The sequence below is a fragment of the Larkinella terrae genome (assembly GCF_009668025.1).
GTDB lineage: Bacteria > Bacteroidota > Bacteroidia > Cytophagales > Spirosomataceae > Larkinella > Larkinella terrae.
Map to the genome: position 1 here is coordinate 1,018,175 of NZ_WJXZ01000014.1, position 57,671 is coordinate 1,075,845.

Sequence of the window (57,671 nt, forward strand, 5' to 3'; positions counted from 1 at the left end):
CTGCATGGCGGCATTCCAGATTTCCAGCCCGTAGCCTTTTCCCCGGTAGTCCGGCCGGACGATATAAAAACCGACAAACCCGAAATCAGGCGGGTAGCGAACCGCCGAAATGCAGGCAATCGGTTTCCCGTTCAGCCAGCCGCCAAGAAAACCCTCGGAATCAGCCGCGTAAAAACCGGGAGCGTCGTGTAAACCGGGATTCCAGCCTTCGGCAGCCGCCCATTCCACCGCCATTTCCTGCAATTCCGGAAGGCTCATCCGGCGGATTTGTAGTTCACTCATGGTCCGAAACGGTTTTAATAATCGCCTTCCCCCACATCCTTCGTTTTTTTCTTGGCCTGCCGCAAGCGGTAGTTGAACGTCAGGTTGATTTGCCGCAACCGGCCCTGCGAGTTGTTTTCGGTGTAAAAATTACCCCCTTCCGTGATGGACCGGAACCGCCGGGAGTTGAACACGTCGATCACGTTGAGCGTCAGCGTGGCGTTGTTTTTCATAATGTCCTTGCTGACCGCAAAATCCAGCGTGGCGATGGCCTTGCGTCTTCCCTGCGGGGTTTGTTGCGGAGCTTCGTAGTTAGCGCGCAGCTGAATGTCGGTCTTGTCCCAGACTGTCAGGCGGTTCGTGGCCCGTACAAACCAGCTGTAAGTGTCGCTCTGGAAAGTGGCATCGAGGTTGTTGCCGTTCGTGATCGCCCGAAAAAAGTTGAAACTTCCATCCATTTTCCACCATTTCAAGGGCGTATACGAACTCGTGAATTCGGCTCCGTACGAATCTTCGGTGGCCAGGTTTTCGGGGCGCGTATTCGAAAAACCGTTGGCGTCGACCCGGCGAATCCGAATGATTTTTCCGGTCGTGTAACGGTAATACAGCGACGAACCAATCGAACCTTTTGCGAAGTATTTGATGTGACCCACCTCGAACGCATCCGTAAATTCCGGGTTCAAATCGGGGTTCCCACTGAAGAAATTCCGGTTGTCGCTGAAGGTCATGAACGGGCTCAGATCGTTGTACGTCGGTCGGCGCACCCGGCGGCTGTAGCTCAGCTGCAACGCATTCTGGCGGGGCAGATCGTAGGTGACGTGCACGCTCGGAAACAGGTTGGCGTAACTGCGTGGGTTCACATCGTTGGTTTGTTTCAGCGTCGTCGTCACGTCCGTCCATTCTGCCCGTAAACCGGCCTGGTACGACAGTTTGCGGGTTTTGTTGCCAATAATTCCGTACACCGCGTTGATATTTTCTTCGTACAGAAAGTCGTTGGTCAAACCAGGAAGTGGCACCCAGCCGCCGTCGGACGTCTGCTGCCGGACCCAGTAATCGTTGGTCATATCCCGCGAACTGCTCCGCAAACCAGCTTCAAATTTGCCGTCTTTGGCGAACGGCTGAACGTAATCGATCTGCACCAGAAACTGCTTCTCCGTTTCGTCATTGATCGAGCGTTGCAGCGAATTGGGAACGGTGGACGGTCGGCCGTCGGGCAGTACGGTTTTTTGCCCAAAATACTGATCGGATTTTTCCCAGTTGTCGAGGTACCGAAGGTCGACGTTCAGTTCGTGGCCCTGACGTTTGAACGAGCGTTTGTAGCTGATGGCGTATTCGGAATTTGGCTCGGTTTCGGTTTCGTCCTGGGTCCGGTACGTAATGCTGGTCGGGTTGCTGAGGCTCGAAATATAATCGCGGTAGCGGATGTCCGTAAACCGCTTCCCCTTGCTGATTCGCCAGGTATACGAGCCCGTCAGCACGTTTTTGTCGTTGAAAAAATAATCGATTCCGGCCCGGGCGTTGTTGTTCTGGCCTTTCAGTTTGTAGGTTGAATTCTGCTGCGTCAGGAAGGTTGAATCGTTGCGGTACACTTCCTGATACTGGGTACTGCGGCCGGGCGAATTGCGGTACGAAGCCGTGTAGTTGACGAAGAAATTCAGGTTTTTACGCCGGTAATTGACGTTGGCGGCCAGTCCGTAATTGGGCCGGTAGCCCGTAATGATGTCGAAAGAACCGTTGAAGCCTTCTTTGCGCTCTTTCTTGAGAATGATGTTAATGATTCCGCCCATGCCTTCTGCTTCGTAGCGGGCCGACGGATTCGTGATGACTTCGATGCGTTCAATCGCGCTTCCCTGCAACTGCTGCAAACCGCTGCCGCCCTTGATGCTGACCAGCCCCGACGGTTTTCCGTCGATCAGAATCCGGACGCTGCCGCTGCCCCGCAGGCTGACATTTCCCTCGACATCCACGGCTACCGACGGCACGTTACTCAGAATGTCGGCGGCTGTTCCACCCGCGTTGGCGAGGTCTTTGCCGACGTTGAAAATCTTCTTGTCCAGCGAAAACTCCATCGAGCTCTTCTCGCCCTGCACCACCACCTCATCCAATGTACTGGCCGAAGCCGCGAGTTTGAGCGTGCCCAGATCGAGCGGAGAATTTTCTTTGGTCAGCCGGACGGGTGATTTTTTAATGGATTTATACCCAATGAATTCCAGCACGGCGTAATAATTCCCGGCTACGGTTTCGACCGTGAAATCGCCGGTTTCGCTCGTAATGGCTCCGGCCACGAACGAACTGTCGGCCTGTTTGAACAAGCGGACGCTGGCAAAGATCAGGGGCGCGTTGGTTTGGGCGTCCAGGGCTTTTCCCTTCACTTTTAATTTGCCATCTTGCGCGTAGCCCGGCGAGGGAAGGAAAGGAGACAGCAATAAAATAACCAGACAAAAAAGAGCGGTCGGATAGGTAAAAAAACGCATGCCCGTTGGGGTCGTAAAGGTTAAATTCATTCGGAATAGGTATAGTGTTCACTACAGCCGGGAGATGGCTTTTTTCATGGTAACCAATGGGAATTCGTCGGGCGGTTCCTTTGGTTGCTATTATCTAGTAGAGATGCTTTCTTGCAGAACTTAATCTGGAAGTTATCCGGCAAAAATAGGATTTTTTGGATTCAGTTAAAAACGAAAACCGGGTTTGGCGGTCGGATTTTACGGCTTACCAGACTATTTTTGCAGGATATACGAAAGACTTTCGGTGACCGCCCGATTAAAACTGTAGATGCGGTTTTCAGAAAAAAAACGAAAACCGGGCAAGTGATTTCCAATCAGAGCGATTTCAGGCTGGGCCGGTGCTTTTTCAGAAGGGAGTCTTTTTCCATTAGTGCTTGAATCCGAGCGAGTTGATCCGCCGGGAGGGTTGGCGACCGGCTGATGATATCGACGCCTTCGGGAGTAAACAGCGTTTTCGAAAACCAGATGACCGCCCATTGGCCCGACGAATCCAGCAGGGCTACCTTCCAGTGGCTTCGCACCAGACTCAGTAACCCTTGTCCCCGCCAGACAAAAGCCCTTTCGTCCGCCGGGTCCGGGTAATCAAAACCGGTCAGGGTTTTTATTTTGTTGTTTTTCAGGTACTTCACTTCGTCGAGCAACACGGTTTTGCCTTTTTTATCCAGGAGTGTGTAAGTAAATGTCGGGTTGGTTTTGTCGCCTTTCAACCACATGGGAAAGTTGGTGCTGCAAATAAACCAGGTTCCAACCAGCGTTTGAATGAGGGTGTCCATGATGTGAAGGTTATAGTAAATAGTGGTCCTGTTGCGTTTTTATTACCGAATAGAAATGATGAATTGATGAACTCTGTTTTGATGCCGTTAGACATCCAATATTTGTAGCAATTTCGTGTCCTTTTTTCCGCCTGCCGTAGGTAGGCAACCGTTGCCTACCTACGGCAGGCGGTTGAAAATCAAAGAACGTGGTCTACAAACATTCCGTCTCTACGAGACTAACTAAACCCTGTCTGACGTTGATATCGGTTTAGCGTAAAAAAACATTATTCTTTAACCCGAATTTGGCATGATTGTAAGGTACGCGCTTGGATTTTTATTGCTGGGACTGGTTTTGACTTCCTGTTCCCAAAAACGTCATTACGGAAATCCGATTCAGGCTCCGGCGACCATTCTGAAAGACATGGAAAGTTTCTGGAATTACAAAGCCAGAAATGTCCGGCTGTACGAAGATTACCAGGCACTGGACCCGGAATCGAACGTCATTCCAAAAGAAGATTTTCTGAAGAAAATAGCCACCGGAGAATACTTTCCGCTGCGACTGTCCTCGACCGATTCATCCGCCTATTACCGCTTGCAGCCGATCAAAAAAACGTCCAGCCAGGACATCCGAACCACCGTTAAGTATTGGGGGCTCGAAGAGCTGGAGCATTTCCGGAAAGAAGGAACCACCCTGCCCGACTACCAATTCGTGGACATGGACGGCACAGTTTATACGAAGGAAACGACCAAAGGAAAAATCCTGGTGGTCAAGTGCTGGTTTCTGGCGTGCCTGCCCTGCATTCAGGAAATGCCCGCCTTGAACGAATTGAAGCAGCAATACAGCGGGCGCAACGATATGCTGTTCGTCAGTTTATGCATGGACCCGAAAGACAAAGTCGCTGCGTTTTTAAAGAAAAAGAAATTCGATTATGTGACGGTTCCGGATCAGGAATCCTACATGACGGATCAACTGCAGCTCAATTCCTATCCGACTCATTTCGTAATCAATAAGCAGGGCCTGATTACCAAAAAGGTGAACGATTACCACGCTCTGGCGTATGCGTTAAGAAAGGAAACGTCGCGGTGAAAACCGTATACTGAAAACCGTAAACCGCTTTCCTTAAACCCGCATGTCATCCGGCAACCAGTTGACAATGGCCTTTTTAATATCCTTCGGACTCAGGTTTTCGGACAGCGCGCGCTGGGTTAAAGCGGGGAGTTCGGCGTCGGAGGCAAACCGCAGCGCCAAAATTTGACCGAACGAAAGTTGATTTTCAATGGTTTCCAATCGCTGGCCTGTCAACACATAATACCGAAACCGCATCTCCAGCCGAACAATCCGGTCCTGATTGGTCAGGGCATAATGCTGCCGGAGCATGAAAGAAACCCAAATAATCAGGAAAATAGCGAAACTGATAAAAAGCCAGAGTAACGTCTCTTCCTCGGATTTGAGGGTATAATAAATACTCATTCCCAACAGAATCAGGCTGATGGGATAAAATACAAAGTGGTGCGGAGGGTAAAATCGGACGTGGTTTTCGTAATTTTGAGTTTTCATTGAGTTGATGGACGTTGAATTCACGCGTTCACTATAAAAGATTGAAATCGCCGGCATTGTTTTGCGGCAGACAAGGATATGACTTTTGATGATTTAAATCTAACGAAACCGCTGTTAAATGCGCTGACGGATTTGGGCTACACGACGCCGACACCCATTCAGCAGAAGGTTTTTTCGGTGGTGATGTCGGGAAAAGACGTCTGCGGGATTGCGCAGACCGGAACCGGCAAGACGTTTGCCTACCTGTTGCCGTGTCTGCGGCAAATTCAGTTTTCGAAAGACCGGTTGCCGCAGTTGCTCATCATCGTGCCCACGCGCGAACTGGTGGTGCAGGTGGTCGAAGCCGTTCAGCAACTGACAACGTACATGAGCCTTGCCGTGGTGGGCATTTACGGCGGGGTGAATATCAAACCGCAGATTGCGGAAGTGGAGCAGGGAATGGACGTACTGGTATCGACGCCCGGTCGGCTGATCGATCTGTCGATCAAGGGTTTACTGAAAACCAAATCCATCAAACGGCTGGTGATCGACGAAGTGGACGAAATGCTGAATCTCGGTTTTCGGTCGCAACTGGAAACCGTGCTGGATCTGCTGCCCGCCCGGCGGCAAAATCTGCTGTTTTCAGCTACGATGACCGACGAGGTGGAAGGACTGATCGAAGCGCATTTCAATCAGCCGGTGCGGATGGAAGCTGCTCCGGCCGGAACGCCCCTGGACAACATTCGGCAGACGGCCTACGCGGTTCCGAATTTTTATACCAAGATTAATCTGCTCGAGCAATTGCTGCGGCAGGATGCCGACATGACCAAAGTGCTGGTTTTTGTCGCGACTAAAAATCTGGCGAACCAGCTTTACGAACAACTCGAAGCGAAGTTTCCGGGTCAGGTGGGCGTTATTCACTCGAACAAGGAGCAGAACCACCGGTTTAATGCCGTCCGGCAGTTTCAGGACGGAAATTTCCGGATGCTGATTGCGACCGACATTATCGCGCGGGGTCTGGACGTGGCCGAAGTGTCGCACGTCATCAATTTCGACCTGCCGGAAGTGCCCGAAATGTACGTTCACCGGATTGGCAGAACCGGTCGCGCCGACCGGAACGGCATTGCCATCGCCTTCCTGACGGAGCGGGAGAAAGACCGCCAAACCGCCATCGAGCAGGTGATGAATTACGCCATTCCGACGCTGCCGCTGCCCGACGATCTCGAAATTTCGGACGTGTTGACCGAAGACGAAAAACCGTCGGTGAAAATGAAAAATCCGGTCGTCAAAATTCACCTGAGCGATACGTTCGGTGGCGCTTTTCACGAAAAGATCGAGAAGAATAAAAAGGTGAATGTCCGCCGGAATCACGCGGAGGAAATGATGAAAAAATACGGGAAACCAATCCGGAAAACGCGGAAGAATAATTGATTTGGGATTGCCAGTTGATGCAGGACTTTAGGCCGGTGATAGTATCAAATGGTACTATCACCGGCCTATGTATTTGATATTTAATCTTTTACTTTATACCCACACTTGCCAGGTACTCTTCGGCTGTCATGATTGGAAGTTCTGACTGTTTATAGTCTTTGGGGTTTCGGGTCAGAATAATTCTACAATTACCTTTTACTGCACAGAAATATTGCAAAGCATCTTCAAAATCGGTAAAATTTGAATTTAAACCCTTCTCAATCATCAATTCATCGACGCTTATTATTGCGGAGATTATTTTAAATTTTCGAAGTTTCTCTATGGCTTTTGCGTTTCCTTCAAACTTTGAGAGAAAGTAATTAACAGTTGCAAAGGAAAGTGCAGAAACCGCCAGTACGATTTCTCCATTGTCCGCCAGAGTTGCCAGTTTGGCTATCGAGTGGTAATGAGGTATGCGCTCACCTAAAAGATCAAGTACGATATTGGTATCCAAAAAAAGCCGGTCTTTCATCTGTATTTTTCAAGCAGATGTTCACTGTATTCTTTTATATCCAGATTAGAGGGGATTGTTGTGCCTGATGTCATACTTTTAACAAAAGGGGAAATTTTTACCTCCCTTTTGTCGGTATCTGGTTCATTCTTGTTGATTAAGGACTTCAAATAGCCTTCTATTAAACCAGACAAGCTTCTATTTTGCGAAGCAGCGTAACGCTTAGCTTGCTGAATTACTTCTTCATCCAGCTTCAAGGTTAATTTTGTGTTCATTGCTTTACTAGTTGTACGTGCGAATATACTATTTTTGTACGTATAATTTCTAAAGAAGACAGAATCACTTTGAGAGCTAGACTCATTACCCCGCTATTTAGTGATATATTTGCCGCTCGCAAACGGGATTTGTCCCAACAGTAAGAGAATCGTATGTCATTTTCATCGCTTGGACTATCCGCACCGCTTCTCAAAGCCATTGAGGAACAGAGTTATACAAAACCGTATCCCATTCAGGAAGAGGCCATTCCGGCCATTCTGAAAGGGCATGATATGCTGGGAATTGCCAAAACCGGTTCGGGAAAAACCGCCGGTTTTGTGCTGCCGATTCTGGAGCGGTTTCAACGTAAAAAGACCACTAACGACCGCAATGTCAAAGCCCTGATTCTGGTCCCCACGCGAGAACTGGCCGTTCAGGTGAACGAGGTTTTTCAAACGTTTGGCGCACATTTGCCCCGGAGAGTGAAATCGCTGGCGGTTTACGGCGGGGTGTCGATCAATCCGCAAATGATGGCGTTGCAGGGTGCCGAAGTGGTGGTGGCCACGCCCGGCCGCTTGCTGGATCTGGTGTCGTCCAACGCCTTACACCTCTGGGAAGTCGAAGTGCTGGTGCTCGACGAAGCCGACAAAATGCTGGAACTCGGCTTTGCCGAAGAGATGAATCAGATTTTTGAAATGCTGCCCAAAAACCGCCAGAGCATTCTGTTTTCGGCCACTTTGGGCGATGCCATTCAGGGTATTCGGGAAAATCTGCTGCGGAATCCGATCAAAATTGAAATTGCGGAGGAGCCCCAGAATCTGGATCTGATCAAGCAGGTCGCTTACTGGATCGAACCGGAACGCAAAGGTCCGCTGCTGCGGTATCTGATCAGGGAGCGGAAAATGACGCAGGTGCTGGTGTTTGTGTCATCGACCCGAACGGCCGACAATCTTGTGGTGAAGCTGCGGAAAAACGGCATTCCGGCTGAGGCCATTCACGGCGACAAAAGCCAGGGCGCGCGAACCGAAACCCTCCGCAAATTTAAAGCCGGACAGCTGGCGGTCATGGTGGCTACGGATCTGATATCCAGAGGAATCGATATTCAGTTGTTGCCGTTTGTGATCAACTATGAATTGCCCCGATCGCCGAAAGATTACATTCACCGGATTGGCCGAACGGGCCGCGCCGAAGCCGAGGGTGAAGCCATTTCGCTGATCTGCCCCGACGACGAACACCACTTCAAAATCATCCAGAAAAAAATGGGCAAACGGGTGGAAATGATCGAAACCGAAGACCTGAGTTTGAACGGGTATTGATGAGGTAAAAGAAGAGAGACAAGAGAGCAGAGACAAGGGAAAAAAGAAACGAAACGGATCATCGTTCGCTGCCAGTAAATGTCTTTCTTCTCTTGTCTCATGTCTTTCTTCTTTAATCTAGTTTAGAAATTCTGCTCGTCTGCACTCGGTCCGTAGCTTCCCGGAATTGGGATGTTCAACAGGCGAAGGAAAACGCCCAGTTGCGCCCGGTGGTGGACAATCTGGCTGTAAGTCATCCGGATCATCTCACCCTTCGTGGTGTCGCTGTAAATGTCTTCGCCGTTGCGCAGGACCCACCTGCCTTCCAATTGGTCATCCTTTGCTTCTTCCAAATGCGCTTTTCCGTCGGCCAGCGTCCGTTCAAAGTAGTGCACCAATTGGGATGTGCCGTTGATTGAAACCGGTTGATAGGGCGACGTGGCGAAATCCAGTCCGTCGGTGGTTAAAGCCAGTGTCACCCACGAAGGCAATTCGGCAATATGCGTGGATAAGGTGCGGATGTCCATGCTTTTTTCGTGCGGTTTCCAGTCGTATTTGTCGTCGGGAATGCGGCCCAGCATGTTGCGGGTGGTTTTAGCTTCCTGATCCATTTCCTTCAAAAGCATCTCGATCTGTGACATCGTTGTAGGGGTTTGTTTACGCTACAAATTTACCCCGACCGGGTGACAGCCCTATGTCAGTAGGGTTTGGCGGAGCGGGAAAAAATGTGTGACATTGGACACCATACCGGGGGTTGCACCAACGGTTATCCCGAGTCAACCCCGTTGGGGTTGGAGTACTGCCTGTTGCCCCAATACCGAGGGTTGCACCCCCGGTTATCCACGGTTAACGCCTACGGCGTTCTGACAATCTTGTTGCATAAGCTCGCTAACCCCAACGGGGTTGACTCTGGATAACCGGGGGTGAAACCCTCGGTATGGCATGGCCTGGTGACCAGAGAGGTCGGCAGGGCGATCTGATATACATCAACCCCAACGGGGTTGACTCTGGATAACCGGGGGTGAAACCCTCGGTCGGTGCGGATCGGTGCGGATCGGTGTGGAGGATCAGCTCGCTGCGTCAGAGATAATCTGCCATGCACCATCCCCAGCGGGGTTGACTCTCTTTGATGCTATGCGTAGCTTACGGTTTTCAATGCGATACCACACAAGTTAAACCACCACACCATGAGTTACCGGCAAATTCTTTACCAGGTTGTTTTCGCAACAAAATACCGCAGGCCAACGATCAATGAAACCCATTGTACCGACCTGTACAGATATATTTGGGGCGTCGTCAAAAATCGAAACTGCCAGCTGTTTCGGATCAATGGTGTTGAAGACCACATTCACCTTTTAAGCGACCTGCACCCGACGGTGGCGCTGGCCAGCCTGGTCAAAGACATCAAAGTCGGAAGTTCAATCTGGATGAAAGAGAGTGGTTTATTCCCCGATTTTGAAGGCTGGTCGGATGGGTACGGGGCGTTTACCTATTCGATTCGGGAGCGCGAAAAAGTTCTGAATTACATTAAAAAGCAGAAGGAACACCAACGGAAAATCACCTTTGCCGACGAGTACACGGCCTTGCTGGAGGAACACAGGATTATCTACGATGAAAAATACCTGTGGCACTGAATCAATACCTATTTTAGTAGTATGAAACTGACCTGGACTTTTTACTCCAAAACCAATCAGCCCATTACGCTGACCGTGATCTACGTCCTGGAACTGGATAGGCACAACCTGGAATACGGTGGTTTTCTCGATAGCGAATCCAACCGCGCTTACGTCGATTGGAAGACCTTCAAACGCTTCGATGATGCCTCAGTCAAGGTGCGGAAAGACGCCTTCGCTCAACTGGTACGCATTACCCGAAAAGAAGAAGTACGAATTGGAAATGCTCTGATCACATTCGATCCTGAAATGCCAAAACCGTCCGCGTAAGAAAACGCAACAAGCCCGGAAGAAGCAATAAAAAGTAAAAACCGCCTGACGTTGGACGTAAAGCGGTTTTTTCTTTTTGTTGGTAACCAACCGGTTGTTATACTTTTGGCTCCCAGCCCTTTTCGTAATCGCGGCTCCAGAGCTTCTGGGCTTCCTTGTCGCCGATGATGTGCCCGTTTTTAGGATCGATTTTCAGATCGCGGCCCACGCGCCAGGCAATGTTGCCCAGTTGCATCGCCACTACACTTTTGTAACCGAGTTCGACATCGCAGTTCGGTCGGCGGTTGTTTCGGATCGCATCCAGGAAGTCCGCGACGTGCAGATTATCCATCCCCAAACTGGGACTGGCGGTGTTCCGGCCCTGCACATCCCCTTCTCCATCGCCGACGGATTTGATTTCCTTGACCAGCTTGCCGTCCAGATCGTACACCTTGTAGCTGTCACCGCCGGTATCCAGACTACCGTTTTCACCGTAAAAAATAATGCCCCGATCCAGCCCTTCAATTTTGCGGCCGTTCGAACTCCGCGACTCCCACATCAGCGACACGCGGCCGGGATAATCCATTGTAATAACCTGAGTATCGGGCGTTTCCCAATCGTCTTTGAATTCGTACCGACCGCCCACGGAAGTCACGCGCGTTGGGAAATCGACCCCTAAGCCCCAGCGGGCCACATCCACTTCGTGCGTTCCGTTGTTCAGCGCTTCACCGGTTCCCCAGTGCCAGAACCAGTGCCAGTCGTAGTGAATCAATCCTTCCTTGTATGGCATCCGCGGAGCCGGGCCCTGCCACAACTCATAATCGAGCCAGGTCGGCACCGTCCCTGGCTTCAAAACTGTTGACTTTCGTTTGTTGGTGTACCAGGCTTTGGCGAGATATACGCGTCCGATAATTCCCTTGTGCAACTGCTGAATGCCCTCCGTCAAAACCGGGGCCGACCGGCGTTGCGCGCCCATCTGAACCACCTTGTTGTATTTCCGGGCGGCCGCAATCGCCAGTTCACCTTCGTGGGGATTATGACTGAGCGGTTTTTCAACGTAAACGTGTTTTCCGGCCTGACAACCCATGATTGTCAGCGGAGCGTGCCAGTGGTCGGGCGTCGCGGTGTAAATTGCGTCGATCGACTTGTCCTCCAGCACCTTCCGGCAGTCTTTCTCCGATTTGGGACTGGCGGTCGATTTTACTTTTTTGATCGTGTCGATGGCCTTTGGAATGGCCCGTACGTCTACGTCGCAAACCGTGCCAACTTCAGTGTTTTTTTGTCCGGCAAAGGTACCGCCCATGCTGTTTCCCCGGCTGTTGACGCCGATGGAGGCCACCCGAATCAGTTCGTTTGCGCCAATGATGCGGTTATAACTTTTGGGGCTGAATCCAAAGGCCGTTCCGCCGACTGCCAGTGTGGCTGATCCGGCGGCTATCTTTTTAATAAAATCGCGTCTTTTTTCCATAAAAAGGGCTTATCATTCGATGAATTTAATCGGTAGTCAGTAACAAATCGGCGTTTGAAGCAAAAGACAGACACACAGTCCGTATACTCGCAGGACTATTCGTACTGTCCCGAACCGGCACCCGAATTGGGTGCGATAAAACCGCTCGGCAGCCGGTACTGCTGGTAGCACATTCTTATCTGACTCCGGATTTTATCCGTAAAGCAGAGTCTGCGGTCCAGTCAGTATATTTCTTCGTTTCGCTGAACTTTTTAAAGGGCAGCCTCTCTTATTAAGTTGAAGTAACCGGCAAAGTTGAAGCATTCAGTGGTGCCGTTTTCCGCCCGCCAAATGCCCCGTTTACTCCAGCATTTTCCGTTTTTTAACCAACCATTTTTCTGTATGGCAACTATTGCATTGTATGGATTCGGTCGCATCGGTCGGCAGTTTCTGCGCGTTGGTCTGAGCAACAATTTATTTGTTCCGGTTTCCATTTCTGACATCCGCGACGAGCCAACGTTGGCGGCTTTGTTTGCCGTTGATACCAATTACGGCCGCTGGCCCGAACCGGTTTCCGGCAGCGAAGGTCAACTGACGATTGGTGAGCGAACGATTCCGTATATAAATTCGGCGAAAGAAGTGCCGGACTGGAAAGCGCTCGGCGTCGATCTGGTGGTCGATTGTACGGGCCGGGCCACCAACCGCGCCGGTGCGCAGGTTCACCTCGACCGGGGCGCCAAATATGTGCTCATCAGCGCCCCCAGCAAATCCCTGGCCGACTGCGACGCCGTACTGTTGAAAGGCATCAACCTCGACACGTTCGATCCTGAAAACCACCACATTATCAGCATGGGAAGCTGTACGACCAACGCCCTGGCTGCGGTTGTGAAGGTGATTCGGGAGAATTTCGGTATTCAATACGGTCTGTTCTCGACCGTTCACTCCTATACCAATACGCAGTCGCTGACGGATCAGCCGATGAAAGACCGGCGCGATTCGTGGGCTGCGGCCGAGAACATCATTCCGTCGTCGTCGGGAGCCGCCCGAGCCCTGCAATTCATCTGGAAAGACCTCAAAATTACCGGGAAAGCGTACCGCGTTCCGACCCGCACGGGCAGTATTGCGGAGCTGAACCTGATTACCGAAAAAGATTGCACCGTGCAGGAAGTGAACGATGCGTTCCGCAAAGCCGCTTCCGAAGGGCCTCTGAAAGGCGTCATGGATGTGCTGGAGCAGGAGTGGGCGTCGTCGCGCATTGTGGCCGATCCGCATTCGTCAATCATCGATCTGCCGTTGACAGCGAAAGAAGGAAATCTGCTGTCGGTGGCCGCCTGGTACGATAACGAGTGGGGTTTTTCAAACCGGCTGGCCGAAGTCGCGGCTTACCTGGCCGAACGGATTTAATCCGGGTCTATTCTCAAGTCGTTCTGAATCAATCTACTGTAACCTTAAAAACCGCATCCGATGAAAACAAGCATTGGTATTTCAACCGAAAACCGGGAAGTTGTTGCGCACCAACTGGCGAAGCTACTGGCCGATGAATTCGTGCTTTACACGAAAACCCTCAACGCCCACTGGAACCTGGAAGGCATGGACTTCCACTCGGTTCACCTGTATTTTGAAGAACTTTACACCCAATCGGCGGAAATTGTCGACGAGGTTGCGGAACGCATCCGCCAATTGGGACATTACGCCCCCGGAACGCTGAAGAGCTTTCTGCAACTGACGCATTTGACCGAACAGGACGGCGGAGGAAACGATAGCCGCAGCCTGATTAAAAAACTGCTGGCCGACCACGAAAGCATCATCGAATTCATCCGGGGCAACATCGACGAATTTGCCGACGCGCACAAAGATGCCGGAACGAGCGACTACATCACCGGTTTGATGGAAAAACACGAAAAAATTGCCTGGATGCTCCGGGCGCATATCAAATAAAAAGGAATGATAAATAGTAAATGATGAATGTTGAATATAGAAGTACTTCCCAATCGGGCACTTTTATATTTAACATTCATCATTTTACATTTGTCATTTAGTTTTTTTTGAAAGTCAAAACCGCTTCCTTAATTCGTACCGCCGGATTCCTGCAGGATTTCCACCCAGCCTTTGTAAATCTCCGCCGGGGCATTGCAATTCAGGCGCTTGAATTTCACCCGAATCTGATAGTAGTATAAACCGCCGGGCAATTCCTGGCCTCGGTTATTTTTTCCATCCCAGGTCAGTGCCACATCGACTCCGCTGCTCTGGTAAACTTGTTGGCCCCAACGGTTGACGATGGTTATCTCCGCCGATTCCACAAACCGGGGACAACTCATCGGCTCGAAAATGTCGTTTTTGCCGTCACCATTGGGCGTAAAAACATTTGGCATTTGCAAAAACGGGCAGTTGTCCTTGCAAACCCGATTGGACGATTTGCTCTCCTGGCCGCTGCGACTGACCGACCGAACCTCGTAACAACCCGCCAGCGACGTCAGATTTTCGTGCCGATACGCCATCGCATTGACCGACGCCAGCAAAACCAGCTCCTGACCTTCGCAGGGCGCATAATAAATGTTGTATTTGACAATGTTGCGGTCGCAATCGCCGGTCGTCGGGTTTTGCCACGTCAGGTTATTGGAAAACGTAGTCTGGTTACAAAACGATTCGGGTGTCAGACTCGCGCAATCCAGGGCATCTATCGTCAGCTGGGGCGGGCAGGGTTTGGTCGTATCGATCGGCGTGGCGCAAACGCCCTGCGAGAAATTGTTCAGCAATAGTGTCGTCAGCGGAGCCGAATACCGCCCAACGGTTTCGACCCGGTAACAATAATTGCTATCGACCGACATCGTCACCGGTTGAACGCCGTCGGCGGCATACGTATCGGCCCCCTGATCGGTATATACATAGGTGTTAGCCGTGGTAACCGGAACAACGGCCACCAAGTTGAACGGCCCGTTGGGACCGGTTTTGCTGCGATAAATCCGGTGTTGCTGGTTATCATTGCTCCAGGGAACGCTGGCTTCCCAACTGAGCTGAACCCGTTTGAAACCGCCGGTGGCCGTCAGGCGAACGGAGCTGGCATTTTCCGTTACATCCAGCCGCTGGAGCTGCCCCGAAGCCGGATCGGTGTAATAAAATTCGACGTGATACCGGTAGGCATTGGCCACAGTATTCAATCCGCGATCCGTATAAACCGTGTCGGCCACCGCAGGCTGCAAGCTGGTGTTGATGGTCGCAATCTGCGTAAAACTGGTGCCCGTCAGCCCGGTTGCCCGGTACAGGCGGTATTGGAACGGACCGGTTCCGTCCTGCGGATTAACGCCGGGCGGGCGCGTCCAGCGAACCGTGATAACCCCTCTTGTATCGTACGTACTGTCAACGGTAACGTGCGTAATCAACGGAACCTGCTGGGGTAAATTCACGCAAACCTGTTCAGAAACAACGCTTTGGCCGTAATTGGGCCGGGGCAGCATAACCACGATCCGGTAGCTGTATTGAACACCCCGTTTCAGTCCCTGATTGGCGTTGTTATCCGTAAACGTCGTTTCGTTGATGAGTTTTTCGCCAATTTTCACGTAACCGGTCGATGGTTCCAAACCGGGGTTGGTACACGGATCGAGGTTCACATCATCGCAGCCTTCCTTGCGGTAAATCACCATTTTGGTGTCGGCTGGCAAGGCGGAAACTCCGCAGGCATAGGCATCCCAATTGAGAACGATCGCTCGTCCGGCCGGATCGGCGGTTGGGCGGGCGGTGAGGTTTTGCGGTTTCGGCGCATAAATCCGGATACGGAACGATTCAAGCGTTGCCAATTGCGTTTGCCCGACGCCACGTGGCTGATCGACGACCCGGAAAATGACATCGTACGGTTCGGCCCGAACGTGGGCGCAGTTGGTCTGCCAGCGAAAGTTTGATGTGGCGGGACTGTTCTGAAAACCGGTCGGCGTCAGGGTTGCGGCCGGTGGGGCTACCAGTTGAATCGTTGAATTATCCGGCCCTTTGTTGAACGGTCCGCCAAAACCGGTCACTTCAATGCGGTTTCCGTCGGGATCGGTGGCCGTAATCGTTTGCTGAATCAATGTGCCCGCTTCCACGCAAAGGTCTTCTGGTACCTTCAGTTCGGGGCGCTTGTTGATGGATGGCGTCACGATGATCTGAACGTCCCGGACAATTTCCCCGATTTTGACGCCGTCGCGCCATTCTTCCACGATAAACGCAATGTTGTACTGACCAACTTCGGCAGGCGCGTCCCAGCAGACATCGCCGGTTATGGCATTGACGGTCAGCGTCGCCGGACCGGTATTGGCTTCGTTGACGCGGTTAAGGCCAATCGTCGTCGGGTCGGCATATCCGGCCACGAACCCCAGCTCGCAGGACGATTCGTCGTTTTCATTTAATTTTCCGGAAGGTGTATAAAGCCGGTAGGCAAGGCTATCGCCGTCGGCATCGAAAGCCGCCGGATTGTGGCACCATTTCTGGCCGACGCGGGCCGAATCCAAAGGCGGATTCAGCAAAACCGGTGTGCTGTTGAGTCCCAAACCGGCATTTACGACGATGGTGGTTCGTAATTTAAAGTTGGTTTGGATGGAATTTGGGATGTTGCGGGTCCCTTCATTCCGGTTCGTAATCGTGCAGCTAATGTCGTAATTTCCGGGGCCGGGATAGGTATAGGTTGTCCGATAAATGTTGATGGACGTGTTGGAGTTAATGTTTCGGGATTCGGCCGCGACCCGGGGCACCCGGCGCATCTGGTTTCCGACCCCAAAGCAGAAATTGACGTCATTTTGCGCGCGCGCGGCCACCAGTCCCCCGGTTGGTCCCGGTCGGATGTCAAAATAAACCGTCAGCGTAATTTCGTAGGTGAGCGCCGTCGATGAAATCCGGCGGGTGGTAATTTCGCCCGCCCGAACGTGGGTAGCCAGCGCATCCGAAACCGCAATAAAATTCAGGACTGCCCAGAAAAACAGAAGTAAAGACGTTTTCATAGAGATGAGACAGTGATATGCCATATAAACGGCTCATCATCATCTTTTTGCATACGAATTCAGCGGTTTATCCAAAAAATAAAACCGCCTTTTAGTTTTTGGATAAACCACGCTAAAACCGCTATGAAGTATTAAGGCAACCAACCTGTTTGATCGCGGTTAATTGTATTTGAAAAGATTTTAATTCTGTCTGATAAATGGCCTACCAACTGCGCCCTTTAATGACTTCGGCAGTGTGGTTGTCCAGCCAGTTCCAGTCCAGTTCGACACCCAGGCCCGGCCCGGTGGGGCAATGCTGGTAGCCATCCGGCCCGACTTCCAGCGGGTCGTTTTTGAGGCCAAACCGGAACATCGGGTGGTGGCTTTCCACAAACCGGGACAGCCGCGTGGCACAACCGACGTGCAGATTGGCGATGTCGAGCAGGGGGGCGGCTGCGGTGTGGATTTCCAGCTCAAAACCCATCATTTCGCACATGCCGAAGGCTTTCATAATGCCGGTAATGCCGCTTTTGTGGTGCACATCACCCCGGATAATGTCGATGGCGCCTTCGGCCATGTAGTGCGGCAATTCGAACAAACCCACGGTTTCGGCGGCCAAAACCGGGGTCCGGATGGCTTCCGCCAGTTTCTTCAATTGTAGAATATGGGCATCCGGGAACGGTTCTTCAAACCACTCGTACCGCAGCTCATCGAGTTCGTAGCCAATTTTCAGGGCATCTTCAAACGACAAAACCGCCGATGAATCCACCATCAACGGAAAGTCAGAACCAACGATATCGCGGGCCACGCGCAGCCGCGGAATGTCGAGCGCCGAACCGCCGGACAGTTGCAATTTGATCCCCCGAAAACCGTGTTCCTTTTTGAGCCGAACCTGCTCGGCTACTTCGTCCACCGTCGTAATCGTCTGGGGTGGACAGGTCGAATAAACCGGTACTTTGTCGCGGTATTGCCCCAGAAGTTTCGCAACCGGCAAACCGGCAACTTTTCCTTTGATGTCCCACAGCGCCACGTCCAGATTGCCCCAGATGGCTTCGCGGAAATTGTACAGATGCCGCTGTTTTTGCCGGAACGATTGCCAGATCGCTTCGTGATTCAGCGGGTCTTTCCCGACCAGATCGTGGTAATAAATGTCGTGAACAGCGTAGGCCGACGCCCGGCCCTGCCCAAGCGGGCAATAGTCCATCGTGTAGCCTTCCAGCCCCGGCTGGTCGGTGTGAAGAATTGTCAGCGGAAAGTCAAAATAGGGCGGATACCCGGGCGGAATCTTCCCCGCGCCGTACCAACGTTCCGATGACTGGCGAATCAGCCGGGTAGTAATCTCCGTGATAATCATAGTTTTAGCTGGGCTTTGGTGGGGCATTTGCCTAAATCCGCTTCCGGCACGCGCAGGTACAGCACCCGTTCCCAGCGGTGGGGAACAAACAGGTGCAACTGGCCGTTGTCGACGAACAGGTCGATGTAGGAACACTGGTAATTGCGGAACGGAGCCGCAAAACCTTCGCCCAGCGCATTGACGAACAGCAGCCGAGGTTCGCTCCAGGTTGCGCCTTCGTCGGTGGAAGTCGAAAACCAGACTTCCGAACGGTCCTGCATCTGCTTTTTGTCGTTGCCGTTCAGTTCGGGATTATTCGGGTTGCTGTGGCGGTTGTGGTGAAGCGCAATGAGTGTTTTGTTGTCCGATAAATGAAACAGCATCGGTGGCGCGTCGGGGTGAACCAACGGGGTCGGTTGGGGATAGGGCCAGGTCTGGCCGTCGTCGGTGCTGCGGCTGCTCCACAGGTGTCCTTCGGCGGTGCGCATCATAAAGAGAACGTTGTTGCCGCCGAGCGCAATCGGTCGGCCTTCGTCCATGCGGTTAAATCCTTTCGCGTGCCAGCCGCCGTGTCGTTTGCCCGGCAGCAGGGTCCAGGTCTGGCCCTTGTCGTCCGATCGCAGCAAATACAGCCGGGTCATGAGCGGTTTATACGACCAGTCACCTTCGTGCGTGCCCAGCAGCCAGGTGCCGTTAGCGGTTTCGGTCATCCGCATCACCGACATGCCGAGGTAGCCCGGATCATTTTTGGGACGAATCAGCCGGACTTCCGACCAGCTAATACCGTCGTTGTCGGAATACCGGTAGCCGATCGGCGCGTTTTCCTGCAGCCCATCCTCTCGGCTGTAGGTTCCCCACACGGGCTGCGTTCCGAAGGCGTAAATCCGGTTGGAACCCCTGGGAATGAAGGGGATAAAGCCGTGCTGATTGTAGTCGATATCAAAAGCAACGGTTGGCCCCTGCCAGGTTTTGCCCTTGTCTTTGGAACGATACGCCAGCATATCGTTCGTTTTGGTCTTTGCGTGACCGTAATGTCCGCCGTCGGGAAACATGAGCAGGTAATCGCCATTCGGGGTGACCGTCGCCCGCGTTTCGTACAAACCGCCCTGCCGGTTTCGGGCGCGGTGAATGATCTGTCCCTGCAGTGAGGGAAGGGTGGTGGCAATGCCCAGATCGGCCCGCACGGTGAGCGGTTTGGGCAACTGCGTGATCGCATAGTCGCGTCCGGCCAGATTGATTGATCTTGCCAGCGTGTCGGGCGACTGGGCGGCTGCGGGCAGAACGGCAGTTGCCAGCATCAGCAAACCTCCGATCAGGTTGGGTCTAGAGTACACGGTTTTCAAGGGATTGTTCGGTTAAATAAAGATTCAGGTTTCGGCAGACCAACTGGCAAAACCGGTCGGTATGGCCCGTAGACAAACCGGCGGAGTGTCCGGTAATTAGTACATTGTCGCCGAGCTTCCACAGCGGACTGTCTTCGGGCAGGGGTTCAACCGTCGTTACATCCAGACCGGCACCGGCGAGTTTATTGTCCCGCAGTAATTCAAAAAGCGCGGGTTCATCGATGGTCGTGCCGCGCGAAAGGTTGTAGAGATAAGCCGTCGGTTTGGCGCAGGTCAACACGTCCCGGCTGAACAGATTGATGTTTTCGACGCTGCCGGGCATCGTTAGAAAGATATGATCGGCCTGCTGAACAGCGGTTTTTAAATCCGCCAGCAACACCATTTCATGGACCGACTCGGATGGCTCACGCGGCCGTCGGACAATCGCTACGGTTTTCATTTCCAGTCCTTTGCACCGTTTCGCCAGTTCGGTTCCAATGTCGCCCAGGCCAACGATGAGTGCCGTTGATCCGGCAATCTCGGACGGATAGGGCAGGTGCCGCCGGAATTTTCGCTCGTCCTTGTCACGCACATGCGCAGGAATGCGCCGAACCAGCGCCATCATCATCCCGATCGCGTGCTCAGCGACGCCCACCGAATATTTACCCCGGCCGTTGCACAGCGCAATGCCGTGTTCTTCCAGGCCTTTGTTCTGGTAATCATCCCAACCCGACGAGCCGATTTGCAGAAATTTCACCGGCGTATCGATAAGCCAGTCGGCTTTGGGCCAGCCAACTGCCACTTCCGCATTTCGTAAAGCTGCGCGGTATTTCGTCTCGGGGGCATTTTGCGGTAAAACAACTAGTTCGGCGCGGTTGCCCACGGTTTGCTGAATGCGCTCAAGGTGGCTGGTGGTGAAGTCATCGACGGCGATGAGAATACGTTTAGGCGACATACGGAGGGCGGTTTTCATTCGTAGGAAAAAACTCCGGAATCAGGCGCTGGGCGGCTTCCCGAACGCGACCGGCTTCGCTTTCCGGAATAAACCGGTACGGCCAGCGCAGTCGACTCCCGACATTCGCCCAACCGCCGACCACCGCCAACATTTTATCACATGCCTGATTGGGAAACCGCTGGTCGTTGATGTACGGCGCGATGAATTCACTCATAAACTGCTGAATACGAGCCTCCCACGCCAGAGCGGCTGGCAGATCGGTTTGCATCCGATTGTACCAGTCCTGAGCGACTTTGGGATGCAGACAGGCTACGTTGGAGTAGGCTCCGTGCGCGCCTTCGCGGATGCCCGTCGCCAGAAAATGCCCCGGCACAAAAACGGAGAGATCGCTCATATGCTGCCGCATCTGCGTGTACCAATCGGCCGATCCGCCGGGCACTTTGACGCCAACCAATTGCGGAACGGCGATTTTCAGTCGCCCAAATTCTTCCGGCGACAAACGGATTTTGGCGTGGGGCGGGTTGTAAAGAACGAGTCGTACGGTTTCCGAAACGGCCGCCATTTTACGAAGAAAGGCGATTTGCTCCGCTTCGACGGTCGGAAACCAGTCGGGCAGAATCACCTGAACGGCGCCCGGTTCCCAGGGTAAACTGCGTTTCAGCCGCTCAAGCGACAAAATCGGACTCATGTGACTGACGCCAATCTGGAACGGCATTCCGGCCGCGTGACACTTTCGCGCCAGCAGTTCGTGAATCCGATCGAACTCGGTTTCGGTCTGGTTATAAAACTCACCCGCCGTGCCATTGGAATAAATACCGTCCACGCCAAAACCGATCAGCGCGTCGATTTCGTCCGCCAGTCGGGCAAAGTCAATGCGGTCGTCGTCGTTGATAGGCAGCATCAGTGTCGCCCAATTGCCCCGGATGTCGGCGGCTTCGAGCGGTTTTCCGGTTTTTCGTGGTGGGGCGGTTTGTTCCGGTATCATGCGTTTGGATCCGTTTTGGCGCGTTGTTCGGCGGCTAATTGCGCCTGATAAGCCCGTTTGCGAGTCACGTCTTCTTTGGCCCGATCGGCGTAATAAATAAAACCCAGTGCTTTCCGGGTCCGGTTTTCGCTCGAATTGCCGTCGGCGCGGTGAATGGTCAGTGAATGGTGCACCAGCAGGTCGCCGGCCTGGGTCGGGAAATACACTTCGTTTTCCAGATCTTCGGGCGTACCAAAGTCGGTCATGCCCTGCGAAAAGCCCAATACGCCAGTCCTGCCATGTGGACGCAACCCCCGAAGGTGCGAACCGCGCACGTAACGCACGCAGCCGTTTTCCTCATCCACCGGTTCCAGTGCCATCCACATTGTCATGGCCTCGTTGGGTTCCAGCATGAAATAAAAACCGTCCTGGTGCGCGGGCGTCGGTTTGCCAATTCGGGGCGGTTTGTTGAAATACTGCATGTTTTGACCGGTTACAGTATCGTCCAGTAAAACCGTTGCAAGTTGTTCAAACCGGCTCCCGAACATCATTCGGTGGAAAAAAAGGTCGTAACTGAACAGCGTCTGCAACTGCTTGAGCGTCGACGAATCGGCGCGGTCTTCGTAAAAAGCGTGTTCGGGCGGCATGGTTGGGACCACTTCCCGGATCAGTTTTTCCAGCTGCGCGTTGACTTCGTTCACCTCCCCGGGCGAGAGAAAACCGGGTAAAAACACGAAGCCGTCCCGTTGAAATGCCTGACGGAGTTTTTCGGAATCCATACGGTTTTTTTTTAGTCAGTGTTCCTATCCAACGAACTGAATAGCAGCCCAAACACCACGCAGCCGACGATGCCGATGCCGGGGTACAGAAAGAAATGTACCCAGCTATTCGCCTGAACGAAGTAGAGCAAAACCGCACTGAGCAGAAAACCAATGAGGAGCCCCCCGCTGGTAATTTTTCGGAAGAAAATGCCCGCGATGAACATCCCCGCCAGACAACCACCGAACATGCCGGTCAATTTCAGGTACTGATCCCAGATCGAATTATTTTGCAGATACACCAGCCAGACCGCAATGACGACGCCCGCCAGACCTAGCCCCAGCGTCGAAAACCGGGCAAACCGGAAGCGTTGCGGATCGGTGGCCCGGGGCCTGGCGAATTGGTAAAAATCCGTCGTCAGCACCGTTGCGATGGAATTCATGCCCGACGAGATCGTGGACATCGTAGCGGCAAACAGGCCCGCGATGACCAGTCCGCGCAACCCCACCGGAAGCTGGGTTGAAATGTAATACGGAAAAATGTCGTCGGTGCGGCCGGTAACGTTGAGCTGGCCGGGATTGTGGCTGAAAAAGACCCACAACGCGGTTCCGGCCATAAAAAAAATCAGCGTTGCGGGAATGGCCAGCAGCGCATTGGTCCAGATCGATTGGCGGGCTTCGGCCTCGGTCGCCGTGGTCAGGTAGCGTTGCACCACCACCTGATCGGAGGAATAGGTGGTGAGCTGCGAGAGAAAGTTTCCGACCAGCACCACCCACAAAACCGGTTCGGTGATGGCAAAACCAGGATTGACCAGGTTGAATTTTCCGGCCTCGTTGGCCTCCGCGATCATCGGACCAAAACCGCCGACCGAACGGGCCATGAAATAGAGGCTGAAAAACGCCCCGCCCAGCAACACGACGACCTGCATCACCTCCGTCCAGACGACGGCTTCGATACCGCCCGAAATGGTGTAAGCGGTTGTGATTAAACTGATTAAGCCAATGCAAAGCAGCAGGTTGATGCCCGTAACCGTGCTGAGGACCAGCGCGGGAAGATAAATGACGATGCCCAGCCGCCCGATCTGAAACAGCACAAATGTCAGGCTACCCAACAGTTTAACGCGTATGTCAAACCGCCTTTCCAGAAACTCGTAGACGCTCGTGATGTTGCTTTTTCGGTAGTACGGCAGGAAAAAATACACCACCACCGGCGCTACCAAAACGATGCAGACGTTCGCCAGAATGTAGGTCCAGTCGGTTGCGTAGGATTTGGCGGGAATAGCGATGAAGGTCAGGGCACTCAGTTTGGAACCGAAAATACTGAGTCCGGCGGCCCACCACGGAATGTTCCGGCCGCCCAGAAAAAAGTCGTCAGTGGACGCCTTCATTTTGCTGGCTACGTAGGTGCTGATGCCCACCACAAACAAAAAATAAAGCCCGACAACGCCCCAGTCGAGTCCGCCAAAAGTGCCGCTGCGCTGCGTGGTTTCTGCGGTTAAAATCCGGTTGGTCCGAACGCCGGGCCGCACTTCGCCACCGGGCAAAACCAGTTGGCCGTTCCAGACGACCAGCGGGGTGGTGACGGGTGCCCAGGTGCTGGCGGAGGGGTTGGCAACGGCATCCGGTTTTTTATCCACCGAAACCTGCCCTGCATTGGCCCAGGTGTTGGTCAGGGTGTGATAGGCCAGAATTTCGTTCCGAAAACCGGGGTGGTTTTCTTTCAGAATCAGGTTATCGGCGGCTTTACTGCCATCGTCACCGCCCATCACGAGCAGGTGCGCTTGCCCGGCGGCAAAAGCGGGCGACGGAGCCGCCACCGCCGGATAGGGCAGATCGGCAAGCTTCGACCAGGTGTTTTTGATAGGATTATAGCTGTAAGCATCGGCCAGATACGTCCGCCGAATACCGCCCGTTTTCGGATCATGGGCGACTTCCGTACCGCTGAACAGAAAGAATTTTCCGTCCTGCGCCCCCGCCACGGCCAGCATTCGGCCGGGCCCGGGCCAGCTTTCCAGCCGCTGCCATTGGGCATTCGGTTTGGATAAATCCAGCCGGAAAAAGAGCTTTTCGGCGGTGGTATCCGTTGGTGTTTCGATGCCGCCCGCTACGTACGCAAAACCATTCAGAACGGCGCCGGATGCGTTCGCCAGGGGCGTTGGGAGGGAAGATAGCAGCTTTTTGGTGACGGTTCCGTTTGCGTAATTCAGCAAAAAAACGTCGTCATAATGACGCTCGCCGTCCGCTCCGCCAATGAACAGAATGCCTTCCGGGGTAGTCAGCGAAACGCCGTAGCCCATTGGACGCGGTAGTTTGCCCACTTTTTTCCATTGCCCATCCGGTTTGTCGAGCGCGTAAATGTCGTCGTACCACGTCTTTTTGGTCGTCCCCCACGGCCCCACATTGTCGGGGAAATTCGCGCCACCGGCCACCAGCAGTGCGCCGTTGCTGACGCCCGCGTAGGAACCGGCAAAACCGATCGGGTCGGGCAGCGCGGGGAGCTGACTCCAGTTTAGCGAATTGGGCTGAGCGAGGCTCATTGTGGTCAGGAAAAGGAAGGTTAGGAATAGCCAGGGTGTTCGCATGAAAAAACCGGTTAGGAATTGGCCCCCAACACGGCCGTTGGCCGCTGGCTGGCAAGTTGCTGGAGAAAACCGATCTGCTCCAGTTCCGTTTTGAGTTGCGTATATTGACTGTTGGTGAGCTGCGTCAGGGGCAACCGGCAGGGGCCGAGGTCAAAGCCGAGCATGTGCATGATGGCCCGCTGCGCCGGAATGGGCGGATATTTGACGAAAACCCGAACCATATTGACCAGATTGAGCATCAATTGCTGCGCCCGTTCCTGCTGGCCCGAGCGGTAGGCCGCAATGACGTCGAGGTAGAGCGGAGCCGCAAAATTGTAGGTGCTGCCGATGGCCGCTTTCGCCCCGACACTCAGGGCGGGGAGCAGCATTTCGTCAAAACCGTACAGCACGTCAAACCGTCCCTGCGCGTAGTTCAGACACGCCTGGTATTCCCAGATGGTCGTGGCGGTATATTTGATGCCCTGCAAATTCGGAATAACCGCTTCACCCAGCCGCAAAAACTCCGTCATGTCCATGCCGACACCGGTGAGGGTGGGAATGTGGTAATAATAGAACGGAAAATCCGGTGCGGCCGACGCAATTTCGCTCATGCAATCGACCAGATTCTGCACCGACGACGGTTTGAAATAAAAAGCCGCCACCGACGAAGCCGCGTCCGCCCCAATGTCGCGGGCGTGGCGCATCAGTTCCTGGGATTCGCGGATACTGGAATGGCCAACGTGTACCCATATACGCAGTCGCCCCGCCGATGCCCGAACGAAGGCTTCGGCCACGGCTTTGCGCTCTTCCGACGTCATGTTGGGGCCTTCGCCGTTGCTGCCGCAGACAAACGCGCCGGTGACGCCGTCCGCAATCATTTTGTCAACCAGGGCTGGAATCAATGGCAGGTTCAGCGACCCGTCCGGGTGAAAAGGGGTAAACGGAGCCGTTAAAAGGCCCTCAGTTTTTTTTAAATTCATGGTCGATTATGGAAATATTATTATTCTACTAAAGCATTTTGTCAAACTCTTCGAGCTTAAAGCGCACGGAGACAACGGAATGCTTTTTCTTACCTGGTTCATATTTAATGTAGGTGGTAGCCACCAGCGTGCCATCCGGGAGTAATTCCAAACCCGGATATCCGCAATCCGGGCCCGCAAAATTATGTAACAACTTGATGCGGTATTGACCGGACAACCCATTTATGATATCCGAATAAGTGCCTACCCAAGCCACGAAATGGCCTTTTGTTGGACTGTTGGGAGCCATATCCCGGAATACCGAAACAAGTCGTCCATCCGGCAAATAGCGCACCATATGCCGATCACCAGTCAGGCCCCAGGGTGTTTCCACCGGCTTCGACCACGTTTTACCTTCATCATTCGAAACCATCATCAGGGACCGGCCTTTCCGCTGGTTTTCACGCATGATACACAGGAGTTCTTTGCCGTTTGGGGAGCGAAATACGGCGGGTTCACACGGCGAACGACCTTCCATTTCTCCCACCAGAACGGATTCTTCCCAGGTTACTCCGCCATCCTTTGAAATCGACTGCCAGATTTTTAAAGGGGAGCGGTCCTTGTCATCCGGGCCCCGGTGGTATAAGCCCAGGTAGTCGCCATTTTGCAACCTGACAATGCTTGAAAAAGCCATTACGCACGGTTTGCCCAGGCTTTTGAACGGTGTCCAGGTTTTCCCACCATCCTCACTCCAGGTTTGTGACATGCCCGGACGGGCGGCAAACACCATCAGGCGCGACTTTCCGTTCTTGTCTTCCAGGTTATAAATACTGGGGCAGTTAAAAACCGTACTCCAGTCGGCAGGCGTCGAAATCGCTTCCCACTTCAACCCGCCGTCCGTACTTTTTGCCAACGGGCCGCATTTTCCTCCATGATCAAATGACCACACACAAAACAGGGTTTTTCCATCCGGCATCAAAACCGTGGTTGGATGGCCCTGATAGGTTTCTTCCGTCCCTCTGGCAATCACGATATGCCGGTTTTTCTCGCTCGACACATCAAGAATCGGCAAATTCGGCTGATACGTTTGTGCATTGGTCGCTACGGAGAGACAGGCAGTGAGCGCAGCCAGTACCACTCTTTTTTTCAACATGGTTGGGTCAACTTGCATAATCTAAATCAGGGGATTTTCTTCGCTTCGGCCTGACCGTCCGTCAGCCAGGCGGTATTGAATTTTTTGAGCACGACGTGGTATTTCCAGGTTCCGCCCGCGTTCTGGCTGGTTTCGTACAGGCAATAGATGGTTCCGTCGGGACCAACGGCCAGGTCCGAATACCCCGCCGATTCCGGTTCCAGCACTTTTTTGACCGACCAGGTCTGGCCTTCGTCAAAACTGACTTTCGCCGTCAGGTTCTGCCGTTTGCGGAAATTATTGGCCGCTTTCAGCATCGTTGGGTCGGCCTGACTGTCGGGGTTGACAAACAGCAGGGCGGTTTTGTGGGCGCGGTCGCCCGGAATCCGGATCAGGCTCGCCATGCAAACCGGGTCGAACAGTTCATCGTCGAAAACCGGTTTGGTCCAGTTGGAAATGCCATCGGGGCTGTAGGCAACCAGCCGCTGGTGCGGGGCGGATTCGCTGCGGATGTTGAGCATCACGCGTCCATCCGTCAGTTCCACGGCCACATTTTCGCTCGGATTCACCACTTCGGACGAGTTATTCACCACAATAGCGCCCCGTTTCCAGCTTTTACCCAGGTCGTCGCTGTAAACCGTGGCCACGCATGACGGCCGATGATCCCCGCCGGGAATGCCCGGATTCGGTTCGCAGAGCCAGATCGGAATGACGATCCGGCCTTTGTTTTTGCCTTTTTCGAGCTGGATCGCGTGGCCGGGGCCGGGCGCCAGCACTTTCCAGTTGTATTCGGGCCGGAATTGCTCGAAGGCGTAGGTGATATCCGTCGGGGCCGTCCAGGTTTTGCCTTCGTCGGTGGATTTGATGTAATAGGCGTTGGCGTAATTCCGCTGATATAGCAGGTGAATGGTTTTGCCGTCGCGGTCGACAATCGGCGTGATGTTGCTGGTGGGCCGCTTCGCTTCGCGGGGCGCAATCACCACCGGTTCTTCCCAGGTTTTGCCACCGTCGGCGCTCCGGCGCATCAGCAGGTCGATGTCGGCCCAGTCGCCCGTATTGTTGACGCGCGCTTCGCAAAACGCCAGCAGCGTGCCTTTTTTGGTGCAGACCAGCGCCGGAATCCGCGTGGTGGCATAGGTGTTGGCAGGGTCAAAAACCGTTATTTTCTCCGGCGTCGATTGCGCTGATACCGAAAACGCGGTCAGCAAGCTGATAATCAGAAGGCAAAAGGAGAGGGTGTAGTTTTTCATAAACAAAGTGATTTTCAACTTTATAAAAGGCTTCCACTTGCCGCCCCTAAATCCCCTAAAGGGGACTTTAAAACGGGATTGTGCTTTGTCCAAGTCCCCTTTAGGGGATTTAGGGGCAAAATTTAGTATCCCTGCGTTTGTTTGATCTGATTGTTTAACGACAACACCCGCGTGGCAACTGGCCAGTAGAGGGGTACGGTTTTGCCTTTGAGGTTCGGGACGACCTGGTAGACGTCGATCGTGCCGCCTTTGTGGAAGCGCACCAGATCCCACCAGCGTTTGGATTCGTCGAACAGTTCGCGACCGCGCTCGTCCAGGATGGCTTTTTCGAGGGCGGTTTTTTCGGTTACCGTTACGTCGGGAATCCCGGCCCGCTTCCGAATTTTGTTCAGTTCCACCAGCGCATCCGCCGACCGACCGAGGGCGGCTAGGGCTTCGGCTTTCAGCAAAACGATGTCGGCGAAGCGGTACACAATCAGGTCGTCGTCGGCCACACGGTCGTCGGAATATTTGGTACCCCGGAATTTATTGGGCCAGGTATAAATCACTTTGCCGCCCTGCAACTCGTCGATGTACGTCGCCGGAATGCGTTTGTCCGTCGGATTGGCCGCAAAAAGCGCCTTCACTGCCGGGCTGGTGGCATAACCCGCCTGTGCGTAAAGTGGATCGTTGCTCAGCGGCAGATCGGCCGCGTTGTCGGCCTTGGCTGAATAGGTGTTCAGCGGAAGCGACGCGAACGCGTACATGCTGGGCGTTTCGGTGCGGTTGAAATACAGCGAAAAAATGATCTCATTGTTCAGGCGAACCGTAATGTCGCGGAAGTTGGGCAGCAGCGCTACGCCGGACTTTTCGACTTCGGCGATGGCCGCCAGAGCCGCCGTGAAATCCGGTTCGCCCCCGGCCAGCACCTTCGCCGACCACAGTTTGACATCCGCTTTGAGGGCATTGACCGCCGGTTTGGACAGGCGGTTTTTGCTGATAAATCCGGCTTCGGGAAACAGCGAAATCGCCATATCGATGTCCGAATTGATCTGCTTGAAGACGTCGGCCACCGGCGAGCGGGCCGTGAGCGGCACGTTTTCGTCGACAATCGGGTTGAGCATGATTGGCAAATCGCCCCAGATTTTGGCCATGTAAAAATACATGGACGCCCGCAGCGCCAGGGCTTCGGCCTTGATGCGGTTTTTGGTCGCGGGCGTCGCAAAGGTAAATCCTTCGATCTGGCTCAGGAGCAGATTGATGTGGCCGATGGTGCCGTAATACGACGTCCAGTCGCGGGCATTTTCGGGCGTGAGCACCTGCGCCCAGTAGACCGACAGCCGGGAATTAACGCCCGAGACGAACGAATCGCTGCGGTCTTCGCCAAACGACAAATCGTTCATCTGCGTGCGAAAACTGCTGTAAACGCCGTTCAGGTACGCCGTGTAATCGTCTTCGCTCTGCCAGAACACCTGATTCGTGATTTGCGAGCGGGGCGTTACTTCCAGAATTTCCTTGCAGGAGGTGCTGACGCTCACCAACAGGGCCAGCAAGGGTATGGTTAGTTTTATCTTTTTCATAAATGTCGGATCGTGAATGAACAATCAAAACCGGATGGTGGCGCCGAGCGTGAACTGGCGGGGACGCGGATAGGCACCTTCGTCAAAACCCTTGTAAACTTCCGGGTTCAGGCCCTTGTAAGCGGTCAGATACCCCAGATTGTAAACGCCCGCATTCAACTGGATCGATCCGGCGGAAATTTTACGACTGATCAACTGCGGCACCTGATACGACAGCGACAGTTCGCGGAACGCCAGAAAATCGCCTTTGGAATAGTAAATCGAGTTGTCCACGCCGTAGGAATCGTCCAGCCCGACGCCGGTGTAACCCGTTACAAAACGGAGGTGGTTTTTGTAGCCCACGTCGGCATCGCCCATGCTGAACCGCGGGTACAATTTGCCGACATCGCCCGAATTCATCCAGACATCCGGCCCCAGGGCTTCGGCGGGTGCGCCTTCGTTAAACGCCCGGCCCTGACCCATCGCCCGCGCCAAGGCGCCGTTGCTGATCACGTGCCCCATCGCATAATCCATCGTAAACCGCAGCGTTAATCCTTTGAACGAGAAGGTGTTCTGCATACCGCCAATTTTGTCGGGCACCCGATACCCCATGAAAACGAGGTCTTTGTTATCGATAATTTTGTCGCCGTTCAGGTCGGCCCAGTTCACATCGCCACCGTGCTTGGGCTTGTTCAGGTTGCCCGCCGTCACCTGAAGGTCGTTGGGTGCGCCTTTGGCCGCTTCGTCGGTGGCAAAAATCCCGTTCGACTGCCAGGCCCACAGCCCCAGCGGACGTTCCCCTTCGGCATAACCGCCCACTTCGATCTCCTTGCCGGAAGCCGGATCGAAGACAAGCCCGCCGTTGATGCGGTTTTTGGCCCGGCCGTTGGTGGGCAGTTTCACCACCGTGGTTCGGTTGAAGGCAAAAGAAAAATTGGTGTTCCAGGCAAACTTCCCGATTTTCAGAACGGTTGCGTTTAACTCGACTTCCAGACCGCGGTTGCGCAACTGGCCGATGTTGTATTTAATGCTCGTGAAACCCGACTCGGAAGGCAGCGGCAAATTGTCCAAACGGTTGCGCGTCAGTTTGTTATACACATCAACCAGCAGGTTGACGCGGCCGTTGAAAAGCCCGATGTCGACCCCGCCATCGACGGTTTCGGTGGTTTCCCACAACAGGTTCGGGTTGGCCAGGTTACTCCGCAAAATACCAGCGCCGGTCGCGTAAGCCGTTGACCCATAGCCGCCATAGGTGTCTGTATACCCCAAACTATTCAAACCCGCCTGCCCGTAACTGCCCCGGATTTTAAACTGATTCACGAATTTGACTTTCCAGAATTCTTCCCGGTGGATGTTCCAGCCCGCCGAAACCGAGGGAAATAGCGCATATTGGTTGTTGGGCGCGAAATTGGAAAAACCGTCGTAGCGCAGGGAAGCCCCAACGAGGTATTTTCCGTCGAAATCGTAGTTAACCTGCCCGAAATAGCTGGCGGTTTTGGTTTCGTTCAGCGTAGATGTCACGCTCTGGTTCGGCTGAACCGTGCCGTTGATGAGCGTGCTGATCGGGTCGCCGGAGAACGTGAACAGATAATCCGTCGCGGCCCGTTGTCCGGCACCCTGCAGCGTAAAAAAGGTGTTGCGGGTGAAGTTAAAACCGGCCAGCGCCGTCAGGTTGTGGCGTGTGGCAAACGTGCGGTCGAACTGCAGAATGTGGTCCGTCATGATCTGCCGGTTGTTGTTGAGCGTCTCGCTCTTGTCGCGCGGCCGGGCCTGCTGGGCAAAGAATTTCTCGAAATACAGGTTCTGCGAATTGTCGAAATAAATAGACATCGAAGGCCGGTAATGCAGTCCCGGAATGATTTCGTAATCGCCCGCAACCCGAATGGTGGTTTGGTCGGTATTCGCTTTGCGATCCTGGTAATACAGCTCATGCAGGCGGTTGCGGACGGTCAGGTTCTCGCCGAATTGCGGTTTTCCGTCGTCGTTGTAGAGCCGAAGCAGGTCCGGAATGCGGGTCGAGCGCGTCAGCGTGGCCTGCGAGTTGTCGATGTATTTGTTGTCGTTCCAGAGGTAGGACAGGTTCAGGTCCAGTCGGAATTTATCGCTCACTTTGTAGCCCGTGTTCAGCAAACCGCTGAGCCGTTTGTAGCCCGTTCCCAGAAAAACCCCACCCTGATCGACGTAGCCGAACGACAGGTTGTAGTTGGCGCGTTCGGTGCCGCCGTCCACACTCACGTTGTAGTTTTTGGTTTGGGCCATATTCCACAGCACGTCCTGATAATGCGTGTCTTTGAAAATGATCGTTTTGCCAGGATTGACCGGATCGTCGATGGTTTCCCAGCCATTTTTCAGCAGGTTGTCTACGTACGGCTGTCCTTCGACGGCCACCAGATTGTCCACGTACGCGGGCGTCCATTTGGCGTAACCGTATTGCCCGGCGGCCGTGTAGGTCGGCACCGTCGCAGAATTTCCGGCCACGTAAAGCCGCTGGTTGATGTCGAAATTGTCGATGCCCCGCGCCCAGGTTTTGCGGGCGAGTACGAGGTAGTCTCTGGCACTGAGGTAGTTGTACTGCCGGGCCTGGGTTTCAAAACCGTGCTGGTACCGAAACGTCACGTTCGCTTTTCCGGTCGATCCTTTCCCGGTTTTTGTCTTGATGACAATAACGCCGTTGGCACCCCGCGCGCCGTAAACCGCCGTTGAAGCGGCATCTTTCAGGACCTGCAACGACTCGATGTCGTCGGGATTGACGTCGTTGAAGCGCCGGAAAACGCCATCGATGATGACCAGCGGGCCGCTGTCTTCGCGGTTTTGAACTTCGCGACCACTGCCGTTGGCGCTGCCCGTTCCGTAGGGATTCAGGGTGGTTCCGCCCCGGATCACGACGCTGGCACTAGCGCCGGGCTGCCCCGTCAAAACCGGAACCGAAACCCCCGCCATCTTGCCCTGAAGCGCCTGAACGGGGCTGACGGAGGGGATGTTGCGCAGTTCTTTGGAATCCAGTTTAGTGACCGAAGCCGTCGTTTTTGCCCGGGATTGTTCGGCGTAGCCCACCACCACGACCTCATTGAGCGATTTGGAGTCGGTTATCAGCTTGATATCCAGCTGCGAACGGCCGCCGACGGTTATCTCCTGGCTGATGTAACCGATAAAGGAAATGACCAGCGTACTGTTGCGGTCCGGCACTGCCAGACTATACTGGCCATCGACATCCGTAGTGGTTCCTTTGTTGGTGCCTTTCAGCAGGATGCTGACGCCGGGCAGCGCTTCACCGGCATCCGACGTTATTTTTCCTTGAACGGTTTGCGCGGTTTGGCTAAACACGCTTGGGCTGGCAACCAAAAGGAACAGGAACCAGATGGCAAGAGCACCTACCCGGTTTTTGTGTAGTCCTGTAATCATTTAGGGTTCTGAATTTTGAGAAATTATGAATATGTAGTACATAATTACTTTTTTCTTTTCCTCCTGTCAAGTATTTGCGTGAAATTTTTTATACTATATGGTTGAATAATTACATTATGAATAGAAATAAAAAAAGATGCCCTCATCAGGCATCCGGATATATACTTCATACTATAGTAAAACCCCACGGTTTTTGGGCGCGGGGTTTTGTATTATTCGGTGAATTAGTTTTTTGTGCGAAGTTAGAGAAACAGGAAATGCGGATCGAGGTGTTTTTTCATGGCTTCCCGAAAACTGGTGGGATCGCCGTGGCGGAGGATTGCCAGCAGACCGGCGTGGGAAACCGCACCGACGGCGGTTTGTCCGTCCGGACCGGCTTCATTTTCGATGATGTACTGAAACATCGGAACCAGCAACTTCTGAAACCGCCGAAGCGTTTCGTTGCCCGTCATGCGGTAAAGTGTGCTGTGAAACCGGATGTCGCACTCGACGCGTTCGGCGTGCGAAGCAGCTTTCAGTTCGTCTTCCACAATTTGTTGAAGAATCTGTAAATCAGTTTCTTTACGACGCAAGAATAGCAAATCACCCATGCCAATTTCCAATACCAACCGGAGCTCGAAAAGCTGTTTCATAACACCTTTCCCCAGTAATTGCGGATCGAGTAAGCGTTCCAGGCCGCTCAGCACATCGGGTTCGGCCAGAATCATGCCCCGGCGCTTTTTGGTTTCAATCATGCCCAGCATCCGCAAACGGCTCAGGGCTTCCCGTACCACGTTTCGGCTCACCTGAAGGGCTTCGGCCAGTTCCACTTCTTTGGGCAGTGCGTCGCCGGGCGAAAAGCCTTTATCCCGAAAATAGGTTCGTAATTTCTCCTCAACGACATCCGCCATTGTGGTCGACAGAATTGGCTCTATCTCAGGAAAGGCATTCGGTACGGTCATGTAAGCTTACGTATAAAACTCTCTGATTCGATTCTTAGCAAAGATAGCAGGAAAATAGATAAGTAGTACATATAGGCAGTGACTGGTAAAGATTACCTGTTTTTTGAGTCGATGTACTTCAATACGGTGTTTTTGAAAGAATTACGAATTGCCCGACCGCATCAGATCGCGTACCTGCAGGTGATCAAAAACCTGCTGTTTGTAGTGACGGCCAATCGGCAGCGTTTGACCGGGCACTTCGATGCGGGATTCGGTCAGCGAGATAATCTTGGTTTTGGCGACGATAAACGAGCGGTGAATCCGCAGAAACTGCTCCCGGGGTAGGAGCTCTTCGTAATAACCCAGCGTCTGCCGGGTAACAACCTGCTGCTTCAAGGTGCTGATTTTCACGTAGTCCCGCAAACTTTCCAGCGCGACAATATCCCGCAGTGCGATGCGAAAAAGCTGGCGATCTTCCTTGACAAAAAGGAACGGCTCTTCGTCGGTCGCCGGGGCCGTAACGGGCGGAGCGGCCGGTTGCTGCGTAAAAACCTTGCCGACGGCTTTCATAAACCGCTCGAACGGAATGGGTTTGATAAGGTAATCCAGCACGTCGAGCTCGTAGCCGTCCAGCGCGTATTCCCGGTAGGCGGAGGTGATGATCGTTTTGGGTGGATTGGGCAGCGTTCGAAGCAGTTCGAGACCCGAAAGTTGCGGCATCTGAATATCCAGAAACAGCAAATCGACCGGTTTGCTTTGCAGCACACTGAACGCATCGACCGCCGACCGGCACCGTCCCACCAGGTCGAGCGCTTCGACCTGATGTACGTACGCGGCCAGAATGTCGAGCGCGATGGGCTCGTCATCCACCAGCAAACACTTGATCTTCATGGGTGGGCGTGCGTTTAGAATCCGTTTCGGTAAGTTCGAGCGTCAGGGTAATCAGGTAGGTTCCCGCGCCGTTCAACTGGCGGAGCTGATGCCGACCGGGATAAAGCAATTGCAACCGCTTGATTACATTCGGTAACCCCAATCCGTTCGTCGGTGGGCTGTCGGAACCTTCCGGCTTGCTGTTTTCGACCTTGAAAACCAGCTCGCTGGCGTTGGCGGTCAGCTGAATCTGGAGCCAGGCGTCGTCGAGTTGCTGGCTGATGCCATGCTTGAAAGCGTTTTCGACGAACGGCAGCAAAATCAGCGGAGCAATCTGGAAGGAATCGGTATTTCCGCTTACCTGAAACGACAGATGCACCTGTTTTCCGTAGCGAATCCGCTCCAGCGCGAGGTAATTTTGCAAATAATCGACCTCTTTCCGCAGCGGCACCAGCGGCATGTTGCCTTCGTAGAGCATGTACTGCATCAACTGGGACAACCGCAGAACCACCTCGCCCGCCTTTTGGGGGTCCTGACGGGTTAAACCGTAGAGATTGTTGAGGGTATTGAACAAAAAATGCGGATGAATCTGATCTTTCAGGGATTTCAACTCCACGTTCTGGTTGGCAATCACCAGTTGTTGATTCAGTTGCTGCTGACGAAAACCGTACCGGATCATGTGAAAACCGATGAGTAAACCGCTGGTACACAGGAGATAAAACGCACAAAGCAGCATCTTGCCCACGTCCAGCGGATCTTCCTGCGCCAGCCGGGCGGGTTCGAACGGCACCAGATACAGGTAATACGAACCTTCCCAATACAGCACACCGCCAATCAGTAAAGCAATGAATGTCAGCAGACTAAACCGGACGTATTGCCGGGTCAGGAGGTAAGCCGGAATCAGCCAGTAGAGCATTACGTAGGTAAACAGGAGTTGGGCGGGCAACTGCGCCAGGGCCGACCGCAGATTGGCGAGGTGGTGGTTTTCAAATTTGTCCAGCGCCAGCACCTGCACCACCAGATAGCATAGCCAGGCCACGCAATGGATCACAATTTCCCGAAAAACCGGTGGCCGAAAACGAAGCATCTTGACTGAAAACAATTCGCCCAAAAGTACCGAAAAAGTCGCTAAAAAGTTGACCCGGTTTTTGCGTCCACGGTCGTCGCGGACGAACTGCCGATAGCTCCTGACGAAGATGCGCTTTCCGGCGATGAACGACCTTCGTGAAGCCCGGATCGCTGTTTGCCCGGTGCGGTCCGGCGTCTGTCGCGGAGGCTTGGTCTTTTGGTCTAACGCGTTCATATTTACCACCATCCGGCGGAAGAAGGCAGTTTCCAACCGACACCTATGTGATGAAAAACCGTATGCTACTCCTGCTGTTCTATGGCCTGCTTGTATGGGGACAAGGGGCCATAGCGCAGGACAACCCATCCGGTTTTTATTTCAGATAAGACCGGACCCGTGTGCGCATTCCATTCCTGTTTCAATCCTATCGGATCATCGTGAAAAAATCGCTTGTTCAAAACAGAATAATCATGCAAAGACTCTTTACGGTTGGCCGGATTTTGTACGCCATTGCGATCCTGTCGCTTGGGCTAGAACACCTGATTTGGGGCAATTTTCCGATTGCCCTGCTGCCGTTTCCGGCCAAATTTCCGGGCCGGTTTGTCGTCGTGCTGGCGATGGGCATTGCCTTCGTACTGGCGGGCATCGGGCTGGGAAGTCTGCGGTTGGCCCGGCAGGCGGCTCTGTGGCTGGGAGTCCTTTTCCTGTTGCTGGTTTTCTATCCGCACCTCCCGATTCTGGTGACGAATATTTACAACGGTGGTGCCTGGACGGTTTTGACCGAACTGACGGCCCTGAGTGGAGGAGCTTTTTACCTGTCGGGTACCTTATCACAATCCCTGAAAAACCGCTTCGATCCAGCGGTTTTTGGCCGGATTCTCTTTGCGGTTTCGCTGCTGATTTTTGCCATTCAGCACTTTATGTACGCCCAATATATCTCGACGCTGATTCCGGCCTGGATTCCGGCCCGGCTGTTCTGGGCGTATTTTGTGGGCGTCGCGTTTGCCGGAACGGCGGTCAGCTTGTTGCTGAACCGGCAACTGAAACTCACCACCGGCCTGTTGGGACTGATGTTTTTCCTGTGGGTCATCTTGCTGCACACGCCCCGGACGATGGCCCATCCGCAAAGCGAACCTGAATGGACGAGCCTGTTTATCGCCCTGGCAATGAGCGGTATTTCGTTCGCCTTTGCCGGTTTTGAAGAGCAGAAAGTCGCGGCTTTTCGTACCAATCCGCTGGCGTCTTATTGAAGAATAATTCCCGCAGATCGTTTTTTGAATAACCAGCTCGACCGTCCATTTCAAGGCCGGAAAGTCACGCATCAGGTTTAGAAAGCCACTGTTCATCCCGGTTGTTGTTGGGCCGCGCCCGTTGTTGCTGCACTTTTGTCCCAGTAATGACACGAACGGAATTTTACCGGTTTTAAACAACACAACACGTAAACACATGCTGGCTGAACAAACATTAATCCAACCCCAGAATCTACGCGCTTACCAGGGCGGTTTTTTCCGCGTACAGGTTTCCCCGGAGCAAACCGATGGCGCTTTTGCCATGATCGAATTTAACCTGCCCCAAGGTAGCGAACCACCCCGTCATATTCACACGCGGGAAGACGAAACGTTTCACATTCTTGATGGAACGGTGCGGTTCGAAATCGGAAATACAGTGATCACGGCGGAAAAAGGACAAACCGTTTTTGCTCCCCGCCTGATTGAGCACCAGTTCAAAATCCAGACGGAGCAGGCGCGGATTCTGACGCTGATTACGCCTGGCGATTTTGCCAATTTCTTCTTGGAATCCAGCCAGCCCATTACCGAAGTTCCGGCCACGCTGGAAGCCCCCAAAGGTCCGCCACCAGCCGACGTCATCGCCCGGATCGTGGCCCGGCTGAGCGACCGCTACGCATCGTATCTGGCCTGAAACCCCTGCCTAAATCAAGGTCAAAAACCGCTGGTTCGAGAACCGGCGGTTTTTGTTTTTTACGGAAGTTTTCTAAAAGACTGTCTAAGATTTAGATTTCCTCTTTCTTCGGTCTGCCCCCAACCCCCTAAAGGGGGCTAAAACACCTGATTTTTTACCCCCCTTTAGGGGGTTGGGGGCAACGCGGAAAAGGAAAATTGTAAATTTTAGACAGTCTCTGAGAAAAATCAAATTCAGAACGGCCTTCGTGTTTCCCTCCATTTGCTTTTTTACGACTAATAAAAACGAGTCCAAGCGCGTCGTCAGATGCGTGTTGCATTTGACCATTCAGAACTTTTGAGCGAACGGCAATGAATGCAGTTCTTGATAGAAATGGCCTCCGATTGGCTGGAAAGGCCACTTTTTTATCGCTACGAATTCAGTTTTTGAGCTAGAAAACCGTGATTGCAGGCCGGAGCTACCTCCGGACGCGGCCGGTTTGAATGAGTTGAGGGAAATATTTTTACCTTTCAAATGAATTGAGTGCGGACAAACCTTTCAAGCGGACGGTCAAATGGAAAGCACAACTAAAAGCAAAGAAGGACTGTCGGTCCCGACCATTTCCTTGCCCAAAGGAGGGGGAGCGATTCACGGGATCGGCGAAAAATTTGCTGCCAACCCGGTCACCGGAACCGGATCCATCAGCGTTCCCCTCGCGGTCAGTCCCGGCCGATCCGGATTTGGCCCCCAGCTTTCGCTTTCCTACGATTCCGGTGCCGGCAATGGCCCCTTTGGCATGGGTTGGAACCTGGCGCTCCCGTCCATTACCCGAAAAACCGATAAAGGATTGCCCCGCTACGCCGACGCTGAGGAGTCGGATGTGTTCATGCTGGCGGGTGCGGAGGATCTGGTGCCGGTGCTGGGACCGGACGGCAAACGGCTGGTCGATGAGCGCATTCCCGGCTTTCGGATTGAGCGGTATCGCCCCCGCACCGAAGGGCTTTTTGCCCGCATCGAGCGCTGGATGAACCAAACCACCGGCGATGTTCACTGGCGATCGTTTTCCAAAGACAATGTCCTGACGGTTTACGGGCTGACTGAAAATTCCCGGATAACCGACCCCGCAGACCCCCAACACATTTTTAGCTGGCTCATCTGCGAAACGCGCGACGATAAAGGCAACGGCATTTTGTATGAGTATAAGCCGGAAGACGGCGCGCAACTTGACCTGACGCTGGCCCACGAAAGCAACCGGGGCAACCGGTCGGATAAACGCCGGAAAACCAACCGGTACGTCAAGCGAATCCGGTACGGAAACCGCGTCAGCCTGCTGGATGCAGACGCCAAACGCCCCCGTTTTCTGTCGCCCGCCCAGATTCAGAATGCCGGATGGCTGTTCGAAGCGGTTTTCGATTATGGCGAGCATGATGACGAAAAACCGCTGCCGACCGACTCCGGCGAATGGCTCTGCCGAACGGACCCATTCTCGACTTACCGCGCGGGCTTTGAAGTCCGGACCTACCGGTTGTGCCAGCGCGTCCTGATGTTTCACCATTTTCCAGAAGAGTCGGCCGAAACCGGGGCGAATTGCCTGGTGCGTTCGACGAATTTCCGGTACCAGACTACCGCCGAAAAGCCCGGTTCCGAACACCAAAACCGGTCGGTTTTTTCATTTATTTCCTCCATTACCCAGCTCAATTATAAACGGGCCGCCGAGGGTGGTTACCTCAAAAAATCGCTGCCACCGCTTGAGTTTTTCTACAGCCAGCCTGAAATTCAGGAAGATATCCGGGAGGTCGATGCCGAAAGCCTGGAAAATCTGCCGGACGGTCTGGATGGCGTCCAGTACCAGTGGGTCGATCTGGACGGTGAAGGATTGTCGGGTATTCTAACCGAACAGGCGGGCGGCTGGTTTTATAAACCGAATCTCGGCGACGGTCAGTTGGGGCCAATGGAAAGCGTGCTGGCGCGGCCGTCGCTGGCTTCTTTGTCGGGCGGTCGGCAGCAACTACTTGATCTGGCGGGCGATGGGCAGCTCGATCTGGCGGATTTTGGCGGGACAACGCCCGGTTTTTACGAACGGACCACCGACCAGAACTGGGAGCCTTTCCGGTCTTTTCCGTCCCTGCCCAACATTCCCTGGGGCCAGCCCAATCTGCGTTTTGTGGATTTGAACGGCGACGGACACGCCGATGTCCTCATTGCGGAAGATCAGGTTTTTACCTGGTATCCGTCGCGGGCTGAAGACGGTTTTGACTCCGCCCGGCGAACCAACCAGTCGCTGGATGAGGAGCTTGGCCCGCGTCTGGTATTTGCCGATGGCACCCAAAGCATCTACCTCGCCGATATGTGCGGGGACGGCCTGACGGACCTGGTGCGGATTCAGAACGGAGAAATTTGTTACTGGCCGAATCTGGGTTATGGCCGGTTTGGCGCGAAAGTGACGATGGATAATTCGCCCTGGTTCGATACGCCGGATCAGTTCAGCCAGCAACGCATCCGGCTGGCCGACATCGACGGTTCCGGCCAGAGCGACCTGATTTACCTGGGGCGGGATCACGTTTCGCTGTACTTCAATGAATCGGGCAACGGCTGGAGCGCCCCGCGCCGACTGAGCCAGTTTCCCCGCGTCGATAACCTTTCCGCCGTTACCACCTTCGATCTGCTCGGCAACGGTACGGCCTGTCTGGTCTGGTCTTCACCACTGTCGAACGATCAGCGACGTTCGATGCGCTACATCGACCTGATGGGCGGGCATAAACCGCACCTGCTGGTCAAAATCAGGAATAACCTGGGGGCGGAAACGACGATTGCCTATGCGCCGTCGACCAAATTTTATCGGAAAGATAAACAGGCGGGCAAACCGTGGATAACGCGCCTGCCGTTTCCGGTTCACTGCGTGGAGAAGGTGACGGTTTCGGATCAGTGGCGTCAGACGGCTTTCTCAACGACCTATTCCTACCACCACGGCTATTTTGACGGCGTTGAACGTGAATTCCGGGGGTTTGGCCGGGTCGAACAGCTTGATAGTGAGTCGTATGGGACTTTCGAGTCGGGCAATGCGGCCAGTCCGTACATCACGAACGACAAAACGCTGTATCAGCCTCCCGTCAAAACCGTCACCTGGTATCACACCGGCGCACCCGTCGACCGGCGCACCGTTTTAAACCAGTTTGCTTCCGAATATTTTCCGAAAAACTGGCGTGAAGCGCATCCGGGCGAGATTGATTGGGGCGGTTTTCAGGAAAACGAGTTGCCGGAGCCGGATTTGGTGGCCGGGAACCTCAGCGCCGAAGAATGGCGGCAGGCTTTGCGCGCCTGCAAGGGAATGTTGCTGCGGCAGGAAGTCTACGAACTCGATCTGGATACGCTGGTTCTGGGCGAGCACCGACCCACGAAGATTTTTACCACGGCATACCACAATTGCCACATCCGGCGTCTGCAAGCGCAGGGAGGAAACCGGCATGCGGTTTTTCTGGTGACCGAAAGTGAAGCCATCACCTACCAGTACGAGCTGAATCTGACCGGACCGGTTTTGCGGCCGGACCCGCGCATTGCGCATTCGCTCAACCTTCGCTACGATGATTACGGCAATGTACTGCAATCCATCGCCATCGCTTATCCGCGTTTGGGGCAGCATCAGGATGACTCGCTGAAGGCGGAAACGCTGACGCGCATCCGGAATGTGCAGCAGGAAACCCATTTATCCTACACGGAAAACCGGTATACGGACGATTACGATTCCAACGATCCCGATCACTATCGGTTGCGGCAGCCCTGCGAAATCCTGACTTACGAGCTGGGCGGGGTAAAACCCAAAACCGGTCTTTATTTCAGCCTGCAGGAATGGAAAGAATACCGGCTCAGCTTCGTGCATCAGGCTGAGAGTAAATTGATTAGTGAGTTGGATTATCACCAGTTGGTAACTGGGAACACCCCGCAGAAACGCTTGGTCGAGCACGTTCGGATGCTCTTTTTCAAAGACGATGCAGCGGTTTTAACGGCGCCCCTTGCGTTGGGGAAAATAGGTCGACTCGGGTTGCCGTACGAAACCTACACCCTCGCGCTGACCGATTCGCTGCTGGATGCGGTTTTCAGCACGGCCGACGGCAACAGGCTGGACCAACCGGCGGGGGAGGCCGCCACGGCCCGGATGCTGGTGCAGGACGCCCGGGTGAGCGGTTACCTCAGCGGGGCGGCTCTGGCCGGGCGGTTTGCCGGAACCGATACCTCGGGCCAGTATTGGATTCGCTCGGGAATGGCCGGTTTTGCCCCCGACGCGGCTCAGCATTTTTTCCTGCCGGAAAACTACGCCGACCCGTTCGGCAACATCACCACGCTGCAATACGATGGGAAGTACGACCTGTTTGTTCAGTCCAGCACCGACGCCCGGGGGAATACGACCCGCGTTACCAGGTTCGATTTTCGGGTGCTGGCACCGCTTGAAATTCAGGATATTAACAATAACTTTTCGGAAGTCTACTTTGATATTCTGGGTCTTCCGACGGCAGTAGCTCTCCGGGGCAAAGGCAATGAGGGCGACAATCTGACCGGTTTTACCGACGCGCTGGCCAACCCTTCGTCAGCCGACCTGGCCCGGTTTTTCGATCAATCCGATCTGGACGAAGCGCAGGCGCGTAGCTGGCTGGGCAATGCCACCGGTCGGCATTTGTATTACCTGGGCGAAACCGTCGAAACGCTTCCCGATGGCAATACCGTCGTTCGCTGGGGGCAGCATCCGGCCTGTTCCTGCGGTATTTTGCGGGAACGGCACCTCAGTCAGTTGGCGCCGGGTGCGCAAAGTCCGTTGCAGATTGCTTTCGAATATTCGGACGGAGCGGGGGCGGTGGTAGTAAAAAAAGTGCAGGCGGAACCCGAAACCGCCGGACAACCGCTCCGCTGGATTGCCACCGGCAAAACCATTTTCAACAACAAAAACAAGCCCGTCAAGCAGTACGAACCGTATTTCTGTCCGCCAGCGGTGGGCCACCGGTTTGAAGAGCCGCCCGAAGTCGGCGTTACGTCGATTATTTATTACGATTCGCTGGGCCGAACCGTGCGGACGGAAATGCCCGACGGCAGTTTGAGCCGGGTGGAATTTTCCCCCTGGCACAGCCGTATTTTCGACCGGAACGATACGGTAATGGAAGCCGGAAATGCCTGGCGAGCCCGTAAAACGGCCGCTACGGCCAGCCCGGAGGAAAAGCGGGCCGCGCAACTGGCCGCCGAACACGCCGATACGCCCGCACTGACCCTGTTCGATAGTTTGGGGCGGGAAGTGGTCAGCATTGCCCATAACCGCGTCCGAAATGCCGCCGGAGGGCTCGATGATGAGAAATACGTGACCTTCACCAAACTGGATGCCGAAGGAAAACCGCTCTGGATTCGCGACGCCCGTAACAACCTCGTGATGCAATACCTGGCCCCGGCGGTTCCGGCCAACCAGGTGGCTGACCCCGTTGCCGGTTTTGTGCCTTGTTACGACGTCGCCGGAAATCTGCTGTTTCAGCACAGCATGGATGGCGGTGACCGCTGGACGTTGAACAACGCTGCGGGAAAAACCATGCTAAGCTGGGATTTGAACGAGCGGCAGGACGAAGCCGGTGCGGGACAGATTGAAAACCGGGCATTCTTCACGCGCTATGACTCGCTGCTCCGGCCGGTGGAACTGTGGCTCACTATCAATAACGAGTCGCCCCAACTCATTGATCAGTCGGTTTTTATCGATACGCTGGACAATCCGAACCTGGCTGATGCGCAGGCGCGTAATCTGTGCGGACAATTGTACCAGCACCGGGACGGAAGCGGGCTGAAACAGGTGGATCGGCTGGATTTTAAAGGGAACCCGCTGGAGTTGCGCCGTCAGTTGGCCGCGGCCGTCAAAGCGCCGGTTGTCGACTGGAAAGCGGGGTCCGCGACGGCGGTTCTCGAAACCGAAACGTTTGTCAAAATGACGGAATACGATGCGCTCAACCGGATGACCCGGCTTTTCAATTGGCACCGCCTGGAGCCCAATAGCCGCTTGGCCGTGTATGAGCCTGCCTACAATCCGCGCGGTTTACTGGTCCGGGAAGAGCTCGTCATTCGGGCGACAAAAACCGCCGAGGGCTACACCGAAGGGCCGGGTGCGCAGCGGACGACGCCGATCCGGCTGCTTCAATACGACGCCAAGGGGCAGAAACAACGACTGGAAACGGGCAATCGGGCGGTTACGCGCTACCAGTACGACCCGGAAACTTTCCGCCTGCTGCAACTCCGAACGACGCGACCCGGTTTTGATCCGGTTTTTCCGAATCAGCCCAATGGCCTGAAGGACGCGAATGTTCTGCAAAACCTGCTCTACACCTACGATCCGGTGGGCAACGTCACCGAAATTCGCGATGACGCCTACGAACCGGCGTTCTTCAAAAACCAGCTTGTCGAAGCGGTTAGCCAGTATACCTACGATGCGCTGTACCAATTGGTGATGGCGACCGGGCGGGAAAACGGCACCGCCGGAGTAACGGAACAGTTTGACGAATCGCCGGTCGGACTGGCCTTTCCCGTGGTCGCGCCCGACGCCCTGCGTTCGTATACGGAGGAATACCGCTACGATTCCGTCGGTAACATCGGGCGGGTGCGGCACGTGGCGGGTGTCGCGGAAGGCTGGACGCGCACGTACGATTACGACCCGGCCAGCAATCGCTTAAGCACCTCGCTGGTCGGCAACAATGCCGCCAACACGGTTTCGTATCGCTACGATTCGCACGGTAATCTGCTCAATCTGAGCAGGAACGCTCCGGCGCAGTCCGTCCGCTGGAATCACCGGGACATGATCGCTTTTCTGGATCTGGAAGGCGGTGGCCGGGCTTATTACACCTATGACTCGGACAAACAACGTACCCGCAAGCGGCTGGAACGGCAGGGCGGCATGGTGGAAGAACGCATTGATCTGGGCGGGCTGGAAATCTACCGCAAAACGCGGAATGGAACGCTGGTGGAGGAAATTGAAAGCAACCACCTGATGGAAGGAAGTCAGCGGATTTTGCTCGTAGACGACGTGCTGACGACCGACAATGCCAATCTCGGAACCGGTCCGTTGTACCGCTATCAGGCGGCTAATCACCTGAGTTCGGCGGTTTTGGAACTGGATGATCAGGCGCAGATCATTTCCTACGAAGAATATTATCCCTTTGGCAGCACGGCTTACCAGGCCCGGCGAAACCGGACCGAAACGCCCAAACGCTACCGGTTTACCGGCAAGGAACGGGATGAAGAAAGCGGGTTGTATTACCACGGCGCCCGGTATTACACGCCCTGGCTGGGCCGGTGGACAAGCTGCGACCCGATTGGGACGGCGGATGGATTGAATGTTTACTGGTATGTCGGCAATAATCCGATCAAACTGATCGATCCGACGGGCAAACAGGCACGGCCCCGGGTTGATCTGCTCGATTCGCGCACCTCGGAGGAAAAAATGCGGGATAAAGTGGGCGATAGTTTTCGGGCGCAGATGAAAAACCGCACCTCGCTGAGCGACTATAAACCGCCGGATAAAAAACCGGACCTGAATCTGTTCGATCCCAGCGCATTACGCAGCCGACCGAAGGTGGTTGATCCCCGTTGTTTGCCGTTGTCTTCGTCGGGAAAACCGCTGCCCGGTGACTTGCCGGAAGCTCCTCCTGCGCCGGAAGACCCCAGCTTTTCCCTGCCTAAACTGTCTACCGAGTTTGGCAGTGTGGAAAACAAGGGAACCCTGGACCTGACCGATCCGTCCATCTCGCTCAAACGGATGGAAGGCAAGACCAACACCACTTACAAGCTGGGAACAGACGTGTCGTTAGAAACGAACCGGGGCGACGTATCCTTCAAACTGACCTGGGATTTTGACGCCAAATTGAGCGCCGAAGCCAAAGTTCGGCTAGGGGGCGGAAACCAGTTCTCGGTAAGCGGTGATACGACGGGGGAATTTCACCTCAAGTTGTCGCACGGAACTCCGAAAGATTTGCCGTCTGACCAGGACGTTACGGATGGCGTCGATCAAATCAGCAAGGCGGGCGATGCCCTCGGGAAGTACAGCAACAATTTTGTAAAAAACGCCCCGGATATGGTGGGTGATAAAACCGTTACGGACGCGCTCAAAGGCGTGAAAAGTTTGTCGAAACTGGCACCGAAGGACGATAAGCCGGAAGGGGGAGAGGGCACGGAAGTGAAGCCGAAACCGGATGAAAAACCGTTGGCCGACGAACCCAAAACCGCCAAACCGCTGCAGCCCGCCTGGTCCATTGACTTTTTTGGAAAACCGTACACCATCAAGGATTTTATGGGCGGAGAGATCAAAGGATACCAGTTGGGCGTTGGCCTGGGTCACTCGTTCTGATAGAATACCCAAATCCCTAACCAATATTACTGAATTGAGATCATGAATAAAATCGTCTTTCCGCTTGAACCGGGCAGCCGGAGCGCTTCGGTCAGCTTTCTGCAGGATGCGCTGCTTCTTTTCCTCGACAGAGGTTTCATTCTTCCGGATGATGCGGGCGCCCGGCGCGAACTGGCCGCCGGGATCACGGAGGAGCGACAGTCGCAGACCTACGGCGATGCGACGGCCAAAGCGGTTTCCCTTTTTCAACGGCAGAATCAATTCGAGCGCAGCGGCCGGATCGATGAGCAAACCGCCCTGGCTATCAACAACCTGTTACGCCAGTTGGGTATGCTGGATGAGGGGAATGGGAGCTTGCTGGAGGTGGTGCGAACGCTGGAGTTGCAGGGCCAGACGCTGAGCGCCATCAGCCTGGATACGCACCACCTGGAAACGATCGACTCGAAAATTGGCAAGCTCGGGCCGGTGACGCCGGTTTCCCTCCACATGCGGGGTGAACCGGTAAAAGCCCTGCACGATCAGCTGACGAGCCTCGGTCTGAGCCTGCCGCAGAACGAAACTGCCGATGCGGTTTTTGGTGTGGGAACGCGCGACTTGTTGTTGCAGGTACAGGCCAAGTATAATTTGTCCCGGACGGGAATTCTGGACGAAGCGACACGCAACGCCCTCGACATTGCGGTCGGGAATGCCAATCGCCCCGGCCGGATTGAAGGGCGGATTCTGATGGAGAACGGATTACCAGCGGCCAACGTGAAGCTCCGTTTCGTCAACAAGGGTTTCGCCGATCAGGAAGAGGGCCTGGGCGCTGCCGAAACCGACGCGCTGGGGTTTTATTCGTTTGAATATCCGGTAACCGGCGTCGCGGTCAATGCCGAAGTGCGCGCGCTGGATGGCAATGGGAGCGAGGTGCGGTTATCGACTCCCAAGGTGAAAATCGACCGAACGGCGGTTATCAATCTGGTGGCACCCGCAGCCATTCAGACGCAGGCCACGGAGTTTAAATTGCTGGGGAATGACCTGGCAAAAGTCGTGGGCGACGATTTGGGAAAACTGGCACTGGCCCGAGAAAACGACGATCGCCCGGATGTGTCGCTGCTGCACCAGTCCAGCGACTGGGACGCCCGGCTGATTGTGGCGGCTGCGCAGTCGGCGAAAGCGAACGCGGTGAGCGGAATTGCACACGACGCGCTGTATGGCGTCATCCGGGCCGGTTTGCCCGACGATCCTGAAGCACTGGCACAGGTCAGCCCGGCGGCCTTTGAAACCGCCCTGACGCGCGCCAACGAAGTTGGCGTTATTGCCCTCGATGCGGATCAGCTAACTGCGGCCAAAACCGGTTTTGAAACCTTTGCGCTCAACACCCGGCGTCAGACCGTCGTGCCGGGCGCGTTGTCGAGTGTGGGGGACCTGCTGGACAAAGCCCGGATCGGGGACGATCTCAAACCGGCTTTCGAAAAACTGGTGCTGATGCACGAGGGCGACGACGCCAGTCTGTGGTCGGCAGCCAGGGCGCAGGGCATTCCGGAGGGCGACATTTCCAGTCTGCAAGTACAGGGTAAACTGGCGTATCTGACCCTGAACAACGCCCCCCTGACCGAATCCCTGCAAGCGGAAATCCCTTCGCCCGAACAATTGGAGACACTGGTGGAGAAGGACTTATACCGAAAAGAAGAGTGGGTAAACCGCCTGAACGCCCTGGCAACCGACGAGGGCGTGGTTAATCCCGACAAGCTGGCCAAACTGATTCCGTCGGCCTACGCACAACCGGTTTTAACAGATCGGCTGGATGCTTATTCCGAGCAACTGGCGAAACAGGTGCGGCAGAGTTTCCCGACGCAGGTGGTGAGCCGGATGCTGCAAAACGACGAGTTGAAGATGGGCGGTCAGCACGCCGAATTGAAGGAGCCCGTTCAGAATTTTCTGAAAACCGCCGTCGGCAAAGGCTTCCAGCTCGGGCGCACGCCGGTCGATCAATTCCTGAAGCAAAATGGCGAAACCGTGTTTGAAGGCGTGTCGGAAGCCGATAAACTAAAGGCCGAGCAGGGCGCCAAACTGCTGACGCGGGCGTACCAGATGACGCCGAACGACGAAGCCATGACGACCCTGCTGGATTTGGGATTTACCTCCGCCCGGCAGGTGGTGGCCATAGCCCGCAACGAATTTGTGGAGCGGTATTGGGAGCGGTTTGGCTCGCGCAAAACCACCGAAACCGTGTACGACAAGAGCGTGCAGATTTCGTCGGTTTCGTTCAATATCTACACCCTGGCTAAAAAAGTCGAAACCACTCCGCCCCTCCTGGCCATTTCGGGCTCGGCCGACCGGCATCAGCAATCGAAAGAAAACCTGAAAGCGGTACTGAAAGAATACCCAACGATGGAGTCGCTGTTTGGGACACTGGATTTCTGCGAGTGTGAACAATGCCGCTCCGTACTTAGTCCGGCGGCTTATCTGGTTGATTTGCTGCGTTTTATTGATCCGTCCAACGCCGATTGGGAGCACACTCTGGCGGATTGGAAAGAAAAGCACAACAAAAAGGCGTATGACGGCCCGGACTACAAGTTTCTGAAACCGTACGATGCGCTGGTCGCGCGTCGGCCGGATTTGCCACATCTGGCGCTAACCTGCGAAAATACGAATACTGCCCTGCCGTACATCGACCTCGTTAACGAGATTCTGGAGTATTACGTGGCTCACCAATCCCTGGATGAAAAAGCGGCTTACGATACCGGCGATGCCACTTCGGCGGAACTGATGGCGGAGCCGCACAACTTGATTCCGCAGGCGTATGATACCCTGAAAACCGCCCGCTACCCGCTGAATCTGCCCTTCGATTTGTGGCTGGAAACCGTGCGCCGGTTTTGTGATTATTTTGAAACCCCGTTCTGGCAACTGCTGGATGTTTTTCGGCCGAGTAATGAGCTGTTTGCTCCGGCCGTCGATCCGAAAGCCTATTATCGGTCTCAGATTTTTGCGGAATACCTGCACCTTTCCGCCGACGAATACGCCATTTTTACGGCTCCCGATCTGACCGACTGGCAGAAATTATACGGTTATGAAGCGGGTGAGGAAGCGTTGGCGCTGGCGGAACTGAAGTCGGCCAAAACCCTTTCCCGGAAACTCGGGCTCAGTTATAAAGAGCTGACAGAATTGATTAAAACGTCGTTCATCAATCCGAAACTGGACGAGCTGGTTACGCTCCGAAAGCTCAAACTGGAAGTGAACGAGGTGTTTCGGTACAAGAAAAAAGTGGGTTACAAACCGCTTACGGATGAGGAAGTTGACGAACTGAAAAGCCGGCTGGCGCAACTGACCGAAGCGTTCAAGCCGGATTTCGATGCAGAACAATGGCTCACGGACGCCTGGGATCAAAACCGGTTCGACAGAATTCTGGTGCTGCGCGACCCCGATGCGTCCGGTTCCAGTTTCGAGGAAACCACCGTGTGTTACGTGGATGCGGTCGAAGCCGATCTGGCTCCCATTGAGTTCGTAAAAATCAATTTATTTGTTCGTCTGTGGAAGCGACTGGGCTGGACCATAGAGGAAACCGACCGCGCCCTGACGGCTTTTCTGCCGGAAAATGGGGCGCTCACGGACACAACGCTGGGCAAAGCCATGCAGACCGCGCTGGTGTATCTGGCCCATCTGGAAGAACTGAACGGACTCGTTAGTCTGGGCAAAAACAGCCGGATTAAACTGCTGACGCTCTGGCGAAATCTGCCGACTCAGGGAAAAAATTCGCTGTACGCGCAGACTTTCCTGACCCGCACTATCCTGAAAGAAGATGCGGTTTTTGACGATCCGCTGGGCCAGTACCTCAGCAAACCGGGTGTTCCGCTGCGGGATCATTTGCCCGCTCTGCAAGCCGCCCTCACGCTGACCGCTAACGAAATTTCCCGGATTCTGGCGGATGGCAATACCGGTGACGAAAGCGGTGTCGATAAGGCTACTTTGACGCTGGCCAATGTTTCGCTGCTGTATCGGTATGGTTTGCTGGCGAAAGGGTTGAAACTCACGATCAGCGAGTTAATTGGCCTGAAAACCCTGAGCGGTCTGGACCCTTTCCGCCCGTTGATTCCCACGGAACTGACGGACGTAAAAGACGATTTTCCGCTTCAGCACACGCTGCCCTTCGTACGGGTCGCACAACAGCTGAAAACCAGCAATTTTACCATCAGCGACCTCGAGTATCTGTTCCGACACCGGTTTGATGCCCTCGGGCCGTATCAGGTCAGCGAAAGTGACCAACTGGCCTGGATTCGGCCATTAGCCACCGATCTGGCGGGTGTGGAAACCGATTATGCCGTTCCGACCGATGCGGACAGTGTGACCGATGACGCGCTGCGGCAGAAAATGGCCCTCGTCTTTGCCCCTGATGTGGTGGAGCGGTTTATGGTTTTCTGGCAGAATACCTTTCCCTACAGCGCAACGCAGGAAGGTGTGCTACCCAAAAACCGCCTGTCGGCCGCGATTTACGGAAAAAATGGCGTGAGCGTTTCCTACGACGAAGCCCGTCAGGTGCAGCAGGTGGTGCACGTGGGCGTGCTGACCGAAACCGGCATGGCTGCATTGCTGGCGCAAATTCCGGAACCCGCACCTGAGCAGGTCGAAGCGGTGGCCGCGCGGCAGCTTTTTTCGGCGCTTCTTCAGGAAATTAAGGACAAATCCGATCAGCTTTTCGGAGCGTTTTTTGACAACTATTTCGACGGCTTCCTGAAATTCGGCGATTTTGCCGGGGCGGCAACGGCGGGCAAACGGCTGCAATTACTCGGAAAAATTCTGCCCTTTCTGCGAAACCGGCTGATCCGCCAGACCGTTTTGCGGGCGATGGCTGCCCAAACCGGTGGCGATCCAACCCTGATCGAAACCCTCCTGACCAACAGCGGTTTTCTGTCCATTCCCGAAGCCGCTGACGAACCGCTGCTGACGCATTTGGGGGCTTTAGGCAAGCGCGGCCTAACTGCCGAACTCTTTGAGTCGGCCGATCTGAGCGGTGTTCCGAAAAGTAAAACGCGGGTTTCGAAGGTGGAAATAAAAGATGCGGACAACCTCAACAGCGCTCGCTGGCGGGGCTTTCTGGAAGTTCCGCAAAGTGGTGCCTACCGTTTTTACGCCCTGCTGGGCAAGAAAGATGCTACAGTTTCCCTACGTTTCGACGGCATACCAAAGCCCGTTCTGGACGCAACGGCCAGTAAGGAAAAGGACGAATGGAGCGGTTTTGTAGAACTGTCGGCGGGTACGGTTTATGCCTTTACCTGGGTAGCGGGAAATTTGCAAAACGGATCATTTTCGTTGCGGGTCAAAGGCGAAACAACGCCCAAAACCGAGCTGGATTCCAGCCCGTTGCTGTGGCTGCCCCAAACCGAAATCAGCCGGGCAACGGATGCGTATACCTTGCTGGCGAAAGCCCTCAGACTGACACAGGGACTTGGATTAAGCGAACGGGATGTGCGTCACATTCTGGCAAATCCGGCCGATTTTGGACAGGTAAACTGGCGGTTGTTACCGACAAAAACCGTCGATATCAACCAAGAGGATGCTGTTAAATCCGTTATTTCCCTGTTTACCAGTTGGTTGCAATTGCTGGGGTATTCCGCGTTCCGGCGCGATGTGGGGGGAGACGAGCTCATTACGCTGTTTGAAAACGCCCGCTTGAAAACGGAGACGGTCGAAGAACTGCACAATCGCATCGCATCGCTGACCAGGCGGACTCCCGAACTGGTGCATGAAGTGGCGAATGAGTTGCAACTGACGGAATTTGAAAAACTGGCCGACGAAGCCCAGATGGAACGCCTTTGGCAGGCCCTCCAGATTGTCGAGAAGTTTGGGGTGTCGATGAAGGCGCTCAAAACCTGGCTCACCGTTCGGCCGGATGCGGCCGTAGCGGCCAACGTGCGCAACGCCGTCAAAGCGCGTTTCGAACCGGAAACCTGGCAGCGCATCGCCAAAGCCATTTTCGATCCGCTGCGGCAGGCCAAACGCGATGCGCTGGTGGCTTATATCCGGCAGCTCAACAAAGAACTCGTCAGCGTTGACAAGTTGTTCGAATACTTCCTGATCGACCCCGGCACCGAACCGGTGGTGCAGACTTCCCGCTTGCGGCTGGCCATTTCGTCTCTGCAAACGTTTATTCAGCGGTGTTTTCTCAACCTCGAACCTCGCGTCCATCCGTCGGTTCTGAACGCCCGGCACTGGGCCTGGATGAAGCGGTACCGGGTGTGGGAAGCCAACCGCAAAATTTTTCTTTACCCGGAAAACTGGCTGGAACCGGAATGGCGCGACGACAAAACCCATCTCTATAAAGAGCTGGAAGGCAGTCTGTTGCAGGGCGATGTAACCAACCAGTTGGCCGAAGACGCCTTGTACGTGTACCTGAAAAAACTGGACCAGCTGGCACGGCTGGAGATCGTAACGATGTACACCGAGGAACAGCCGTTTGGTCCGCCCACCCTGCACGTTATCGGCCGGACGTATGCGACTCCGCGCCAGTATTTCTACCGTCGGTATGCCTATCAGATGTGGACGGCCTGGGAACCGGTGAACACCGAAATTGAAGGGGATCACATCGTGGCCGTCATGTGGCGCGAACGGCTGCATTTGTTCTGGCTGACCTACATCGAAAAAATGCAGGAATCGGCGGGGGGCGCCAAAACGGATGCGAAGGGAAGCCTGGGAGGCATGGCTTTAAACGATCTGGTGGCGGCTACCGTTGCCACGGCGCAGTCGGCGGGTACGCGCTGCCTGGATTTTCAACTCAACTGGTCGGAATATTTTCAGGGCGAGTGGACCGTGCGGGAGTCGGGCGGTTTTGGTAACCTGGTGTATTATACGCCACCGTTTAATCCCAGCCAGTTGTTTGTTACGGTGTCAACGTTTCCGGATGCCGACGGTGGAACCGATGGTCGGATTCAACTTGTCCTGCACGGCATTAATTCGTACCCGCCGACTTTTAACGTGGTCAGTAAGAACAGTCGGCCGCAAAAATCGGAAACAATGGCGGCCCCGCCCCGGTCGGTGTATTCGAATCAGTCGCGGTTTTTCAATACGTTTAAGGGCACGGGGCCGCTGTCGGTCACGTTTGTGCAACAGGTGGTGACGACGGATGGAAACCGGGTGGCATCTCAACCGGCCCCGCAAACCATTTTGTCAAAAACCGGTGGTCCGTATGTGGTTCTGCCGGGCAGTAACCAGATGAAGCTGCCGAATGCCGAGTTTGCTCCGCTCATCAGCCCCGTGTTTTACGCCGACGATCTCTATACTTTTTTCGTTGAACCGTCGCTGACGGAAACCACCGTGGATAAATGGGAAGGCTATACCATCACCCGACCGTCTCAGAAATCAAAGTGGGCGGATTATGTGCTGAACCCGCCCGCCCTTAGCCCAACGATTCCGCCCAAATACCAGCAGGAAGCCCTGCGCCTGCCCGACGCTTCGCCCCATTTCGACGTTGTTGATTCGGGCGCGTTGCATCAGCTTAAACCGAACGTGGACGCCCTAACCCAGCCGGATGTCGCGGTGAAGTTTGGCGACGCGCTGATCGGGCGTTCGGGGGCCATTCGCGACCTTTCGGCGGCTCAACTCATCAGGAATTCGGGTATAAATAATTTAAATCTTTAAAGGAGGAACAAACCGATGACGCAATTTATGAATGCCTCGACCGTCTTTCATGGCTCACTGGATGCCTCCCTGACGAAGTATCTGGACAATTGGGAGAAAAGCGTGGAAACCATCACGGGCGAGCGGCACATCGTGACGCAGACCCGCACCGTCCGGTACCGGTTTTATTCACACTTTCATCCATACGTGCGCGAGCTGGGCAAACGACTGATCGAGAAGTCGGTGTCGGGCCTGCAGGCTGCTGATACGGAGTATGTTCAGAACACCGACGGAACGTTCCTGACCCTGCCCTTTAGTTTTCGCCTGGCGCTTCCGGCGGGGCTGGCGCTGAACCTGCCCAAACCCGGAGAACCCGGCAAATTTGAAGCCATTACGCTGCCCGATGTCATCACAGTTACCTTGCCCGAAACGGTCAAAATCAAATTGGCGGACGGGAATGAAGCTACGTTGCCCGGCAACGTCATCGCTCAGGGGACTGACCGGGGCACCCGCGTGGTGCAGACCGATGGAAAAACCGCTGATCTTCCGCTTGAAACCGTGGTTTCGCTGGCCGATGTGCTGACCGTGACGCTACCCGAAGCCGTGATTATTACGGGAGAAGACGGGATGCTGCGACGGCTGACGGAATCCGCGATCGTGGATGTACCAGCAGGAACCAACGTCCAGTTGCTGGGCGGGAAGCCCCAGCCCACGCTGTTCCGGGATTTTTTCAAAGACCGCTACGGGCCAACCGATCTGGTGCAGCGGCCCTATCCGGTCCGCGACCTCGACTTTAGTTCCAGCGGGGCGTATGCCGTTTACAACTGGGAATTGTTTTACCACATTCCGCTCGCCATTGCGGTCAACCTGAGCAAAAATCAGCGTTACGAAGAGGCTCAGCGCTGGTTTCACTTCATATTCGATCCTACCGACAGCAGCGACGGTCCGACGCCGGAGCGATTCTGGAAGGTGAAACCTTTTCAGTTTACGGAAGTCAGGCAGATCGAAGATATTCTGATCAACCTGTCATCCGGGGCCGATTCGCAGTTGAAACAGGATACTGTCAACAGCATCGGTGCCTGGAAAGATGCGCCTTTTCGGCCGCACCTGGTGGCGCGGTATCGCCAGACGGCGTATATGTTCAAGGCGGTGATGGCGTACCTGGACAATCTGATTGCCTGGGGCGACGACCTGTTCCGGCAGGATACCGGCGAAGCCATCAACGAAGCCACGCAGATTTACGTGCTGGCCTCCCTGCTTTTGGGCGAGCGACCCCAGGCTGTGCCCCAGAAAGGCACCATCGCACCCCTGACCTACGCCAGCAAACGCGGAAAATGGGACGAGTTTGACAATACGCTGGAGAAAATCGAAAGCGAGATACCGTTCGATTTAACCCCTTTTCCAACCTCCGGCGGGGCGGACGCGCAGTTTGCCACCTTGCGGAGCATCAGCACCGCGCTGTATTTCTGCGTGCCGCGCAACGACAAGCTGATGAGTTATTGGGACACGGTGGCCGATCGGTTATTCAAAATCCGCAACAGCCTGAATCTGCAGGGGATTTTCCGGCAACTTCCCTTGTTCGAGCCACCGATCGATCCGGCTTTGCTGGCACGGGCTACGGCGGCCGGGCTGGACGTTGGGACGGTTATTGCGGGCATTAACCAGCCGCTGTCGCTGGTGCGGTTTCAGTTGCTGGCACAAAAAGCCGGTGAAATTTGCCAGGAAGTCAAATCGCTGGGCAATAACTTACTTTCGGCCATTGAAAAAGAAGACAATGAGGCTCTGGCTATTCTGCGCGCCCGGCACGAAAAAGCGATACTCGATCTGACCGAAACCGTTAAATACGCGCAGTGGCAGGAGACGATTAAAAACCGGGAAGGGCTGGAAACCTCGCTCGCCAACGCGGTGCAGCGGTATGTTTACTACGAACGCCAGCTTGGCAAACAGGAAAGTGACATTACGATCCCGGAACTGGAGGGACTGGATGCCGAAAGTCTGGCAAAATTCAAGTTTAAAGCCGCTGAACCCGGCCTGGAGCGCCGACCCGTCGCGATCGATATTGCGCAGGATCTGGGCAGTTCAGGCGGGAAAATGGTCAGCAGCCACGAAGCCGAGGAGTTGGAAAAATCGGGTCTGGCGCGCGACATTCAGGACGTGATTAAAGCTCTCAATCTGGCGGCTCAGGGCACCAGCCTGATTCCGGATTTTGGCATAAAACTTCATTTCTGGGGGCTGGGGGGCGATATGACCCTGGGCGGCACCAAAATTTCAGCGATGTCGAAATACGCGGCCGAGGTGGCGCTGGCCTACGCCGACCGGTTGAGCTACGAAGCCGGAAGGGCGGCCAAAATCGGCTCGTATGCCCGGCGTGAACAGGAATGGGCGTTTCAGAGCGGCACCATTGCGGGCGAAATCAACCAGATTTTCAAACAACTCCGGGCTGCGCAAATCCGGGAGAGCATCGCGGAACGGGAATGGCGGAACCACCAGAAGCAGATGCAGCATGCCGCCGAAATTGAAGATTTCCTGACCAACGAAAAGGTCGGCAAAAAAACCAATCAGGCGTTTTATGCCTGGCTGAAACGCGAAGTGCGGGGCATTTACGGCACGGTTTTTCAGTTTGCGTACGAAGTGGCGAAAAAAGCCGAACGCGCCTTACAGCATGAACTGGGCAAACCCGATCTGACTTTCCTGCAATATGGGTACATGGCCGGTAAAGAGGGTCTATTGGCGGGCGAGAAGCTTTATCTGGACATCAAACGCATGGAAATGGCGTACCTGGAGCTCAACCAGCGGGAGTATGAACTCACCAAAAATGTGAGTCTTTTGCAGATTGATCCCACGGCGCTGTTGCAGTTGCGCACCACGGGTCGGTGTACGATTTCCCTGCCAGAGGAACTGTTTGATATGGACGGTCCCGGTCACTATTTCCGGCGCATCAAAACCGTGGCGCTGAGCATTCCCTGCGTCATCGGTCCGTACGCCAGTGTCAATTGCACCCTCACCTTGCTGAAAAGCAGCATCCGCCGGTCGGCTTTGTTACGCGACGGCAATTACGCCCGCGAAAACGCGGAGGACGAGCGGTTTAGCGATTACTTTGGCAGTATGCAGTCCATTGTCACCAGTACGGCGCAGAATGACAGCGGGTTGTTCGAAACGAACCTCCGCGACGAGCGGTATTTGCCCTTCGAAAACGCCGGAGCGGTCAGCGAATGGCAACTGGCTTTGCCCGCCGATCCCAGCCGGAACGATCCGGCGCAATTCGACTACGACACCATCAGCGACGTTATTTTGCACCTGAAATATACGGCCCGCGAAGCCGGTGATCAACTGCGGAACAAAGCCCTGGCCAATCTGAAATCGCGGATCGATGATTCGACGGCCGCCGGAACAGTGCGGTTATTTTCCGTTCGGCACGAGTTCCCGACGGAATGGGCCAAAGCCCGGGGGACATTGAATAGTGGCGCAACGGTGGCGGAACTGAAGCTGACGTTCCAGCCCCAGCACTACCCGTTCTGGAGCCAGGCGCATCTGCAAAGCGTCAAGCGGATTGACGCTTACGCCAAAGTCGGCAGTGGCGTAAATGGCGTGGATCTGTTCGGGAAACTCAGCCTCGACGGTCAGCCCGACAACAATGCGAAATACCCGCTGGCGGCTAAGCAGGGCAACCTCCGGTTTGGAGTCATTGACCCGGCAGCGCTCCCGACACCAACCTCGGAACTGAAACTGTATCTCACCCAGAAAACCATCGACGACCTGTTGCTGCTTGTGAGCTGGGGCAAATAGGGAACCATGAGGCTGCTCATGTAATTGGCGAAGCGGGTAGCCACTTCCAGCAGCTTTGTTTTGCCGGTCGCACTGTAATAATAATGCACCCTGGCATCGACGGACGATCATTCCGGCATTGTAAAGTCGTGCTGCCAGCATAAAAAACGCTATTGTCGCCC

At 54.5% G+C, this 57,671-nt stretch carries 35 protein-coding genes (1 of these 35 cut by a window edge); 12 read left to right on the plus strand and 23 right to left on the minus strand.

The features are described from left to right. The 3 genes from GJJ30_RS25930 to GJJ30_RS25940 form a co-directional block, all read right to left on the minus strand. A protein-coding gene (locus GJJ30_RS25930) for a GNAT family N-acetyltransferase (protein ID WP_205880617.1) crosses the window boundary here: on the minus strand, positions 1-282 show its beginning. It extends 573 nt beyond the left edge of the window; the window shows 282 of its 855 coding nt (coding positions 1-282); the start codon lies at positions 280-282; its stop codon lies off the left edge, out of view. Positions 283-296: 14 nt separating this feature from the next. Further along, positions 297-2,765, minus strand: a complete 2,469-nt coding sequence (locus GJJ30_RS25935; protein ID WP_154178073.1) for a TonB-dependent receptor — start codon at positions 2,763-2,765, stop codon at positions 297-299. A gap of 314 nt (positions 2,766-3,079) precedes the next feature. Then, the gene (locus tag GJJ30_RS25940) at positions 3,080-3,538 is read right to left on the minus strand and encodes a lipocalin/fatty acid-binding family protein (RefSeq protein ID WP_154178074.1); all 459 of its coding nucleotides are present in this window, start codon (positions 3,536-3,538) and stop codon (positions 3,080-3,082) included. A 289-nt stretch (positions 3,539-3,827) separates the two neighbouring features. Here GJJ30_RS25940 and GJJ30_RS25945 point away from each other — a divergent pair, with 289 nt between their 5' ends. Continuing rightward, positions 3,828-4,607 (plus strand): TlpA family protein disulfide reductase, encoded by a 780-nt coding sequence (locus GJJ30_RS25945; protein ID WP_154178075.1) that lies wholly within the window; start codon positions 3,828-3,830, stop codon positions 4,605-4,607. A 33-nt stretch (positions 4,608-4,640) separates the two neighbouring features. On the opposite strand, the gene GJJ30_RS25950 is transcribed toward GJJ30_RS25945, so the two are convergent. Next, a complete protein-coding gene (locus tag GJJ30_RS25950) occupies positions 4,641-5,078 on the minus strand; it encodes a DUF6526 family protein (RefSeq protein WP_154178076.1) in 438 nt (145 codons plus the stop codon). 78 nt (positions 5,079-5,156) lie between these two features. Between GJJ30_RS25950 and GJJ30_RS25955 the strand changes: the two genes are divergently transcribed. Continuing rightward, complete coding sequence (locus GJJ30_RS25955; RefSeq protein ID WP_154178077.1) at positions 5,157-6,488, plus strand: DEAD/DEAH box helicase; 1,332 nt, start codon at positions 5,157-5,159, stop codon at positions 6,486-6,488. Between the two features lie 88 nt (positions 6,489-6,576). Here the strand turns inward: GJJ30_RS25955 and GJJ30_RS25960 are convergent, their stop codons facing one another. Together GJJ30_RS25960 and GJJ30_RS25965 are read right to left on the minus strand one after the other, a co-directional pair. Continuing rightward, positions 6,577-6,999, minus strand: coding sequence for a type II toxin-antitoxin system VapC family toxin (locus GJJ30_RS25960; RefSeq protein ID WP_154178078.1), 423 nt, complete (start codon positions 6,997-6,999; stop codon positions 6,577-6,579). Beyond that, on the minus strand, positions 6,996-7,253 hold the full coding sequence (locus GJJ30_RS25965) for a DUF6364 family protein (RefSeq protein WP_154178079.1): 258 nt from the start codon (positions 7,251-7,253) through the stop codon (positions 6,996-6,998). The genes GJJ30_RS25960 and GJJ30_RS25965 overlap by 4 nt, the downstream gene beginning before the upstream one ends. Before the next feature lie 153 nt (positions 7,254-7,406). On the opposite strand from GJJ30_RS25965, the gene GJJ30_RS25970 reads away from it, so the two are divergent. After that, entirely contained in the window at positions 7,407-8,549 is a 1,143-nt protein-coding gene (locus GJJ30_RS25970) for a DEAD/DEAH box helicase (RefSeq protein ID WP_154178080.1), read from the plus strand. Between the two features lie 122 nt (positions 8,550-8,671). Here the strand turns inward: GJJ30_RS25970 and GJJ30_RS25975 are convergent, their stop codons facing one another. Then, complete coding sequence (locus GJJ30_RS25975; protein ID WP_154178081.1) at positions 8,672-9,169, minus strand: DinB family protein; 498 nt, start codon at positions 9,167-9,169, stop codon at positions 8,672-8,674. 546 nt (positions 9,170-9,715) lie between these two features. Here GJJ30_RS25975 and tnpA point away from each other — a divergent pair. Then, positions 9,716-10,162 carry an IS200/IS605 family transposase gene (tnpA, locus tag GJJ30_RS25980; protein ID WP_154178082.1) on the plus strand — a complete coding sequence of 149 codons (447 nt, stop codon included), beginning with the start codon at positions 9,716-9,718 and terminating at the stop codon, positions 10,160-10,162. Between the two features lie 21 nt (positions 10,163-10,183). Further along, a complete protein-coding gene (locus GJJ30_RS25985) occupies positions 10,184-10,471 on the plus strand; it encodes a hypothetical protein (RefSeq protein WP_205880618.1) in 288 nt (95 codons plus the stop codon). Positions 10,472-10,568: 97 nt separating this feature from the next. Here the strand turns inward: GJJ30_RS25985 and GJJ30_RS25990 are convergent, their stop codons facing one another. After that, positions 10,569-11,918, minus strand: a complete 1,350-nt coding sequence (locus GJJ30_RS25990) for a Gfo/Idh/MocA family protein (RefSeq protein WP_154178083.1) — start codon at positions 11,916-11,918, stop codon at positions 10,569-10,571. Positions 11,919-12,299: 381 nt separating this feature from the next. On the opposite strand from GJJ30_RS25990, the gene GJJ30_RS25995 reads away from it, so the two are divergent. Together GJJ30_RS25995 and GJJ30_RS26000 are read left to right on the plus strand one after the other, a co-directional pair. Further along, positions 12,300-13,301 (plus strand): type I glyceraldehyde-3-phosphate dehydrogenase, encoded by a 1,002-nt coding sequence (locus tag GJJ30_RS25995; protein WP_154178084.1) that lies wholly within the window; start codon positions 12,300-12,302, stop codon positions 13,299-13,301. Between the two features lie 60 nt (positions 13,302-13,361). Further along, entirely contained in the window at positions 13,362-13,835 is a 474-nt protein-coding gene (locus tag GJJ30_RS26000; RefSeq protein ID WP_154178085.1) for a Dps family protein, read from the plus strand. Between the two features lie 128 nt (positions 13,836-13,963). Here the strand turns inward: GJJ30_RS26000 and GJJ30_RS26005 are convergent, their stop codons facing one another. The 15 genes from GJJ30_RS26005 to GJJ30_RS26075 form a co-directional block, all read right to left on the minus strand. Next, positions 13,964-16,864 (minus strand): T9SS type B sorting domain-containing protein, encoded by a 2,901-nt coding sequence (locus GJJ30_RS26005; protein WP_154178086.1) that lies wholly within the window; start codon positions 16,862-16,864, stop codon positions 13,964-13,966. A 202-nt stretch (positions 16,865-17,066) separates the two neighbouring features. Next, positions 17,067-18,197: a mandelate racemase/muconate lactonizing enzyme family protein gene (locus GJJ30_RS26010; RefSeq protein ID WP_170299277.1), complete on the minus strand. Its 1,131-nt coding sequence runs from the start codon at positions 18,195-18,197 to the stop codon at positions 17,067-17,069. Beyond that, positions 18,194-19,510 (minus strand): sialidase family protein, encoded by a 1,317-nt coding sequence (locus GJJ30_RS26015; protein ID WP_154178088.1) that lies wholly within the window; start codon positions 19,508-19,510, stop codon positions 18,194-18,196. The genes GJJ30_RS26010 and GJJ30_RS26015 overlap by 4 nt, the downstream gene beginning before the upstream one ends. Next, a complete protein-coding gene (locus tag GJJ30_RS26020) occupies positions 19,500-20,453 on the minus strand; it encodes a D-2-hydroxyacid dehydrogenase (RefSeq protein WP_170299278.1) in 954 nt (317 codons plus the stop codon). The genes GJJ30_RS26015 and GJJ30_RS26020 overlap by 11 nt, the downstream gene beginning before the upstream one ends. Beyond that, positions 20,443-21,438 (minus strand): dihydrodipicolinate synthase family protein, encoded by a 996-nt coding sequence (locus tag GJJ30_RS26025; RefSeq protein ID WP_154178090.1) that lies wholly within the window; start codon positions 21,436-21,438, stop codon positions 20,443-20,445. The genes GJJ30_RS26020 and GJJ30_RS26025 overlap by 11 nt, the downstream gene beginning before the upstream one ends. Continuing rightward, positions 21,435-22,196, minus strand: a complete 762-nt coding sequence (locus GJJ30_RS26030) for a phytanoyl-CoA dioxygenase family protein (RefSeq protein WP_154178091.1) — start codon at positions 22,194-22,196, stop codon at positions 21,435-21,437. The genes GJJ30_RS26025 and GJJ30_RS26030 overlap by 4 nt, the downstream gene beginning before the upstream one ends. 11 nt (positions 22,197-22,207) lie before the next feature. Beyond that, the gene (locus GJJ30_RS26035) at positions 22,208-24,712 is read right to left on the minus strand and encodes a sodium:solute symporter family protein (protein ID WP_170299279.1); all 2,505 of its coding nucleotides are present in this window, start codon (positions 24,710-24,712) and stop codon (positions 22,208-22,210) included. 56 nt (positions 24,713-24,768) lie between these two features. Next, complete coding sequence (locus GJJ30_RS26040) at positions 24,769-25,716, minus strand: dihydrodipicolinate synthase family protein (RefSeq protein WP_154178093.1); 948 nt, start codon at positions 25,714-25,716, stop codon at positions 24,769-24,771. Between the two features lie 28 nt (positions 25,717-25,744). Then, on the minus strand, positions 25,745-26,848 hold the full coding sequence (locus tag GJJ30_RS26045; protein WP_154178094.1) for a sialidase family protein: 1,104 nt from the start codon (positions 26,846-26,848) through the stop codon (positions 25,745-25,747). Positions 26,849-26,874: 26 nt separating this feature from the next. Continuing rightward, positions 26,875-28,077, minus strand: coding sequence for a sialidase family protein (locus GJJ30_RS26050; RefSeq protein ID WP_154178095.1), 1,203 nt, complete (start codon positions 28,075-28,077; stop codon positions 26,875-26,877). A 122-nt stretch (positions 28,078-28,199) separates the two neighbouring features. Then, entirely contained in the window at positions 28,200-29,636 is a 1,437-nt protein-coding gene (locus GJJ30_RS26055) for a RagB/SusD family nutrient uptake outer membrane protein (RefSeq protein ID WP_154178096.1), read from the minus strand. 24 nt (positions 29,637-29,660) lie between these two features. After that, entirely contained in the window at positions 29,661-33,017 is a 3,357-nt protein-coding gene (locus GJJ30_RS26060) for a SusC/RagA family TonB-linked outer membrane protein (RefSeq protein ID WP_154178097.1), read from the minus strand. Between the two features lie 242 nt (positions 33,018-33,259). Continuing rightward, positions 33,260-33,958: a FadR/GntR family transcriptional regulator gene (locus GJJ30_RS26065; RefSeq protein WP_154178098.1), complete on the minus strand. Its 699-nt coding sequence runs from the start codon at positions 33,956-33,958 to the stop codon at positions 33,260-33,262. 141 nt (positions 33,959-34,099) lie between these two features. After that, on the minus strand, positions 34,100-34,828 hold the full coding sequence (locus tag GJJ30_RS26070) for a LytR/AlgR family response regulator transcription factor (RefSeq protein ID WP_154178099.1): 729 nt from the start codon (positions 34,826-34,828) through the stop codon (positions 34,100-34,102). Further along, entirely contained in the window at positions 34,800-36,110 is a 1,311-nt protein-coding gene (locus GJJ30_RS26075; RefSeq protein WP_170299280.1) for a sensor histidine kinase, read from the minus strand. Before GJJ30_RS26075 ends, GJJ30_RS26070 begins: the two co-directional genes overlap by 29 nt. A gap of 233 nt (positions 36,111-36,343) precedes the next feature. Between GJJ30_RS26075 and GJJ30_RS26080 the strand changes: the two genes are divergently transcribed. From GJJ30_RS26080 to GJJ30_RS26100, 5 genes are all read left to right on the plus strand, one after another. Next, positions 36,344-37,123, plus strand: coding sequence for a DoxX-related protein (locus GJJ30_RS26080; RefSeq protein ID WP_154178101.1), 780 nt, complete (start codon positions 36,344-36,346; stop codon positions 37,121-37,123). Positions 37,124-37,319: 196 nt separating this feature from the next. Further along, positions 37,320-37,793, plus strand: a complete 474-nt coding sequence (locus GJJ30_RS26085) for a cupin domain-containing protein (protein WP_154178102.1) — start codon at positions 37,320-37,322, stop codon at positions 37,791-37,793. Between the two features lie 553 nt (positions 37,794-38,346). After that, positions 38,347-46,131 carry a SpvB/TcaC N-terminal domain-containing protein gene (locus GJJ30_RS26090; protein ID WP_154178103.1) on the plus strand — a complete coding sequence of 2,595 codons (7,785 nt, stop codon included), beginning with the start codon at positions 38,347-38,349 and terminating at the stop codon, positions 46,129-46,131. A 42-nt stretch (positions 46,132-46,173) separates the two neighbouring features. Next, positions 46,174-53,745 (plus strand): neuraminidase-like domain-containing protein, encoded by a 7,572-nt coding sequence (locus GJJ30_RS26095; protein ID WP_154178104.1) that lies wholly within the window; start codon positions 46,174-46,176, stop codon positions 53,743-53,745. A gap of 27 nt (positions 53,746-53,772) precedes the next feature. Next, positions 53,773-57,510 carry a Tc toxin subunit A-related protein gene (locus GJJ30_RS26100; RefSeq protein WP_154178105.1) on the plus strand — a complete coding sequence of 1,246 codons (3,738 nt, stop codon included), beginning with the start codon at positions 53,773-53,775 and terminating at the stop codon, positions 57,508-57,510. The last annotated feature ends 161 nt before the right edge of the window (positions 57,511-57,671 follow it).

Bases quoted from the DNA above. Each gene is read 5' to 3' on its own strand.
- GJJ30_RS26065 (WP_154178098.1), bottom strand. From the start codon at position 33,958: ATGACCGTACCGAATGCCTTTCCTGAGATAGAGCCAATTCTGTCGACC.
- GJJ30_RS26085 (WP_154178102.1), top strand. From the start codon at position 37,320: ATGCTGGCTGAACAAACATTAATCCAACCCCAGAATCTACGCGCTTAC.
- GJJ30_RS25955 (WP_154178077.1), top strand. From the start codon at position 5,157: ATGACTTTTGATGATTTAAATCTAACGAAACCGCTGTTAAATGCGCTG.
- GJJ30_RS26100 (WP_154178105.1), top strand. From the start codon at position 53,773: ATGAATGCCTCGACCGTCTTTCATGGCTCACTGGATGCCTCCCTGACG.
- GJJ30_RS25975 (WP_154178081.1), bottom strand. From the start codon at position 9,169: ATGTCACAGATCGAGATGCTTTTGAAGGAAATGGATCAGGAAGCTAAA.
- GJJ30_RS25970 (WP_154178080.1), top strand. From the start codon at position 7,407: ATGTCATTTTCATCGCTTGGACTATCCGCACCGCTTCTCAAAGCCATT.
- GJJ30_RS25990 (WP_154178083.1), bottom strand. From the start codon at position 11,918: ATGGAAAAAAGACGCGATTTTATTAAAAAGATAGCCGCCGGATCAGCC.
- GJJ30_RS25960 (WP_154178078.1), bottom strand. From the start codon at position 6,999: ATGAAAGACCGGCTTTTTTTGGATACCAATATCGTACTTGATCTTTTA.
- GJJ30_RS26030 (WP_154178091.1), bottom strand. From the start codon at position 22,196: ATGGATTCCGAAAAACTCCGTCAGGCATTTCAACGGGACGGCTTCGTG.
- GJJ30_RS26050 (WP_154178095.1), bottom strand. From the start codon at position 28,077: ATGAAAAACTACACCCTCTCCTTTTGCCTTCTGATTATCAGCTTGCTG.
- GJJ30_RS25985 (WP_205880618.1), top strand. From the start codon at position 10,184: ATGAAACTGACCTGGACTTTTTACTCCAAAACCAATCAGCCCATTACG.
- GJJ30_RS26055 (WP_154178096.1), bottom strand. From the start codon at position 29,636: ATGAAAAAGATAAAACTAACCATACCCTTGCTGGCCCTGTTGGTGAGC.
- GJJ30_RS26075 (WP_170299280.1), bottom strand. From the start codon at position 36,110: ATGAACGCGTTAGACCAAAAGACCAAGCCTCCGCGACAGACGCCGGAC.
- GJJ30_RS25965 (WP_154178079.1), bottom strand. From the start codon at position 7,253: ATGAACACAAAATTAACCTTGAAGCTGGATGAAGAAGTAATTCAGCAA.
- GJJ30_RS26095 (WP_154178104.1), top strand. From the start codon at position 46,174: ATGAATAAAATCGTCTTTCCGCTTGAACCGGGCAGCCGGAGCGCTTCG.
- GJJ30_RS25950 (WP_154178076.1), bottom strand. From the start codon at position 5,078: ATGAAAACTCAAAATTACGAAAACCACGTCCGATTTTACCCTCCGCAC.
- GJJ30_RS26020 (WP_170299278.1), bottom strand. From the start codon at position 20,453: ATGTCGCCTAAACGTATTCTCATCGCCGTCGATGACTTCACCACCAGC.
- GJJ30_RS25935 (WP_154178073.1), bottom strand. From the start codon at position 2,765: ATGAATTTAACCTTTACGACCCCAACGGGCATGCGTTTTTTTACCTAT.
- GJJ30_RS26080 (WP_154178101.1), top strand. From the start codon at position 36,344: ATGCAAAGACTCTTTACGGTTGGCCGGATTTTGTACGCCATTGCGATC.
- GJJ30_RS25945 (WP_154178075.1), top strand. From the start codon at position 3,828: ATGATTGTAAGGTACGCGCTTGGATTTTTATTGCTGGGACTGGTTTTG.
- GJJ30_RS26040 (WP_154178093.1), bottom strand. From the start codon at position 25,716: ATGAATTTAAAAAAAACTGAGGGCCTTTTAACGGCTCCGTTTACCCCT.
- GJJ30_RS25995 (WP_154178084.1), top strand. From the start codon at position 12,300: ATGGCAACTATTGCATTGTATGGATTCGGTCGCATCGGTCGGCAGTTT.
- GJJ30_RS26045 (WP_154178094.1), bottom strand. From the start codon at position 26,848: ATGTTGAAAAAAAGAGTGGTACTGGCTGCGCTCACTGCCTGTCTCTCC.
- GJJ30_RS26035 (WP_170299279.1), bottom strand. From the start codon at position 24,712: ATGAGCCTCGCTCAGCCCAATTCGCTAAACTGGAGTCAGCTCCCCGCG.
- GJJ30_RS25940 (WP_154178074.1), bottom strand. From the start codon at position 3,538: ATGGACACCCTCATTCAAACGCTGGTTGGAACCTGGTTTATTTGCAGC.
- GJJ30_RS26005 (WP_154178086.1), bottom strand. From the start codon at position 16,864: ATGAAAACGTCTTTACTTCTGTTTTTCTGGGCAGTCCTGAATTTTATT.
- GJJ30_RS26000 (WP_154178085.1), top strand. From the start codon at position 13,362: ATGAAAACAAGCATTGGTATTTCAACCGAAAACCGGGAAGTTGTTGCG.
- GJJ30_RS26010 (WP_170299277.1), bottom strand. From the start codon at position 18,197: ATGATTATCACGGAGATTACTACCCGGCTGATTCGCCAGTCATCGGAA.
- GJJ30_RS26025 (WP_154178090.1), bottom strand. From the start codon at position 21,438: ATGATACCGGAACAAACCGCCCCACCACGAAAAACCGGAAAACCGCTC.
- GJJ30_RS26090 (WP_154178103.1), top strand. From the start codon at position 38,347: ATGGAAAGCACAACTAAAAGCAAAGAAGGACTGTCGGTCCCGACCATT.
- GJJ30_RS26070 (WP_154178099.1), bottom strand. From the start codon at position 34,828: ATGAAGATCAAGTGTTTGCTGGTGGATGACGAGCCCATCGCGCTCGAC.
- GJJ30_RS26060 (WP_154178097.1), bottom strand. From the start codon at position 33,017: ATGATTACAGGACTACACAAAAACCGGGTAGGTGCTCTTGCCATCTGG.
- tnpA (WP_154178082.1), top strand. From the start codon at position 9,716: ATGAGTTACCGGCAAATTCTTTACCAGGTTGTTTTCGCAACAAAATAC.